General features: G+C 67.0%; 52 protein-coding genes (1 of these 52 cut by a window edge). 14 read left to right on the top strand and 38 right to left on the bottom strand.

Annotation, left to right across the window (positions count from 1 at the left end; all coding sequences use genetic code 11):
* The 6 genes from rpoC to rplK all read right to left on the bottom strand — a co-directional run.
* Nucleotides 1-3520: the 5' portion of a DNA-directed RNA polymerase subunit beta' gene (rpoC, locus tag ACIDOCELLA78_RS89555; protein WP_201728797.1), read on the bottom strand. Its footprint begins 632 nt before the window's first position; 3520 of the gene's 4152 nt are visible here — the first part of the coding sequence; its start codon is at nt 3518-3520; the stop codon falls past the left edge of the window.
* Nucleotides 3521-3590: 70 nt separating this feature from the next.
* Complete coding sequence (rpoB, locus tag ACIDOCELLA78_RS89550; protein WP_201728796.1) at nt 3591-7793, bottom strand: DNA-directed RNA polymerase subunit beta; 4203 nt, start codon at nt 7791-7793, stop codon at nt 3591-3593.
* Nucleotides 7794-8014: 221 nt separating this feature from the next.
* On the bottom strand, nt 8015-8398 hold the full coding sequence (gene rplL, locus ACIDOCELLA78_RS89545; RefSeq protein WP_201728795.1) for a 50S ribosomal protein L7/L12: 384 nt from the start codon (nt 8396-8398) through the stop codon (nt 8015-8017).
* Between the two features lie 72 nt (nt 8399-8470).
* Entirely contained in the window at nt 8471-8995 is a 525-nt protein-coding gene (rplJ, locus tag ACIDOCELLA78_RS89540) for a 50S ribosomal protein L10 (protein ID WP_201728829.1), read from the bottom strand.
* Between the two features lie 257 nt (nt 8996-9252).
* Nucleotides 9253-9945: a 50S ribosomal protein L1 gene (rplA, locus tag ACIDOCELLA78_RS89535; RefSeq protein ID WP_201728794.1), complete on the bottom strand. Its 693-nt coding sequence runs from the start codon at nt 9943-9945 to the stop codon at nt 9253-9255.
* A 2-nt stretch (nt 9946-9947) separates the two neighbouring features.
* Complete coding sequence (gene rplK, locus ACIDOCELLA78_RS89530) at nt 9948-10382, bottom strand: 50S ribosomal protein L11 (RefSeq protein WP_201728793.1); 435 nt, start codon at nt 10380-10382, stop codon at nt 9948-9950.
* Nucleotides 10383-10635: 253 nt separating this feature from the next.
* Here rplK and ACIDOCELLA78_RS89525 point away from each other — a divergent pair, with 253 nt between their 5' ends.
* Entirely contained in the window at nt 10636-11616 is a 981-nt protein-coding gene (locus ACIDOCELLA78_RS89525; protein ID WP_201728792.1) for an aldo/keto reductase, read from the top strand.
* Between the two features lie 79 nt (nt 11617-11695).
* On the opposite strand, the gene gltX is transcribed toward ACIDOCELLA78_RS89525, so the two are convergent.
* The 5 genes from gltX to ACIDOCELLA78_RS89500 form a co-directional block, all read right to left on the bottom strand.
* Nucleotides 11696-13096 (bottom strand): glutamate--tRNA ligase, encoded by a 1401-nt coding sequence (gene gltX / locus ACIDOCELLA78_RS89520; protein ID WP_201728791.1) that lies wholly within the window; start codon nt 13094-13096, stop codon nt 11696-11698.
* A gap of 39 nt (nt 13097-13135) precedes the next feature.
* A complete protein-coding gene (locus ACIDOCELLA78_RS89515; protein WP_374223257.1) occupies nt 13136-13963 on the bottom strand; it encodes a TIGR01459 family HAD-type hydrolase in 828 nt (275 codons plus the stop codon).
* A gap of 11 nt (nt 13964-13974) precedes the next feature.
* On the bottom strand, nt 13975-15039 hold the full coding sequence (locus ACIDOCELLA78_RS89510) for a quinone-dependent dihydroorotate dehydrogenase (protein WP_201728789.1): 1065 nt from the start codon (nt 15037-15039) through the stop codon (nt 13975-13977).
* A complete protein-coding gene (locus tag ACIDOCELLA78_RS89505; protein ID WP_201728788.1) occupies nt 15039-15482 on the bottom strand; it encodes a hypothetical protein in 444 nt (147 codons plus the stop codon). Before ACIDOCELLA78_RS89505 ends, ACIDOCELLA78_RS89510 begins: the two co-directional genes overlap by 1 nt.
* Nucleotides 15483-15647: 165 nt before the next feature.
* The gene (locus tag ACIDOCELLA78_RS89500) at nt 15648-16493 is read right to left on the bottom strand and encodes a fumarylacetoacetate hydrolase family protein (RefSeq protein WP_201728787.1); all 846 of its coding nucleotides are present in this window, start codon (nt 16491-16493) and stop codon (nt 15648-15650) included.
* Nucleotides 16494-16688: 195 nt separating this feature from the next.
* Between ACIDOCELLA78_RS89500 and ACIDOCELLA78_RS89495 the strand changes: the two genes are divergently transcribed.
* Both ACIDOCELLA78_RS89495 and ACIDOCELLA78_RS89490 read left to right on the top strand, forming a co-directional pair.
* Complete coding sequence (locus tag ACIDOCELLA78_RS89495; protein WP_201728786.1) at nt 16689-18014, top strand: aspartate aminotransferase family protein; 1326 nt, start codon at nt 16689-16691, stop codon at nt 18012-18014.
* Nucleotides 18015-18051: 37 nt separating this feature from the next.
* Nucleotides 18052-19482, top strand: a complete 1431-nt coding sequence (locus tag ACIDOCELLA78_RS89490) for an NAD-dependent succinate-semialdehyde dehydrogenase (protein ID WP_201728785.1) — start codon at nt 18052-18054, stop codon at nt 19480-19482.
* A gap of 46 nt (nt 19483-19528) precedes the next feature.
* Here ACIDOCELLA78_RS89490 and ACIDOCELLA78_RS89485 read toward each other — a convergent pair whose 3' ends face one another.
* From ACIDOCELLA78_RS89485 to ACIDOCELLA78_RS89475, 3 genes are read right to left on the bottom strand one after another with little or no spacing between them, the layout of a single operon-like run.
* Nucleotides 19529-20326 (bottom strand): S49 family peptidase, encoded by a 798-nt coding sequence (locus ACIDOCELLA78_RS89485; RefSeq protein ID WP_201728784.1) that lies wholly within the window; start codon nt 20324-20326, stop codon nt 19529-19531.
* Nucleotides 20323-20748: a DUF1489 family protein gene (locus ACIDOCELLA78_RS89480; RefSeq protein ID WP_201728783.1), complete on the bottom strand. Its 426-nt coding sequence runs from the start codon at nt 20746-20748 to the stop codon at nt 20323-20325. The genes ACIDOCELLA78_RS89485 and ACIDOCELLA78_RS89480 overlap by 4 nt, the downstream gene beginning before the upstream one ends.
* Nucleotides 20745-23057: a xanthine dehydrogenase family protein molybdopterin-binding subunit gene (locus ACIDOCELLA78_RS89475; protein ID WP_201728782.1), complete on the bottom strand. Its 2313-nt coding sequence runs from the start codon at nt 23055-23057 to the stop codon at nt 20745-20747. Before ACIDOCELLA78_RS89475 ends, ACIDOCELLA78_RS89480 begins: the two co-directional genes overlap by 4 nt.
* Nucleotides 23058-23244: 187 nt before the next feature.
* Between ACIDOCELLA78_RS89475 and ACIDOCELLA78_RS89470 the strand changes: the two genes are divergently transcribed.
* The gene (locus tag ACIDOCELLA78_RS89470; RefSeq protein WP_201728781.1) at nt 23245-23907 is read left to right on the top strand and encodes a cupin domain-containing protein; all 663 of its coding nucleotides are present in this window, start codon (nt 23245-23247) and stop codon (nt 23905-23907) included.
* 5 nt (nt 23908-23912) lie between these two features.
* A complete protein-coding gene (locus ACIDOCELLA78_RS89465; protein ID WP_201728780.1) occupies nt 23913-25010 on the top strand; it encodes an FAD-dependent oxidoreductase in 1098 nt (365 codons plus the stop codon).
* Here ACIDOCELLA78_RS89465 and ACIDOCELLA78_RS89460 read toward each other — a convergent pair.
* The 5 genes from ACIDOCELLA78_RS89460 to ACIDOCELLA78_RS89440 form a co-directional block, all read right to left on the bottom strand.
* On the bottom strand, nt 25007-26215 hold the full coding sequence (locus tag ACIDOCELLA78_RS89460) for a sugar ABC transporter permease (protein ID WP_201728779.1): 1209 nt from the start codon (nt 26213-26215) through the stop codon (nt 25007-25009). The two genes, ACIDOCELLA78_RS89465 and ACIDOCELLA78_RS89460, sit on opposite strands and share 4 nt — an antisense overlap.
* The gene (locus tag ACIDOCELLA78_RS89455; RefSeq protein WP_201728778.1) at nt 26212-27021 is read right to left on the bottom strand and encodes an ATP-binding cassette domain-containing protein; all 810 of its coding nucleotides are present in this window, start codon (nt 27019-27021) and stop codon (nt 26212-26214) included. Before ACIDOCELLA78_RS89455 ends, ACIDOCELLA78_RS89460 begins: the two co-directional genes overlap by 4 nt.
* A gap of 64 nt (nt 27022-27085) precedes the next feature.
* On the bottom strand, nt 27086-28195 hold the full coding sequence (locus ACIDOCELLA78_RS89450; protein ID WP_201728777.1) for a sugar ABC transporter substrate-binding protein: 1110 nt from the start codon (nt 28193-28195) through the stop codon (nt 27086-27088).
* A 161-nt stretch (nt 28196-28356) separates the two neighbouring features.
* On the bottom strand, nt 28357-28596 hold the full coding sequence (locus ACIDOCELLA78_RS89445; protein WP_201728776.1) for a hypothetical protein: 240 nt from the start codon (nt 28594-28596) through the stop codon (nt 28357-28359).
* Nucleotides 28597-28642: 46 nt separating this feature from the next.
* Complete coding sequence (locus ACIDOCELLA78_RS89440; RefSeq protein WP_201728775.1) at nt 28643-30514, bottom strand: ABC transporter ATP-binding protein/permease; 1872 nt, start codon at nt 30512-30514, stop codon at nt 28643-28645.
* 34 nt (nt 30515-30548) lie between these two features.
* On the opposite strand from ACIDOCELLA78_RS89440, the gene ACIDOCELLA78_RS89435 reads away from it, so the two are divergent.
* Nucleotides 30549-31406, top strand: a complete 858-nt coding sequence (locus tag ACIDOCELLA78_RS89435) for an NUDIX hydrolase family protein (RefSeq protein WP_201728774.1) — start codon at nt 30549-30551, stop codon at nt 31404-31406.
* A gap of 20 nt (nt 31407-31426) precedes the next feature.
* Here the strand turns inward: ACIDOCELLA78_RS89435 and ACIDOCELLA78_RS89430 are convergent, their stop codons facing one another.
* Nucleotides 31427-32095: a glutathione S-transferase family protein gene (locus tag ACIDOCELLA78_RS89430; RefSeq protein ID WP_201728773.1), complete on the bottom strand. Its 669-nt coding sequence runs from the start codon at nt 32093-32095 to the stop codon at nt 31427-31429.
* Between the two features lie 125 nt (nt 32096-32220).
* On the opposite strand from ACIDOCELLA78_RS89430, the gene ACIDOCELLA78_RS89425 reads away from it, so the two are divergent.
* Together ACIDOCELLA78_RS89425 and ACIDOCELLA78_RS89420 are read left to right on the top strand one after the other, a co-directional pair.
* On the top strand, nt 32221-33477 hold the full coding sequence (locus ACIDOCELLA78_RS89425; RefSeq protein ID WP_201728772.1) for a molybdopterin-dependent oxidoreductase: 1257 nt from the start codon (nt 32221-32223) through the stop codon (nt 33475-33477).
* Nucleotides 33478-33593: 116 nt separating this feature from the next.
* Complete coding sequence (locus ACIDOCELLA78_RS89420; RefSeq protein ID WP_201728771.1) at nt 33594-33941, top strand: sulfite--cytochrome C oxidoreductase subunit B; 348 nt, start codon at nt 33594-33596, stop codon at nt 33939-33941.
* Between the two features lie 6 nt (nt 33942-33947).
* On the opposite strand, the gene ACIDOCELLA78_RS89415 is transcribed toward ACIDOCELLA78_RS89420, so the two are convergent.
* Entirely contained in the window at nt 33948-35759 is a 1812-nt protein-coding gene (locus ACIDOCELLA78_RS89415; RefSeq protein WP_201728770.1) for a cation:proton antiporter, read from the bottom strand.
* Between the two features lie 181 nt (nt 35760-35940).
* Between ACIDOCELLA78_RS89415 and gorA the strand changes: the two genes are divergently transcribed.
* From gorA to ACIDOCELLA78_RS89400, 3 genes are read left to right on the top strand one after another with little or no spacing between them, the layout of a single operon-like run.
* On the top strand, nt 35941-37326 hold the full coding sequence (gene gorA, locus ACIDOCELLA78_RS89410) for a glutathione-disulfide reductase (RefSeq protein ID WP_201728769.1): 1386 nt from the start codon (nt 35941-35943) through the stop codon (nt 37324-37326).
* A gap of 50 nt (nt 37327-37376) precedes the next feature.
* Nucleotides 37377-38783: a class II 3-deoxy-7-phosphoheptulonate synthase gene (locus tag ACIDOCELLA78_RS89405; RefSeq protein ID WP_201728768.1), complete on the top strand. Its 1407-nt coding sequence runs from the start codon at nt 37377-37379 to the stop codon at nt 38781-38783.
* Entirely contained in the window at nt 38784-39935 is a 1152-nt protein-coding gene (locus ACIDOCELLA78_RS89400; protein ID WP_201728767.1) for a nicotinate phosphoribosyltransferase, read from the top strand.
* A 9-nt stretch (nt 39936-39944) separates the two neighbouring features.
* On the opposite strand, the gene ACIDOCELLA78_RS89395 is transcribed toward ACIDOCELLA78_RS89400, so the two are convergent.
* Both ACIDOCELLA78_RS89395 and ACIDOCELLA78_RS89390 read right to left on the bottom strand, forming a co-directional pair.
* On the bottom strand, nt 39945-40340 hold the full coding sequence (locus tag ACIDOCELLA78_RS89395; protein WP_374223256.1) for a YidB family protein: 396 nt from the start codon (nt 40338-40340) through the stop codon (nt 39945-39947).
* 53 nt (nt 40341-40393) lie between these two features.
* Entirely contained in the window at nt 40394-40711 is a 318-nt protein-coding gene (locus ACIDOCELLA78_RS89390) for a hypothetical protein (RefSeq protein WP_201728765.1), read from the bottom strand.
* Between the two features lie 190 nt (nt 40712-40901).
* Between ACIDOCELLA78_RS89390 and ACIDOCELLA78_RS89385 the strand changes: the two genes are divergently transcribed.
* The gene (locus tag ACIDOCELLA78_RS89385; RefSeq protein ID WP_201728764.1) at nt 40902-42566 is read left to right on the top strand and encodes an NAD+ synthase; all 1665 of its coding nucleotides are present in this window, start codon (nt 40902-40904) and stop codon (nt 42564-42566) included.
* On the opposite strand, the gene ACIDOCELLA78_RS89380 is transcribed toward ACIDOCELLA78_RS89385, so the two are convergent.
* Nucleotides 42567-42893, bottom strand: a complete 327-nt coding sequence (locus ACIDOCELLA78_RS89380) for a hypothetical protein (protein ID WP_249675880.1) — start codon at nt 42891-42893, stop codon at nt 42567-42569.
* 14 nt (nt 42894-42907) lie between these two features.
* Nucleotides 42908-43603, bottom strand: coding sequence for a Hint domain-containing protein (locus ACIDOCELLA78_RS89375; RefSeq protein WP_249675878.1), 696 nt, complete (start codon nt 43601-43603; stop codon nt 42908-42910).
* A 141-nt stretch (nt 43604-43744) separates the two neighbouring features.
* Here ACIDOCELLA78_RS89375 and ACIDOCELLA78_RS89370 point away from each other — a divergent pair, with 141 nt between their 5' ends.
* The gene (locus ACIDOCELLA78_RS89370) at nt 43745-43957 is read left to right on the top strand and encodes a hypothetical protein (protein ID WP_249675875.1); all 213 of its coding nucleotides are present in this window, start codon (nt 43745-43747) and stop codon (nt 43955-43957) included.
* 536 nt (nt 43958-44493) lie between these two features.
* Here the strand turns inward: ACIDOCELLA78_RS89370 and ACIDOCELLA78_RS89365 are convergent.
* From ACIDOCELLA78_RS89365 to ACIDOCELLA78_RS89315, 11 genes are all read right to left on the bottom strand, one after another.
* Nucleotides 44494-44763, bottom strand: coding sequence for an HU family DNA-binding protein (locus tag ACIDOCELLA78_RS89365; RefSeq protein WP_174503198.1), 270 nt, complete (start codon nt 44761-44763; stop codon nt 44494-44496).
* A gap of 285 nt (nt 44764-45048) precedes the next feature.
* The gene (locus tag ACIDOCELLA78_RS89360) at nt 45049-45876 is read right to left on the bottom strand and encodes an IS5 family transposase (RefSeq protein WP_201727504.1); all 828 of its coding nucleotides are present in this window, start codon (nt 45874-45876) and stop codon (nt 45049-45051) included.
* Nucleotides 45877-46082: 206 nt separating this feature from the next.
* Nucleotides 46083-46577, bottom strand: a complete 495-nt coding sequence (locus ACIDOCELLA78_RS89355) for a DUF4337 family protein (protein WP_249675859.1) — start codon at nt 46575-46577, stop codon at nt 46083-46085.
* Nucleotides 46578-46774: 197 nt separating this feature from the next.
* Nucleotides 46775-47263, bottom strand: a complete 489-nt coding sequence (locus ACIDOCELLA78_RS89350) for a type II toxin-antitoxin system RatA family toxin (RefSeq protein WP_201728762.1) — start codon at nt 47261-47263, stop codon at nt 46775-46777.
* 2 nt (nt 47264-47265) lie between these two features.
* The gene (lipA, locus tag ACIDOCELLA78_RS89345) at nt 47266-48228 is read right to left on the bottom strand and encodes a lipoyl synthase (protein ID WP_201728761.1); all 963 of its coding nucleotides are present in this window, start codon (nt 48226-48228) and stop codon (nt 47266-47268) included.
* Nucleotides 48229-48234: 6 nt separating this feature from the next.
* Nucleotides 48235-49632 (bottom strand): dihydrolipoyl dehydrogenase, encoded by a 1398-nt coding sequence (gene lpdA / locus ACIDOCELLA78_RS89340; protein ID WP_201728760.1) that lies wholly within the window; start codon nt 49630-49632, stop codon nt 48235-48237.
* A 10-nt stretch (nt 49633-49642) separates the two neighbouring features.
* Complete coding sequence (locus ACIDOCELLA78_RS89335; RefSeq protein WP_201728759.1) at nt 49643-50149, bottom strand: GNAT family N-acetyltransferase; 507 nt, start codon at nt 50147-50149, stop codon at nt 49643-49645.
* Nucleotides 50146-51435, bottom strand: coding sequence for a pyruvate dehydrogenase complex dihydrolipoamide acetyltransferase (locus tag ACIDOCELLA78_RS89330; protein ID WP_201728758.1), 1290 nt, complete (start codon nt 51433-51435; stop codon nt 50146-50148). Before ACIDOCELLA78_RS89330 ends, ACIDOCELLA78_RS89335 begins: the two co-directional genes overlap by 4 nt.
* A gap of 13 nt (nt 51436-51448) precedes the next feature.
* On the bottom strand, nt 51449-52801 hold the full coding sequence (locus ACIDOCELLA78_RS89325; protein WP_201728757.1) for a pyruvate dehydrogenase complex E1 component subunit beta: 1353 nt from the start codon (nt 52799-52801) through the stop codon (nt 51449-51451).
* A 2-nt stretch (nt 52802-52803) separates the two neighbouring features.
* Nucleotides 52804-53763, bottom strand: coding sequence for a pyruvate dehydrogenase (acetyl-transferring) E1 component subunit alpha (gene pdhA / locus ACIDOCELLA78_RS89320; RefSeq protein ID WP_201728756.1), 960 nt, complete (start codon nt 53761-53763; stop codon nt 52804-52806).
* Between the two features lie 288 nt (nt 53764-54051).
* Nucleotides 54052-54441, bottom strand: a complete 390-nt coding sequence (locus tag ACIDOCELLA78_RS89315) for a septum formation initiator family protein (protein WP_201728755.1) — start codon at nt 54439-54441, stop codon at nt 54052-54054.
* Nucleotides 54442-54643: 202 nt separating this feature from the next.
* Between ACIDOCELLA78_RS89315 and ACIDOCELLA78_RS89310 the strand changes: the two genes are divergently transcribed.
* Nucleotides 54644-54976 carry a hypothetical protein gene (locus ACIDOCELLA78_RS89310; protein ID WP_249675855.1) on the top strand — a complete coding sequence of 111 codons (333 nt, stop codon included), beginning with the start codon at nt 54644-54646 and terminating at the stop codon, nt 54974-54976.
* Here ACIDOCELLA78_RS89310 and ACIDOCELLA78_RS89305 read toward each other — a convergent pair.
* Together ACIDOCELLA78_RS89305 and ribA are read right to left on the bottom strand one after the other, a co-directional pair.
* Complete coding sequence (locus ACIDOCELLA78_RS89305; protein WP_201728754.1) at nt 54970-55482, bottom strand: L,D-transpeptidase; 513 nt, start codon at nt 55480-55482, stop codon at nt 54970-54972. The two genes, ACIDOCELLA78_RS89310 and ACIDOCELLA78_RS89305, sit on opposite strands and share 7 nt — an antisense overlap.
* 6 nt (nt 55483-55488) lie before the next feature.
* Nucleotides 55489-56239 (bottom strand): GTP cyclohydrolase II (gene ribA, locus ACIDOCELLA78_RS89300; protein ID WP_249675851.1); only part of this gene is annotated, 751 nt, incomplete at its 5' end.

The following is a 56239-nucleotide window of genomic DNA, read 5'->3' as shown; positions in this document are numbered from 1 at the left end:
TCTCGTCGTTCTTGACGATGACGCGGCGCTTCGCCTTGTAGTCCTTGCCGAATTCCACGCGCCCGTCGGTTTCAGCGATGATCGCGTGATCCTTCGGACGGCGGGCCTCGAACAGCTCGGCGACGCGCGGCAGACCGCCGGTGATATCGCGCGTCTTGCTGCCCTCGCGCGGAATGCGGGCGAGAACGTCGCCGGCATGCACGGTCGCACCGTTTTCCACCGAAAGAATCGAATCGGGGCTGAGGAAGTAGCGGGCTTCCGCACCGTTCGCGAGGCGCAGCACCTCGCCGCGCTCATCCTTCAGAATGAGGCGCGGGCGCAAATCCGCCCCCTTGGCCGACTGCTTGTAGTCCACCACCACCTTGGAGGTCAGGCCCGTCACCTCGTCGACCCGCTCGACCAGGGTCACGCCCTCGAGCAGATCGGCGTATTCAACCATGCCCGCGCGCTCGGTGATGATCGGCAGGGTATACGGATCCCACTCGGCCAGCTTCTGTCCGCGCGCCACTGTCTGGTCCTCGTCGACCAGCAGCCTTGCGCCATAGGGCACACGGAAGCGGGCACGCTCGCGGCCGGACGCATCATTCAGGGCGATCTCGCAGTTGCGGCTCATCACGATCGGGGCGCCGGCCGAGTTCGACACCACGTTGCGGTTACGGATCGTCACCGTGCCGTCGTGGCTGGCCTCGACGCTCGACTGCTCGGCGCCACGCTGCGCGGCGCCGCCAATGTGGAAGGTGCGCATGGTCAGCTGCGTACCCGGCTCGCCGATCGACTGGGCGGCAATCACGCCGACCGCCTCGCCGATATTCACCGGCGTGCCGCGCGCGAGGTCGCGCCCATAGCACTTGGCGCAAACGCCCACCTTGGCCTCGCAGGTCAGCACCGAGCGGATCTTCACGCTCTCGACGCCGAGCTTCTCGATATGCATCGAGTCGACTTCGCCGATCAGCTCGTTCGCCCGGACGATGACGGTCTCGTCGGTCGGGTCGAGCACGTCCTCCGCCGCGGTCCGGCCGAGTATCCGCTCCGAAATCGAGGAGACGACCTCGCCGCCGTCCATCACCGCCCGAACCGTCAGGCCACGCTCGGTGCCGCAATCGGTGCTGACGATGATGCAATCCTGCGCCACGTCGACCAGACGGCGGGTGAGGTAACCGGAGTTCGCCGTCTTCAGCGCGGTGTCCGCGAGACCCTTGCGGGCGCCGTGGGTCGAGTTGAAGTATTCGGCGACGGTCAGGCCTTCCTTGAAGTTCGACAGGATCGGCTGCTCGATGATCTCGCCCGACGGCTTGGCCATCAGGCCGCGCATGCCGGCGAGCTGGCGCATCTGCGTTGGCGACCCACGGGCGCCGGAATGGCTCATCATCCAGACCGAGTTGGTCGGCTTGCCGGGATCCTGGCGCGAAATCTCGCGCATCATCGCCGCGGCAACCTCGTCGTTACAGCGCGACCACGCGTCGATCACCTTGTTGTAGCGCTCGCCGGCGGTGATGAGACCGTCGTGATACTGCGCCTCGTATTCCTTGACCTCGGCCTGTGTCTTTTCCAGCAGGCCGTATTTCTCGGCCGGGATGACCATGTCGTCCTTGCCGAAGGAGATGCCGGCCTTGGCCGCCTGGCGGAACCCGAGCCCCATCAGACGGTCGCAGAAAATCACCGACTCCTTCTGCCCGCAATGGCGATAGACGGCGTCGATCACGTCCGACACCTTCTTCTTGGTCAGCAGCTGGTTGACCAGGGCGAAGGGAACGTCGTGATGCTTGGGCAGAAGCTGGCCGATCATCATGCGGCCCGGCGTGGTCGCGACCACCTCGGTCGTGCGCGTGCCGTCCGGATGCGTGCGAACGACGCGGGCGCGGATCTTGTCGTGCAGCTTCAGATGCCCGGAATCGAGCGCATGCTCGATCTCGCCCATCGTGCCGAACAACGGCGCCTCCTTGTCCTCGACCGCGCTGAAGGCCGGGGTTTCAAGCGAGAGATAATAGAGCCCGAGCACGATGTCCTGGCTCGGCACGATGATCGGCTTGCCGTTGGCCGGGTTAAGAATGTTGTTCGTGCTCATCATGAGCACACGCGCCTCGAGCTGCGCCTCAATCGAAAGCGGCACGTGAACCGCCATCTGGTCGCCGTCGAAGTCGGCGTTGAAGGCGGTGCAGACCAGCGGATGCAGCTGGATCGCCTTGCCCTCGATCAGGATCGGCTCGAACGCCTGAATGCCGAGGCGGTGCAGCGTCGGCGCGCGGTTGAGCAGCACCGGATGCTCGCGGATCACCTCCTCAAGGATGTCCCACACCTCGGGGCGTTCCTTCTCGACCATACGCTTCGCCGCCTTGATCGTGGTGGCGAGGCCGTATTTCTCGAGCTTGGCGTAGATGAAGGGCTTGAACAGCTCCAGCGCCATCTTCTTCGGCAGGCCGCACTGGTGCAGCTTCAGCTCCGGCCCGACGACGATGACCGAACGGCCGGAATAGTCGACGCGCTTGCCCAGCAGGTTCTGGCGGAAGCGGCCCTGCTTGCCCTTCAGCATGTCGGATAGCGATTTCAGCGGCCGCTTGTTGGTGCCGGTGATGGCGCGGCCGCGACGGCCGTTATCGAACAGCGCGTCGACCGATTCCTGGAGCATGCGCTTCTCGTTGCGCACGATGATGTCCGGCGCGCGCAGCTCGATCAGCCGCTTGAGGCGGTTGTTGCGGTTGATCACGCGGCGATAGAGATCGTTCAGGTCCGACGTGGCGAAACGGCCACCATCGAGCGGCACGAGCGGGCGCAGCTCGGGCGGAATGACCGGAACAACATCCATGATCATCCATTCCGGGCGGGTGCCTGATTCGATGAACGCCTCGACCAGCTTCAGCCGCTTGACCAGCTTCTTGCGCTTGGCCTCGGAGGTCGCCTCCTTGAGGTCGGCGCGCATGATCGCCCGTTCGGCCTCGAGATCGACTCCCGCAAGGATCGACTTCACCGCCTCGGCGCCGATGCCCGCCTTGAACCCGTCCTCGCCGAACTCGTCCTGCTTCGCGTACAGCTCATCCTCGGAAAGGAGCTGGTAGCGCTTGAGGTCGGTCGTGTAGGGATCGAGAACGATATAATTCTCGAAATAGAGAACCTTCTCCAGATCCTTCAGCGTCATCTCGACCATGGTCGCGATGCGACTCGGCAGCGACTTCAGGAACCAGATATGCGCGACCGGCGAGGCCAGCTCGATATGGCCCATGCGCTCGCGGCGCACCTTGGCCAGCGTCACCTCGACGCCGCATTTCTCGCAGATGATCCCGCGGAACTTCATCCGCTTGTACTTGCCGCACAGGCACTCATAGTCCTTGATCGGCCCGAAGATGCGGGCACAGAACAGGCCGTCGCGCTCCGGCTTGAAGGTGCGGTAGTTGATGGTCTCCGGCTTCTTGATCTCGCCATACGACCAGGAGCGGATCTGCTCCGGCGAGGCGATCTGGATACGGATCTGGTCGAACGTGGCGGCCTGACCGGTCTGGCCGAGAATCTTCATCAAATCGTTCATGCGATAGTCCCTTTCATCAGCGCGGAACGGGCTTGCCGCCCCGCGCCATGACAAATCCGAACGGTCCTGGTCAGTCCACGGACTGGTTGAGATCGACGTTGAGGCCGAGCGACTTCAGTTCCTTGGTCAGAACGTTGAAGCTCTCGGGCACGCCGGCCTCGAAATTGTCCTGCTCGCGCACGATCGCCTCATAGACCTTGGTGCGGCCCGAAACGTCGTCCGACTTCACGGTCAGCATCTCCTGCAGCGTGTAGGCCGCGCCATAGGCCTCGAGCGCCCAGACCTCCATCTCGCCGAAGCGCTGGCCGCCGAACTGCGCCTTGCCGCCCAGCGGCTGCTGGGTGACGAGGCTGTAGGGGCCGATCGAGCGGGCATGGATCTTGTCGTCAACCATGTGACCGAGCTTGAGCATGTACATGTAGCCCACCGTCACCTTGCGCTCGAACTGCTCGCCAGTCCGGCCGTCGAACACGGTCATCTGGCCGGAGACGTCGAGGCCGGCCTTGGCCAGCATGTCCTCGATATCGGTGATGCGCGCGCCATCGAACACGGGGGTGGCGATCGGCACGCCCTTGCGGATGTTGCCGCACAGCTCCTGCACCTCGGCTTCCGACATCGAGGCGATCTGCTCGTTGTAGATCGCCTCGCCATAGGCGCTCTTCAGCATCCCGTGCAGCCGCTCCCGCTCGGCAGCGTCGCGACGATACGCCTCGACCGCCTCGCCGATCTGCTTGCCAAGGTTGGCGCAGGCCCAGCCAAGATGCGTCTCGAGAATCTGCCCGACATTCATGCGCGAGGGCACGCCGAGCGGATTGAGCACGACATCGACGGCCGTACCGTCTTCCAGGAACGGCATGTCCTCGATCGGGACAACGCGGGAGACGACACCCTTGTTGCCGTGCCGGCCGGCCATCTTGTCGCCCGGCTGCAGCTTGCGCTTCACCGCGATGAACACCTTGACCATCTTCATCACGCCAGGCGGCATTTCATCGCCGCGCTGGAGCTTCTCGACCTTGCTCTCGAAACGCTGCTGCAGCTTGTGCACGGCGGCATCGAACTCGCGCTTCAGCGTCTCGATCTCCGCCATCACCCGGTCGTCCTGCACCGTCAGGTTGCGCCAGGCGCCACGCGGCACCTCGGCCAGCAACGCTGTGGTGATCTCGGTGCCCGACCGCACGCCCTTGTAGCCGGACCCGGCAACCTGGCCGAGCAGCTTCTCGCGCAGCCGGTTGAGGAAGGCGCGTTCCTGAATGGCGCGCTCGTCGTCCCGGTCCTTGGCAAGGCGTTCGATCTCGGCGCGCTCGATCGCCAGGGCGCGCTCATCCTTGTCGACGCCCCGGCGGTTGAACACCCGCACATCCACGACCGTGCCGTTCACCCCCGGCGGCAGCTTCAGCGAGGTGTCGCGCACATCCGACGCCTTTTCGCCGAAGATCGCGCGCAGCAGTTTTTCCTCCGGCGTCATCGGGCTCTCGCCCTTCGGCGTGACCTTGCCGACCAGGATGTCGCCCGGATTCACCTCTGCCCCGACATAGACGATGCCGGCCTCATCCAGGTTGCGCAGCGCTTCCTCGCCGACATTCGGAATGTCGCGGGTGATTTCCTCCTGCCCCAGCTTGGTATCGCGGGCCATCACCTCGAATTCCTCGATATGGATCGAGGTGAACATGTCCTCGCGGGCAACGCGCTCCGAGATGAGGATGGAGTCCTCGAAGTTATACCCGTTCCACGGCATGAACGCGCAAAGCACGTTGCGGCCAAGCGCGAGTTCGCCCAGCTCGGTCGACGGACCATCGGCGATGATGTCGCCGGCGCCGACGCGGTCGCCCACCCGCACCAGCGGACGCTGGTTGATGCAGGTTGACTGGTTCGAGCGCATGTATTTGCGCAGGCGATAGATATCCACGCCCTGGGTCGTGCCATCCTCGCCGGTGGCGCGCACCACGATGCGCGCGCCGTCGATCTGGTCGATCACGCCGGCGCGGCGGGCCACGATTGTCGCGCCCGAGTCGCGGGCAACCGGCGCTTCCATGCCGGTGCCGACCAGCGGCGCATCGGAACGGATCAGCGGCACCGCCTGGCGCTGCATGTTCGAGCCCATCAGCGCGCGGTTGGCGTCGTCGTTCTCAAGGAAGGGGATCAGCGCCGCGGCGACGGAGACGAGCTGGCGCGGCGAGACGTCGATCGCGGTAACCTCGTCGGGCTTGACCAGACGGAAATCACCATTGCGGCGCACCGAAACCAGATCCTCGGTCAGCGTGCCGTCGGCGAGCTTCGGCGCATCGGCCTGGGCAACGGTGAGGCGCTCCTCCTCCATCGCCGAGAGATACTTGTAGTCATCGAGCACCTTGCCATCCTTCACCAGGCGATAGGGCGTCTCGATGAAGCCATACTTGTTCACCTTGGCGAAGGTGGCCAGCGAGTTGATCAGGCCGATATTCGGGCCTTCCGGCGTTTCGATCGGGCAGATACGGCCGTAATGCGTCGGGTGCACGTCGCGAACCTCGAACCCGGCCCGCTCGCGGGTCAGACCACCCGGCCCAAGGGCCGAGAGACGGCGCTTGTGGGTGACTTCCGAAAGCGGATTGGTCTGGTCCATGAACTGCGAGAGCTGCGACGAACCGAAGAATTCCCGCACCGCCGCCGCCGCCGGCTTGGCGTTGATCAGGTCGTGCGGCATTACCCCGTCGATATCGACCGAGCCCATCCGCTCGCGAATGGCGCGCTCCATGCGGAGCAGGCCGACGCGATACTGGTTTTCCATCAGCTCGCCGACCGAGCGGACACGACGATTGCCGAGATTGTCGATGTCGTCGATCTGGCCGCGGCCGTCCTTCAGCTCGCACATGATCTGGATGGTGCGCAGGATGTCTTCCTTGCGCAGCACCCGCACCGTGTCCTCGCATTCAACGCCGAGCCGCATGTTCATCTTGACGCGGCCGACCGCCGAGAGGTCGTAGCGCTCGGAGTCGAAGAACAGGCCCCGGAACAGCGCCTCGGCGGTTTCCGAGGTCGGCGGCTCGCCAGGGCGGATCACCCGGTAGATGTCGATCAGCGCGTCCTCGCGGCTGGCATTCTTGTCGGTCGCGAGCGTGTTGCGGATCCACGGCCCCTTGGCCTGATCGATCGCAAGCGTCGGAATCTCGTCGAGCCCGGCATCCTCCAGCACCTTCAGCTTGGCGTCGGAGATTTCCTCGCCCGCGTCGGCGAAAATCTCACCGGTATTCGGATCGAACAGATCTTCCGCCACGAAACGGCCGACCAGGTCGGCGCGGCTGACGAGCACGGAGCGGGTCTTGGCCGCGATCTGCCGCGCGGTGCGCGCGGTGAGCTTGTCATCGGCCTTGGCGACAACCTCGCCGGTCTCGGCGTCCACCAGGTCCTCGACCAGCTTGGCGCCGCGGAAGGTTTCCGGCTCGAACGGACGCGCCCAGGCCCCCTCCCCTCCGGCGGTGCGGGTGCGGGTGAACGGCACCTTGCCATAGAAGAAACCAAGGATCTCCTCGGCATCCATGCCGCGAATCTCGCCGATCTCCAGCGTCTCGCCCTTGGCCTCGCGCGCGGCGCGCAGCGCCTCGGTCGCGCGCCCCTCAAGCGCGTAGAGCAGCGTCGTGACCGGCAGCTTCCGCTTGCGGTCGATGCGGACATAGATAAGGTCCTTGGCGTCGAATTCGAAATCGAGCCAGGAGCCGCGATAGGGAATGACGCGAGCGGCAAAGAGATACTTGCCGGAGCTGTGGGTCTTGCCCTTGTCATGGTCGAAGAACACGCCGGGGCTGCGGTGCATCTGGCTGACGATGACGCGCTCGGTGCCGTTCACGACGAAGGTGCCGTTGTCGGTCATCAGCGGCATGTCGCCCATGTACACGGGCTGCTCCTTGATGTCGCGGATCGAGCGAGCGCCGGTATCTTCATCGACATCCCAGACGATCAGACGCAGCACCACCTTGAGCGGCGCGGCATAGGTCATGCCGCGCTGGATGCATTCCTCGACGTCGTATTTCGGCTCCTCGAGCTCGTAATAGACGAATTCGAGACGGCCGCGGCCGGCAAAATCGTCGATCGGGAAGACCGACTTGAAGACTTCCTGCAGCCCGGAATTGGTGCGGGAGTCGGGTGAGACGTGCATCTGCAGGAACGCGTCATAGCTCGCGCGCTGCACGTCGATCAGATTCGGCATCGGCGTGGTTTCAGGGATACGCCCGAAGCTCTTGCGGATGCGCTTGCGATTGGTGAAGGAAACTTTGTTCAGGCCACCCGAAATCGCATTCATGCTCAGACCCCGATCTTCATTCCAGTGACCGCGCCGCGGCCCGGGGCTACCATCAGCCCGGGCGTCGCCGCGTCAGCGGCGGGAAACCCCGCCAGTCATCAACCGCCGCCACGCCCTCGCCCGAGGCACGCAACGGCAAACGGGCGGAGCGCCATGGGGCGCCCCGCCAGTTTCAGTCCTGTCGCGCCGACGGCCCGAAGGCCGCGCGGCGCGGGGTAACATCACTCGATGCCGACAGATGCGCCCTGCTCTTCCAGAACCTTCTTGATCTTCTCGGCCTCGTCCTTGTTCACGCCTTCCTTCACGGTCTTCGGCGCGCCCTCGACGAGATCCTTGGCCTCCTTGAGGCCGAGGCCGGTGATCGTGCGGATTTCCTTGATCACGTTGATCTTCTTGTCGCCAGCGACCTTGAGGATCACGTTGAATTCGGTCTTCTCCTCGGCCGGCGCGGCGGCAGCACCGCCACCGGCAGGCATCGCCGCCGCAACCGCGACCGGAGCCGCAGCCGAAACGCCCCACTTGTCCTCGAGCAGCTTGGAAAGCTCCGCCGCTTCGAGAACAGTCAGGCTCGAAAGCTGTTCAACCAGATTTGCCAGATCAGCCATTGTTCAATTCCTTAGAATAGTCGTTCAGTTGGTTCCATGCAAGCCGACCCTGCCGGCTCGCCTCATCTCGTCTCAGGCCGCGTCGGCCTCATCCGCCTTGGCATAGGCCGCAAAGACCCGCGCGAGCTGGCCGGCCGGAGCCTGCAGCACGCCCGCCACCTTCGTCGCCGGCGCCTGGATGAGACCCAGGAGCCTGGCGCGGAGCTGATCGAGCGACGGCAGTTCGGCGAGCGCCTTGACGCCGGATGCATCGAGCATCTGCGTCCCAAGCGCGCCGCCGACCAGCACGAACTTCTCGTTGGTCTTGGCGAACTCGACGGCCACCTTCGCCACCGCCACAGGGTCCTGCGACCACGCAATCGCGGTCGGCCCCTTCAGCATCGGCTTCAGCCCGTCGAATCGGGTCCCTTCCAAGGCGAGGTGAGCCAGACGGTTCTTCGCCACCTTGTACTGCGCGCCCGCTTCCCGCATCTTCACGCGCAGTGCCGTGACATCGGCCACGGTCAGACCATCATTGCGGCTGACCACGACCATCGACGTCTCGGCGAACACCGCGGCGAGCTGGTCCACGAATTCACGCTTCTGTGCGCGATCCACGTCGATCTCCACTCGTCAGGCGAAATACGTTTGGACCGTATCCCGCCGGGTTGCCCAGGCAGCCGGGACCATCCCGGCCGCCGTTCGCCTGTCCTCAGACCGGAACCATCGGAACAAAACGCCCCGATCCCCGTCTCCGGCGTGCGGGAGACTTCCCTTCAAGGCTTGCGCCACATGCCGTCTTGGACAGGTCCGGAACCGCCGGCGCGAACCGGCCGATCCCGTCATGGCCGGAGCCGAGGCTCCGGCGCATCTCATCAGGCAGAAAGACTGCCCACATCCACACGCACGCCCGGCCCCATGGTGGAGGAGAGCGCCGCCTTCTGCAGATAGGTGCCCTTGGCGCCCGCCGGCTTGGCCTTCTGGATCGCGTCGACCAGGGCCTTCGCGTTCTCCACCAGCTTCTCGACCTCGAAGCTCGCCTTGCCGATGCCGGCGTGAATGATCCCCGCCTTCTCGGCGCGGAACTCGATCTGGCCCGACTTGGCGGCGGTGATCGCGCCCTTGACGTCCATCGTCACGGTGCCGAGCTTCGGATTCGGCATCAGGCCACGCGGGCCGAGAATCTTGCCGAGACGGCCGACCAGGGCCATCATGTCCGGCGTCGCGATGCAGCGGTCGAATTCGATCGTGCCATTCTGGACCAGCTCGGCGAGGTCCTCGGCGCCGACCACATCCGCACCGGCCGCCTTCGCCTCCTCGGCCTTCGGGCCGCGCGCGAACACGCCGACGCGCAGCGTCTTGCCGGTGCCGTTCGGCAGGCTGAGCAGGCCGCGCACCATCTGGTCGGCATGGCGCGGATCGATGCCGAGGTTGAGCGACAGCTCGACCGTCTCGTCGAACTTTGCCGTGGCGTTGGATTTCACCAGCGCCATCGCCTCCACCACCGGATAGAGCTTCGCCTGATCGACGGTGGATTGCGCTTTCACCAGCCGCTTGTTCTTCGCCATGATCAGCCCTCCACCACCGAAAGGCCCATCGAGCGGGCCGAACCGATCAGCATGCGCACCGCGCCATCGACATCGTTCGCATTCATGTGAACCATCTTGGTCTGCGCGATTTCGCGCAGCTGGCTCATCGTCACCTTGCCGACCGTGGCACCCTTGCCGGTCGCGGTCGAGCCTTTCGGGATACCCGCGGCCTTCTTGAGGAAGTAGGTGTTCGGCGGCGTCTTGGTGATGAAGCTGAAAGTGCGGTCCGCATAGGCGGTGATCACCACCGGGACCGGCATGCCCACTTCCATTCCCTGGGTCGCCGCGTTGAAATCCTTGCAGAACTGCATGATGTTGAGACCGCGCTGACCGAGCGCGGGGCCGACGGGCGGCGACGGATTGGCCTTGCCCGCAGGAATCTGCAGCTTGATATAGCCGACTACTTTTTTCGCCATGAGGCGCGCTCCTGATCCGAAGGCGTGCAGGCGGGCGAACCCGAAACACGCCAATGGACCGCGGTTCCACCGGCCCGGCCACCCGTGGCCGAACCTCCCGCGTTCCGATTGAGCGATGGGCTATACAGCCCCGCGGCCCCGCTGTCGAGTCGCGCGAGACACATCCCGCCTGGACCCTGAGAATACGGCAACAGGGCTGCATCACCGCAACGAACGCCCCATATGGGCGGCGACCCAACAGATGGAGACACGCATGAAGACAAGGAAACTCGGCACGCTTACGGTTTCCGCCCTCGGCCTCGGCTGCATGGGCATGTCCGATTTCTATGCCGGACGCGACGAGGCGGAGGCGCGCGCGACGCTCGAACGCGCGCTGGAACGCGGCATCACCTTCTTCGACTCGGCCGACATGTACGGCTTCGGCGACAATGAGCGCCTGCTGTCCGATTTCGTGAAGGCGAACCGGAGCAGGATCGTCCTCGCCACCAAATTCGGCAACGAATTCAGCGAAGACCGCCAGCGCCTCGGCATCAACGGCCGGCCGGACTATGTGCGCCGCGCCTGCGACGCCTCGCTGCAGCGGCTCGGGATCGACACGATCGACCTTTATTACCAGCACCGCGTCGATCCGAACGTGCCGATCGAGGAGACCGTCGGCGCAATGGCGGAGCTGGTGAAGGCCGGCAAGGTGCGGCATCTCGGCCTGTCCGAGGCGGCGCCGGCCACCATCCGCCGGGCGCACAAGATCCATCCGATCACCGCGCTGCAAACCGAATATTCGCTCTGGTCGCGCGAGCCGGAGGGCGACATCCTCGCCACCGTGCGCGAACTCGGGATCGGCTTCGTGCCCTACTCACCGCTCGGCCGCGGCTTCCTGACCGGCGCGATCCGCACGCCGGACGATCTCGCCGCCGATGACTGGCGCCGCCACGCCCCGCGCTTCCAGGGCGAGAATTTCACGAAGAATCTCGAACTTGTCGGCAAGGTGAAGGCGCTCGCGGCGGAAAAGGGCTGCACGGCGGGCCAACTGGCACTGGCCTGGGTGCTCGCCCAGGGCGAGGATATCGTGCCAATCCCGGGCACCAAGCGCCGGACCTATCTCGACGAGAATATCGGCGCGCTCGACGTGACGCTGACGCCGGAAGACCTCGCCGCGATCGAGCGGATCATGCCTGCCGGCACCGTCGCCGGCACGCGCTATCCGGAAGCGGGGCTGAAGGCGGTCAATCGCTGATCGCCCGCGCCTCCTCCGCTGAAACGCGAATGGCGGGCGGCTTGCGGCGCCCGCCGTTTTTCAGCCGTGAACAGCGGCGCTATTCGCCGAGAACGGCGAAAATCCGCTTGCGGACCTCGATCGGGCCGAGGGCTTCCATCACCGCGTCGATCGGCGGGCTGACCGTGCTGCCGGTCAGCGCCGCGCGCAGCGGCTGGGCGATGGCGCCGAGCTTCTTCTCCTCGCGTTCGGCATAGGCCTTCATCGCCTCGTGCAGCGCCGCCTTCGAGAAATCGGTGTTGTCGAAGTCGAGTAGCAGCGCCGCGAGGTCGTCGCGCGCCGCCTCGGTGAGCAGGGCGGCGGCCTTTTCGGTCATCGGCAGCGGCGCCTCGCGAACGATGAACAGGGCGGATTCCGCCAGTTCGGCGAGGGTGCGGGCGCGCTCCTTCAGCCCCGGCATCAGCATCCCGATGCGGCCGGCCGCCTCGGTGCCCACCGTAAAGCCGTGGTCGCGCGCAAGCCGGGCAACAATATCGGCGGCAAGCCGCTCATCCTCGGCGGCGCGAAGGAAGACGGCGTTGACATGGACAAGCTTGGCATAGTCCATCCGGCTCGCGGCGCGGCCGACGCCATCGAGGTCGAACAGCGCGACCTGCTGGTCGCGGGGCAGGATCTCGGCATCGCCATGGCCCCAGCCGAGGCGGAGCAGGTAGTTGCAGAGCGCCTCGGGCAGATAGCCCTCGTCGCGAAACTGCAGCACCGAGACGGCGCCGTGGCGCTTCGACAGCTTTGCCCCATCGGCGCCGTGGATCAGCGGAATATGGGCGAAATTCGGCCGCGCCCAGCCCATCGCGTCATAGATCTGGGCCTGGCGGAACGTGTTGGTCAGATGGTCGTCGCCACGGATGACATGGGAGATGGCCATGTCGTGATCATCCACCACGACGGCGTGCAGATAGGTCGGCGTGCCGTCTGACCGGAGCAGGATCATGTCGTCGAGTTCGGCGTTCCTCACCCGCACCTCGCCCTGGACGAGGTCATGGATCACGGTCTCGCCCTCGCGCGGGGCGCGCAGGCGGATCACCGGATCGACGCCGGGCGGCGCCTCGGCCGGGTCGCGGTCGCGCCAGCGCCCGTCATAGCGGAACGGCTTCTTGCTCCGCTCGGCCTCGGCGCGCAATTCGGCAAGCTCCTCGCGGCTGCAATAGCAGCGATAGGCCGTGCCGGCCGCAAGCATCTGCTCGACCACCTCGCGATGGCGGGCGTAGCGGGTCGACTGATAGACCGGCGGTTCGTCCGATTTGAGGTCGAGCCAGTCCAGCGCGTCGAGGATCACCTGCGTCGCCTCGGGCGTGCTGCGCTCGCGGTCGGTATCCTCGATGCGGAGCAGGAACTGGCCGCCGTGATGGCGGGCGAAGAGATAGTTGAACAGTGCGGTGCGGGCGCCGCCGATATGGAGCATGCCGGTGGGCGACGGGGCGAAACGGACGCGTATTGTCATGCCGCCGGCGCTATCACGAAACGGCGCGGGGATGAACCCTTACCAGCGGAACCCGCCGATGATGGCGCGCGGGTCGAGCCCGGCGGCAGCGCAATCGGCCCAAGCCTCCTCGGGCGTCGCGACGTGGACGCCTGAGAGCACGAGCACCGAGGCGATGCCGGCGGCCTTCGCGCCGGCGATATCGGTTCGCAGCGAGTCGCCGAACGCGATCGTCCGCGCCGGTTCGGTGCCGAGCAGATCCAGGGTCGGACGATAGACGGCCGGATCGGGCTTGCCGCGCCAGATCACCCGCCCGCCCCAGGCGGCGTAGCGCTGGGCGAGCGCCCCTGCGCAAATGATACGGCGCCCGTCGCGGATCACCTCCAGGTCGGGATTGGCGCAGATCATCGGCAGCCCCGCGCCGAGCGCCTCGCGCAGCAGCGGATCGAAGGCGGCGGGATCGTCGGGCGGCGCGAGATCGTCGGGTCCGGTATTCAGCAGGAAATCCGCCGCATCCGGCCGGTCGGCCTCGGCGAGCCCGAGATCGTCGAACAGGTTGCGGTCACGCGGCGGACCGAGATGAAACAGCCGCTCGCCAAGCCCCGCGAAATCGGGCTCGCTGCGCGAAACCAGGGCGGTGCGCACGGCCTCGCCGCTGGTCATGATCCCGTCGTAAAGCTCGGGGCCGATGCCCATCGCGGCCAAAGCGGCCGCGACCGGCGCGGTGCGGCGCGGCGCGTTGGAGAGAAAAACGACGCGCTTGCCGGCCTCGCGCAGATGGCGCAGGCAGGCGGCAACGCCGGGATAGGGGCGCACCCCGTCATGCACCACGCCCCAGAGATCGACGATGAAGCCATCGCGATCGCGGGCAAGAGTTTCGACGCTCATCGGGGCTTCGCTCACGGCGCGATCTCCGCGAGCCGGTCGGCATCCCGGCCGACAAGTTCTGCCAGCGTCGCCGCGCCATACTGGTCGAGCAGGGCGGACAGTCCGGCGGCGATGCGCGGCAGCACCGACGGCCCCTGATAGACGAAAGCGGTATAGACCTGCACGAGGCTCGCACCGGCGCGGAATTTGGCGAGCGCCTGCTCCGGCGTCGCCACGCCGCCGACGCCGATCAGCAAAAGCCGGTCGCCGGCGAGCAGGCGAACCCGCGCCAGCATGCGCGTCGCCCGGTTGAACAGCGGCGCGCCGGACAGGCCGCCCGCCTCGCCGCGTGCCGCGCCGCGCAGGGCATCGGGCCGGGCGAGCGTGGTGTTGCTGACGATCAGCCCGGCGACACCGCGGCCAATCACCATCTCGACCAGTTCCGGCAGAACCCCTTCATCGAGGTCGGGGGCGAGCTTGACGAAAAGCGGCGGGGCGCCTGGCACGGCGGCACGGATCGCATCGAGGATCGCGGCCAGCCGGTCGGTCGCCTGCAGGTCGCGCAGGCCGGGCGTGTTGGGCGAGGAGACGTTGATGGCGATGTAGTCGGCATGCGGCGCGACCGCATGGACCAGGGCGGGGTAATCGGCCAGCGGGTCCGCCCCTTCCTTGTTGATGCCGAGATTGGCGCCAATGGCCGCCCGCGTGCGGTCGGCGCCGGCGAGGCGGGCGGCGAACCCCTCGATGCCGCCATTGTTGAACCCCATCCGGTTGATCAGCGCCCGATCCTGGGCCAGCCGGAACAGGCGCGGCTTCGGATTGCCCGGTTGCGGCCGCCTCGTCACCGTGCCGGCCTCGATGAATCCGAACCCAAGGCGGGACAGCCCGGCAAGGGCGGCGGCATCCTTGTCGAACCCCGCGGCAAGCCCGATCGGCAGGGTTATCGTTCGTCCGAAGGCGGACATCGCAAGGCGCGGATCGGCCGGAACCTCGCGCCGCCCCGCGAGCCCGAGACGCAACCCGGCCAATGCGATGTCGTGCGCCGTCTCGGGTTCCAGCAGGCGCAGCGCGGCCGCGGCGATATCCGCGACAGGCATTACTTCGCGAAGACCACGATCTCGGGGGTCGAAGAGGCGGGAATCCCGGCAAGCGGCGCGGCGGCGCCGAGCGAGACGTGTTCCGCCGCCACCCCATCGGCCACGATCGCATCCGCAACCTGCGCGGCGCGCGGCGCGAGGCGGGCCATCGCCCGTTCGGCCGCCGCCGGCCCACCCGCGGCCGGCGCGGTGACAACCACCCGGAATTCCGCCTTGGGATTGATTTTCAACGCCGCGTCCACGGCATATTTCACCGAGGGGGACCATGTTTCGACCGCCTCGGGAATCGTCACCAGCGGAAGCCGCCCGTTGAAAGCGGTAAGCGCCGCGACATCCACCAGCGACGGCGCGCCGGCATAGGGGCCCGGCACATGGCGGCCGGGCACCGCGCACCCGGCAAGGATGGCTGGAAGCACGAAAATCATGAGGATCGAGCGACGCATGAACGGCCTTTACTGGAGCTTGCCCGTGGCCTCAATGGCAGGGGAATTAACGAAAGTCTAGATTGCGCGGCGCGATCGCCGAATTGCCGGACCGATCGCCGGCGGGTGTTCTGAACCCGCCGGCGACGCCGGGCAATCCGGCCTTTTCGGGCATCCCTCCGGCGGTCAGCCGCCGGTGGTTTTCTGCGTCTGTTCGCCGAGACCGGCAATGCCGAGGCGCACGGTCTGACCCGGCCGCAGGAAAACCGGCTCCGGCTTGATCCCCATGCCGACGCCGGGCGGCGTGCCGGTGGCGATGATGTCGCCGGGTTCGAGACGGATGAACCGGCTGACATAGGATACCAGCGTCTTCACGCCGAAGATCATCGTCCGCGTGTTGCCGTTCTGCATCCGCTTGCCATCGACCTCGCACCACAGATCGAGCGCCTGCGGGTCCGGCACCTCGTCGCGGGTCACGAGGAACGGACCCGTCGGGCCAAAGCTCGGGCAGCCCTTGCCCTTGTCCCAGGTGCCGCCGCGGCGGATCTGGTATTCGCGCTCGCTGACATCATTGACGATGCAATAGCCGGCGACATGCTCAAGCGCCGCGTCCTCGGCGATGTGCGAGCCGCCCGTGCCGATGATCACGCCGAGTTCGACTTCCCAGTCGGTTTCCTTCGAGCCGGGCGGGATCACGATATCGTCGTTCGGGCCCGAATAGGCGCTGCCGGCCTTGAGGAAGATGATCGGCTCCTCCGGCACCTTGAGCCCGGACTCGGCCGCATGGTCGGCATAGTTGAGGCCGATGCAGATGAAATTCACCGGCCGGGGAACCGGCGCGCCGATCCGCGTGCCGGCGGGCACCAGCGGCAGCGTCGCGGCGTCGAGCGCGGCGAGGCGCGCAAGCCCGGCATCGCCAAGGACGGCGGCGTCGATTTCGGAAACAACACCGGAGAGATCGCGCAGCGCGCCGGATGCATCGACGATTCCTGGACGTTCGGCGCCGGCGGCGCCATGCCTGAACAGTTTCATATATTTAAACTCCCGTTATACTCGTGGTCTGCTTGTAGTCCGCGCGACGCCGCCGGCCAAGAGGATCGACGGGCGCCGCATCATGTTCAGGATAATCGACAGCCCCTGTTGAACTTGCGCTGTTTCCGCCCGACTTGCTCCTGCTGTGCTTAAAATAATAGTCTAGCGAGACCTGCTTCATTCAAGGACCGATCCATGACCCAGCCCGCGCCGCGCTCGAACGAGCCGCTGATCCATCACTGGATGCCGTTCACCGCCAACCGCCAGTTCCATGACGCGCCGCGAATCATCGCCCGCGCCGAGGGTGTGCATTACTGGAACACCGCGGGGGAAAAACTGCTCGATGCGGTCTCCGGCCTTTACACCACGCCGGCCGGGCATGGCCGGCGCGAAATCCGCGATGCGGTGGCGCGGCAGCTTGAAGAACTTGACTACGCGCCGGCCTTCCAGTTCGGCGTCCCCGGCTCGTTCCGTCTGGCCAACGAGCTGGCGCAGATGCTGCCCGCCGGGCTGAACCGGGTCTTCTTCGCCGGCTCGGGGTCGGAAGCGGTCGAATCCGCCCTCAAGGTCGCGATCCAGTATCATCGCGTGCGCGGCCAGGGGCAGCGTCAGCGCTTCGTCGGCCGGGCGCGCGGCTATCATGGGGTCAATTTCGCCGGCTGGTCGGTCGGCGGCATGGTCAAGAACCGCGAGGCATTCGGTCTCGGCCTCCCGGGTGTCGCCCACATGCGCCACACGCATATCCCCGAAAACCGCTTCCAGATGGGCCAGGGCGAGCATGGCGGCGTCGATCTGGCCGACGACCTGCAGCGCATGATCGACCTGCATGGCGCGGACACCATCGCCGCCTGCATCGTCGAGCCGATCGCGGGATCGACGGGCGTTCTGGTGCCGCCGAAGGGCTATCTGGAGCGGCTGCGCGAGATCTGCACCAGGCACGGCATCCTGCTGATCTTCGATGAGGTGATCTGCGGCTTCGGGCGCACCGGCGCGCCCTTCGCGGCGGATGCGTTCGGCGTGGTGCCGGACATGCTGACCATGGCCAAGGCGATCACCAACGGCAACATCCCGATGGCCGCCGTCGCCGTGCGGGAAGACGTCCAGCAGGCGATTCTCGACGCCGCCGGGCCGGACGCGGTGGAGTTCTTCCACGGTTACACCTATTCGGCGCATCCGGTGGCCTGCGCCGCCGCGCTGGCGACGCTGCGGATCTACCGCGAGGACGACCTGTTCGCCCGCGCCGCGGCACTGGCGCCGAAATTCCTCGAACGCATCGCCTCGCTCCGCGACCTGCCGATCGTCACCGACACCCGCGGTTTCGGCCTGCTCGGCGCGGTCGATCTCGCGCCCGAGGGCGGGCCGGGCAAGCGCGGCTTCGCCGTGCTGCGCCGCGCCTTCGAACAGGGTCTGGTGCTGCGGGTCGCCAGCGATACGGCGATCTTCGCCCCGCTCTTCATCACCACCGACGACCAGCTCGACGAGATGTTCGACAAGCTGCGCAAGGTGCTGGCCACGGTCTGACCCGGCGGCCAGCCAGGACACGGAGACAGGATCAGAGATGTACAAGGACGTTTTGCTGCATATCGGCGGGGAATGGACGAAATCCGCCTCGGGCCGCACGCTCGACGTGATCAACCCGGCCACCGAGGAGGTCATCGGCACCGCCGCCCATGCCGGGCGCGCGGATCTCGACGCCGCGATCGAGGCGGCCGAGACCGGCTACGCGACCTGGCGGGCGACGCCGGCATTCCAGCGCGCGGCACTGCTGCGCAAGGCCGCCGAGCTGATCCGCGCGCGGATCCCCGAAATCGCAACGATCATGACGATGGAACAGGGCAAGCCGCTCGCCGAGGCGAAGGGCGAGACCACCGTCGCCGCCGACGTGATCGACTGGTTCGCCGAAGAGGCGAAGCGCACCTATGGCCGGGTGATCCCGGCGCGCGCGGCGGGCGTCTACCAGCTCGTGGTCAAGGAGCCGGTCGGCATCGTCGCCGCCTTCACGCCGTGGAACTTCCCGATCAACCAGGCGGTGCGCAAGGTCTCCGCCGCGCTGGCCGCCGGCTGCGCGGTGATCCTGAAGGGGCCGGAGGAAACGCCGGGCGCCTGCGCCGAGCTGGTGCGCGCCTTCGCCGATGCCGGGCTGCCGCCGGGCGTGCTCAACCTCGTCTACGGCGTGCCGGCGGAGATTTCCGAATACCTGATCCCGCACCGCGCCGTCCGGAAGATCTCCTTCACCGGTTCGACCGCGGTGGGCAAGCACCTCGCCGCCCTTGCCGGGGCGCACATGAAGCGGGCGACGATGGAACTCGGCGGCCACGCGCCGGCGATCGTCTTCGAGGACGCCGATCTCGACGCGGCGGCGAAGATCCTCGCCGCCAACAAGTTCCGCAATGCCGGCCAGGTCTGCGTCGCGCCGACGCGCTTCCTCGTGCAGGAGAGCGTCTATGACGGGTTCATGGAGCGCTTCCTCGGCGCCGTCCGCAAGATCAAGGTCGGCAACGGGCTCGAGGAGGGCACGACGATGGGGCCGCTGGCCAACGAGCGCCGCATCCCGGCGATCGAGGGCTTCATCGCCGACGCCACGAAGCACGGCGCGAAGGTGGCCGAAGGCGGCGAGCGGATCGGCAACAAGGGGTATTTCTTCCAGCCCACCGTGCTGACCGACATTCCCACCACGGCGCGGGTGATGAACGAGGAACCGTTCGGCCCGCTCGCGCTGGTCAACCGGTTCTCGACCTTCGAGGACGCCGTGGCCGAAGCCAACCGGCTGGAATACGGCCTGGCCTCCTATGCCTATTCGCGATCGGCCAAAACGGTGACGGCGCTGGGCGACCGCATCGAGGCCGGGATGATCTCGATCAACCATCACGGCATCGCCCTGCCCGAAACCCCGTTCGGCGGCATGAAGGACAGCGGCTATGGCTGGGAAGGCGGCGCCGAGGCGATCGAGGCCTATCTCGCCACCAAGTTCGTGACCCAGGCGTCATAAGACGCCAGAACAACAGCGTCGTAAGACGCCGAACCCACCGGGGCGCTCAGCCGAGTTTCGGCGTGAGCGCCTCGGCCTCCATCGCGTTGGCGAGTTCGATCAGGCTGGACCGGCCGACCAGCCGCAGCAGCGAGAATTTCCGCTTCGGGCCGAGAAAGACCGGCTTCGCCCGCGCGCCGCAGCGCCCGGCGATCAGGCCGCGCACATCGCCGAATCCGTCAATCAGACCGCGTGCCTTCGCCGCGCTACCCAGCATGTAGGAGCCGTCGAACACCGTGTCGTCGCCTTTCAGGGCAGCGCCGCGGCGCTCGCGCACCCACGCCTTGAACGCCGCGTGAATGTCGTCGAGCAGCGCCTGGTTGAATGCGGCGTCTCCCGGCCGTTCGGGCGAGAACGGGTCGTTGCGCAGCTTGTTGGCGCCGGCGGTGACGATGCGGCGCTCGATGCCGAAGCGGCGGATCAGGTCATGCACGCCGAAGCCGCCGCCGACCACCCCGATCGAGCCGACGATGGACATCGGGTTGGCGAAAATCTCATCGCCCGCGCAGGCGATCCAGTAGCCACCCGAGGCGCCGACATCGCCGATCACGGCAAGCACGCGCACGCCGGTCTCCTCGGCCTTGCGGCGGATATGGCGGCCAAGCAGGTCGGATTGGACCGGCGAGCCGCCGGGGCTTTCGATCGCGAGGATCAGCAGGTTCGTGCCACCCTTGGCGAGGTCGAACCCGCGATCGATGGCCGGCGCGAAACGTTCGAGATTGACGGCCCCCTCGCGCGGCGAAATCAGCCCGGCGAGCCGGATCACCGGCACCCGCGGGCGCGACCACGGCAAGCGGAACGTCATGGCAGCAGAGCCAGGGCGCGCAACTCGCGCCGCAGCGCCGGCGGCAGCGCCTCGATGCCGGAAATGCGGACGCCCTCCGGCAGGTCGGCCGGTGCGTCGTCCGGCGCGAGATAGCGCCAGCCCTGGAAGGGCTTCATCGGCCGCGCCTCGACCCGGACGAGCGTGGGGTCGAGCACCAGGCCGGTACAGGTCGTGCCGTCATCCCAGACATCCTCGATGACGTCGAGCACGAGCTGGCGGACGAGAATGGCGCCGGTAATGACCCAGTAGATCGACCCGCCATCGGCGAGCTCCGCCGCGCGCTTGGGAAAGCTGCGGGTCTGGTGGCGCAGCGGCGGGTCGGCCGCGGCGCGGCGGCGCTGGATCTCGGCCAGATGGCCGGGATCCTTCACGCCGACCGCGAGCTTGACCAGATGGATCAAGCGGCCTGCCGCGCCGCGATCGCCTGCCAGACGCGCTCGGGCGTCGCCGGCATGTCGATCTCGCGGATGCCGTCCGCGGCGAGCGCGTCGATCACCGCGTTGATCAGCGCCGGCGGCGAACCGACCGCGCCGGCCTCGCCCGCGCCCTTCACGCCGAGCGGGTTGGAGGCGCAGGGCACCGAGACGAACTCCACCTCGATATCCGGCAGATCGTCGGCGCGGGGCAGCGCGTAGTCCATCAGGCTGCCGGCGACGAGCTGGCCCGACTCCGGATCATAGGCGGTGTTTTCCAGCAGCGCCTGCCCGAGCCCCTGGGCGACGCCGCCATGCACCTGCCCGCGCACGATCATCGGGTTCACGATGGTGCCGACATCGTCGCACACGAGATAGCGCAGCACCGAGGTAACGCCGGTTTCCGGATCGATCTCGACCTCGGCGATATGGCAGCCGTTCGGGAAGGTGTGCTTCTCGATCTTGGCGATCTCGGCCGTATCGAGCGCGTTGCCCTGCTCGCCGTGCAGATCCGCCGCCAGCGTGACGACATCGATCGCCCGGTCGGTGCCGACGATGCGGAACGCGCCGTCCTGGAACACGATGTCCGCCTCCGCCGCCTCCAGATGATCGGCCGCCGCCTTGCGACCCTTTTCAAGGATCGTCGCGGTGGTCAGCGCAATCGCCTGCCCCTCGGAATAGAGGCTGCGCGCGCCGCCGGTGCCGCCCCCCTGCGGGATCGTATCGGTATCGCCCTGGCGGACGCGGATCTTGTCCGGGTCGATGCCAAGCCGGTCGTTCACCAGCTGCACATAGGCGGTTTCATGACCCTGCCCGGTGGACTGGGTGCCGACATAGACATCGACATACCCATCCTTGGTGAAGCGGATCTCGGCGCGCTCCTCCGGCGCGCCGCCGGTCGCCTCGAGGTAGTAGGCCATGCCGATGCCGCGGCGCTTGCCGGCGGCGGCGGATTTCGCGCGGCGGGCGGGGAAGCCCTTCCAGTCGATCAGTCCGAGCGCATGGTCGAGCACCTTGTGGAAATCGCCCGAATCATAGGTTTGCGCCATCGCGGTGGTGAAGGGCATGGCGCTCGCCGGCACCATGTTGAGGCGGCGCAGCTCGGCGCTGTCGATCCCGAGTTCGCGGGCGGCGGCGTCGATCAGCCGCTCGACGAGATAGTTGCTCTCCGGGCGGCCGGCGCCGCGATAGGCGTCGACCGGCACGGTGTTGGTGAACACGCCGAACACCCGCGCATGGATCGCCTTCATGCCATAGACGCTGGCCAGCACCTTGGTGCCCGCGAGGGTCGGGATGAAAGGGCCGAAATTCGAGAGATAGGCGCCCATGTTCGCCGTGTCGGTCACCCGCATCGCGGTGATCCGGTGATCGGCGTCGAGCGCCAGCTCGCCGAACGTGATGTGATCGCGGCCATGCGTGTCCGACAGGAACGCTTCGCTGCGCTCGGAGGTCCATTTCACCGGGCGGCCCAGCTTGCGGGCGGCGTGGCAGACCATGACATGCTCGGGATAGACGAACAGCTTCATGCCGAACCCGCCGCCGACATCCGGGGTGATGACCCGGAACTTCGCCGGCTCGACCTTGAAGACGGCGCCGGCGAGGCAGTCCTTCAGCAGCCAGCCGCCCTGGGTGTTGGTGGTCAGCGTCCAGCGGCCGGAGGCCGCGTCGAATTCGGCGCGGGCGGCACGGGCCTCCAGCGAGTTGACGACGATGCGGTTGTTGACGATGCGCAGCTTCGTCACATGCGCGGCGGCGGCGAACAGCTCGTCCACCTTCGCGGCGTCGCCCACCGCCCAGTCGAACACGCGGTTGGCCGGCGCGTCGTCATGCACGCGCGGCGCGCTGTCCAACATCGCGCTGGCGAGATCGGTGATCGAGGCCTTCATGTCGTAGCGGACATCGACCAGCTCGGCGGCATCGCGCGCGGCCTGCGCGGTTTCGGCGACGATATAGGCCACCGGCTCGCCGACATGGCGCACCGCGCCCACAGCGAGGGCCGGGCGATCCGCCTGGGCGCGCGGCGTGCCGTCCTGGTTCTTGATCGGCACCATGCAGGGAATCGGCGCGATGCCCTCGGCGGCGAGGTCCGCGCCGGTGACGACGGCAAGAACGCCCGGCACCGCGCGGGCAGCCTCGGTGTCGATCCCGGTGATCGTCGCGGCGGCGTGCGGCGAGCGCAGAACGTGAAGGTGGAGCACCCCCTCGCCCGGAACGTCGTCGGTATATTGGCCATCTCCGCGCAGCAGCCGCGAATCCTCGACGCGCTTGACCGGCTGGGCAAGACCGAATTTCACCATGATCGATTCCTCATCTTCCAGTTGCTGACGGCGGCAGCAGCCCGCCTTCCCTGCGCTCAGGATATGGGGCGGTCGGGAAAATACAATACACCGGCACGGCAAGAGCGGTTTGCCGTCGGCGCGAAACCGACCATATGCAGGCGAGATAGTGAGTTCGGAGACCGGCCTCGGGCCGAAAGGAGCAGACATGCAGATCAACGCCGATCTTCGCCAGCCGGCACTCGTCGCATCGGAGGCGCTCGACTGGATCGCCTCGCCGATGGCCGGCGTCGAGCGCCGGATGCTGGAGCGCGACGGCGGCGAAGTGGCGCGGGCGACCTCGCTGGTGCGCTACGCGCCGGGTTCGGCCTTCAGTCCGCACAGGCATGACGAGGGCGAGGAATTCCTGGTGCTGGACGGCGTGTTCTCGGACGAGACCGGAGACTTCCCGCGCGGCCATTACGTGCGCAATCCGCCTGGCTCGCGGCACACGCCCTCCAGCGCGCCGGGCGCGACCATCCTGGTGAAGCTGCGGCAGATGCCGCCGGAAGAGGCTGCCCCGGTGCGGATTGACACCACCGATCCCGGGCTCTGGCGCGAGCGCGCGGCCGGGTGGTCGGAGGCGCTGCTGTTCTCCGCCCCCTGGGAGCAGGTGGACATGATCCGCCTCGCCGCCGGCATCGAAACGGTGGAACAGGCCTATCCGCGCGGCGTCGAGATTTTCGTGGTCGAGGGGACGATCGCGCGGAATGGCGCCACGCTTGGCGCCGGCACCTGGCTGCGGCTGCCCGCCGGCAGCCGGCTCGCGCTGTCCAGCGCCGACGGGGCGCTGCTCTACCGCAAGAGCGGCCATCTGCCGGCGGCAGCCTGACGCCGATGCACGACCTGATCGTGGTCGGGGCGGGCCTCGCCGGGCTCGCCCTCGCGGCGCGGGCGCAGCAAGAGGGCCAGGAAGTCGCGGTGATCGAGGCGCGTTCGCGAATCGGCGGGCGCAGCCTCGCGCATCGCACCGAATCAGGCTGCTACGATCTCGGCCCGGCCTGGATCTGGCCTTCCATGCAGCCGCGCGTCGCACGGGCCGCCGCCGCCTTCGGTCTGCGGCTGCATCGTCAGGCGGATGACGGCGGTTTCGTGTTTCAGGACACCGACGGCGCGGTCCAGCGCCTGCCCCACGGCTTCGCGCAGGAGCCGCCGAGCATGCGGATCGAGGGCGGAACCACCGCCCTCGCCGAAGGTTTCGCCGCCCGCCTCGCCCCCGGCACGATCCGGCTCGGCACCCGGGTCGAGCATCTGGTGCTGGCAGCGGACGCGGTCAGCGTCGCGGCCGGGGAAACACGGTTGCGGGCGCGGCGCGTGGCGCTGGCGCTGCCGCCGCGGCTGGCGGCGGCGATCGGGTTTGAACCCGCCCTGCCGGCTTCGGCGCTGCGGCAGCTTGAAGCGGTGCCAACCTGGATGGCCGGGCACGCCAAGGCGCTGGCGATCTATGACACGCCGGTCTGGCGCGCTTCCGGCCTGTCCGGCGGGGCCTTCAGCCGCTGCGGACCGCTGGGCGAGATACACGACGCCAGCCTGCCCGGCGCGGCGAGCGAGGCGGCGCTGTTCGGCTTCTTCGCCTGGCCGGCCGCGATGCGGGCAGCGCGCCGGGCGACACTGGAGGATGCCGTGCGCGCCCAGCTCGCGGCGCTGTTCGGTCCGGCGGCAGGGTCGCCGCGCGCGCTGCTGATCCAGGACTGGTCGGCCGATGACCTGACCGCGACACCCGCCGACGCCCCGCCGCTGGCCGGGCACCCGCCCTATGCGCCGCTCGCCATGCCCGCGCCCTGGCACGGCCGCGTCCTGCTCTCAGGGTCGGAGAGCGCGCCGGAATTCGGCGGCTATCTCGAAGGCGCGCTCGCCGCCGCCGAGGCAGCCGCCGCCATGAATGCGCAACATGGCGGCGGCCTTCCCGCGGCGGGCGCGGCGGTCGGGCGTTAGGCCCGGCCGCTGCGCATCCGCCGGAGGCGGAGGATGGTGTCGATGGTGATCGCGGCCAGCAGGATCAGCCCCTCGACGATGAAGCGCACGGACGAGGCAGCACCAAGCAGGTTCATCCCGTTGCTCACACTCGCGATCACCAGCGCGCCGAACAGCGCGCCATAGACGCTGCCGCGCCCGCCGAACAGCGAGGTGCCGCCGATCACCGCCGCGGCGACGGCGTTCAGCATGATGTCGCCATTGCCGACCGAGGCGGAGGCGACGCCGAGGCGGGCGGCATCGAGATAGCCGGCGAGGCCGACGAGGAAGCCGGCGATGATGAAGACCGCGAGCTGGATTCCCTTCACCGAGATGCCCGCGCGCCGCGCCGCCTCGGCATTGCCGCCGACCGCGTAGAGATGCCGGCCGAAGCGGGTGGACTTGGTGACGAAGGCCGAGGCGAACAGCGCGATCAGGAACAGCATCAGCAGGAACGGCACGCCGCGATAGGCGTTCAGCATGAACACCGCGCCGAACAGCATGATGGCGACGCCGACCAGCCGCATCGTCGCGGCGAACCCGCCCTCATGGCCGCTGGCGGCGCGCTTGCGGATGCCGCCGAGCGTGACCGCCGCATACCCGCCGAACAGCAGCAGGCTCAGCACCCACGACCACAGCGGATCGAGATTGAGCGTGCCGATCGCGGTGGTGAAATCATCCGCCAACGGCACCGATCCGCCATGCGGCGTCAGGATCGCGAGCGTCAGCCCCTCGGCGATCATCCCCCCGCCAAGGGTGACGACGAAGCTCGGTACGCCGATCCGCGACACCACCATGCCCTGGAGAAAGCCGATCCCGGTCGCCAGCGCGATCCCGAGCACGATGCCGACGCCGACCGGCAGGTGAAAGAACACCGTCGCCAGCGAGAACACCGAGGCGGCGAGCACCGAGTTCCAGCCGATCGACAGGTCGATCATGCCGAGCAGGATGATATAGATTTCGGCCAGCGCCAGCGTGCCGGTGACGACGATCTGCGCCGCGAGATTGGAAAGGTTGCGCGGGGTGAGGAAGTTGGCGTTCAGCGTCTCGAACACGATCCAGATGACGATCAGCGCCGCGATCACCGGCAGCATGCCGAGATCAGTCGATTGCGCGACTCCGGTCAGCCAGCGCCTGAACGGGGATTTCTGCTCGGATTTCTGCTCCGGATGCTGCACGCTGCTCATGCCATGGCTCCTGCCGTGCCGGTTCCGGGGATTGCGAGAGTGCCGGTGATGGCGCCGACCACCTGCTCCGGCGTCACGTCGCTCTTGCGGGCCTGCATCACCGTGGCGCCGAGGCGCAGCACGGCGATGTTGTCCGCCACCTGGAAGACGTTCTGCATGTTGTGGGTGATGAGAATGACGCCATAGCCCTGCTCGGCGAGGTCGCGCACGAGGCGAAGCACCTCCGCCGTCTGGGCGACGCCGAGGGCCGCGGTCGGTTCGTCCATGATGACGAGCTTGGAATCCCACAGCACCGCGCGGGCGATGGCGACCGCCTGGCGCTGGCCGCCGGAGAGCGAGGCCACCGGCGTATCCAGCGCGGGCAGGTTGATCCGCAGCGTCTTCAGCACCCGCCGCGCTTCAAGCTCCATGTCGACATCGCGCAGGACATGCGGGCCGAGCGCGGTCGGCGAACTGACGAGCTCGCGGCCGAGATAGAGATTGGCGCAGATGCCGAGATTGTCGCAGAGGGCGAGGTCCTGATACACGGTCTGGATGCCCAGCGCCGTTGCCTCGGACGGATGGCGGATCGAGACCGGCCGCCCCTCCAGCAGGATGTCCCCCTCGTCGATCGGCGCGACACCGGCGATCGCCTTGATGGTCGTGGATTTGCCCGCGCCGTTGTCGCCGAGCAGGGCGGTGACCTCGCCGCGGCGAACGGTGAAATTCACGTCGCGCAGGGCGACCACGGCGCCGTAGCGCTTTTGCAGGCCGCGCACCTCCAGCAGGGGTGCTGCGACGGGTTCAGCCGCGATTGCCGCACTCATCTCTCATCCTCCCAGGCAAACGGCGGACGCGCGGGGCGTCCGCCGCGCAGTCAATGATCGCGGATCAGGCGCCGTGGGCCTTGCAGATCTTGCCCTGGGCCGCGGGGCCCACGCAGATCGCCTTCCAGGTCGTATAGCCCGACTTGATCACCGAGCCCGCGATATTCGCCTTGGTAACCACCAGCGGCTTGAGCAGCACCGACGGGACGTCGATCATCTTGTTGTTGACCTTGCCGTTGACGAGGCCGGCCGGCGGCTTCGCGCCGGTCGCCACCGCAACCGCGAGATCGGCCGCCGCCGCCGCTTCTTCGGGGACGTATTTGAACACCGTCATCGACTGCAGACCCTCGAGGATGAAGGTCAGGCCGCCATTGGTCGCATCCTGGCCGGTCACCGGCACCTTGCCGGCAAGGCCAACCGCCTGCAGCGCGCGGATCACGCCCGAGGCCGTGCCGTCATTGGCGGCGAGAACGGCATTGACCTTGTTGTGCAGCCGGGTCAGCGCCTGCTGGCTTTCCTCGAACGCGTTCTGCGGGCTCCAGTCCGGCGTCATCACCGAATAGGCGAGATGCAGCTTGCCCGACTTGAACAGCGGACCGAGCACGTTCATCGCGCCCTTGCGGAAGTCGAACGCGTTCGGATCGGTCGGCGCGCCGTTGATCATCATCACGCTGCCGCCGGCCTTGGTGTGCTTGGCGATATATTCGCCCTGCAACTCGCCGACCTTCGTGTTGTCGAAGGAGACGTAGTAATCGGGCTTCGAATCCTGGATCAGGCGGTCATAGGAAATGACCTTCACATGGTTGCGCGCGGCGTAATTCACCACCGCGGCGCCGGCCTTGCCGTCCACAGGATCGACGACGAGCACGTCCGCCCCGTTCGAAATCGCGGACTCGGCCTGGTTGAGCTGGGTGTCCGGGCTCGAATTGGCGTTGCTGACGATTAGCTTGGCGTTCGGATCGGCCGCATGCGCCATCTTGATGAACCAGGGACGATCGACCTGCTCGTAGCGCGGCGAGGAATTCTCCGGCAGCAGGAAGGCGATCGTGGTCTTCTTGCTGCTGATCTGGTGCACGGACGGCTGGGTAACCGACTGGGCGTGCGCGGCCGTCAGGCCGAAGGCGGCAACCGCCAGCGCGGACGCGGCAATGATCGTCGGGAACGCGATTTTCATGGTGTTTCCTCTTCCAAGATATGATGGATCGAATTCTGGCCCCGGCATGCCGCGAGGTTCCAATTAATTTGACCCTTGTAGTAAATCGGTTGCTATCGTGAAGCCCGAACCATTGTCAAGCGGGAAATGCAGACCTGCCGTGACTGCGGAGCCGGCGAGGCCTATTGCCTCGGTTCGTCAAGCTCGCGCAGGGCGCCCGAGCGCACGCTCTGCATGGCATTGTCGAGGATTCTCAGGATCGCGTCGTCGGGAAGCTCCGCTCCCAGCAGGTTGAGCGCGCCGCCAAGCAGGGCCGAGGCGATGGCGATGGTCGGGATCTCCTTCTCGACCATGTGATGGACGAGCTGGTCGATGATCTGCCCGGCTTCGAGAATCTGCGCCTCGGTGGCTTGTTGGTGCATCGGCTTGTTCCCTTGCGTCATGAAATCGTGATGTCGTCCGGCCGCATCAGGCCGGGGTTGCCGCGGAGCCGAGCGGCAGCTCGCGGGTGCGCGGGCCGGTCGCGAGCCCCTGCTCGGCCGAGGCCGCCTCGATCTGTTCGGACTGCGCCGCCCACATCGCGGCATAGATGCCACCCGCGGCGAGCAGCGAGGCATGGGTACCGCGCTCGACGATGTTGCCGTCGCGCAGCACGAGGATTTCGTCTGCGTCGATCACGGTGGACAGGCGATGGGCGATCACCAGCGTGGTGCGGTCGCGCGCCACCTGCCGCAGCGCCGCCCCGATATCCTGCTCGGTCGCGGTATCGAGGGCGCTGGTCGCCTCGTCGAGGATGAGCAGGCGCGGGTCCTTGAGAATGGTGCGGGCGATGGCGACGCGCTGCTTCTCGCCGCCCGAAAGCTTGAGCCCGCGCTCGCCGACGGTGGTCGCATAGCCCTGCGGCAACGACATGATGAAATCGTGAATCTGCGCGAGGCGGGCCGCCCGCTCGACCTCGGCGTCCGACGCGCCGGGGCGGCCATAGGCGATGTTGTAGCGGATGCTGTCGTTGAACAGCACGGTGTCTTGCGGCACGACGCCGATCGCCCCGCGCAGGCTCGCCTGCGTCAGGTCGCGCACGTCGATCCCATCGACCAGCACGGCGCCCTCGCTCACGTCGTAGAAGCGGAACAGCAGCCGCGAAATGGTCGACTTGCCCGACCCGGTCGGCCCGACCAGGGCGATCTTGCGGCCCGGCTCGGCGCGGAAGGAGATGCCGTGCAGGATTTCGCGATCCTGGCTGTAGCCGAAGCGGACATCGACGAACTCGACCGGCACAGGCGCTCCTCGCGCTTGCAGGGTCTTCGCGTCCGCCCGGTCGGTGATTTCCTGGGGCGTGCGGAGCAGCGAAAACATCTGCTCCATGTCGACCAGCCCCTGTTTCAGCTCGCGATAGACGAACCCGACGAAGTTGAGCGGCTGGTAGAGCTGGATCAGGTAGGTGTTCACCAGCACGAACTGGCCGACATTCAGCCGCCCGGTGACGACGCCGTTCGCCGCCATCAGCATCAGCACGGCGAGGCCGGTGGCGATGATCGCGGCCTGGCCGAGATTGAGCGCGTTGAGCGTCACCTGCGAGCGGACCGCCGCCGTCTCGTAGGCGGCGAGGCTCGCGTCGAACCGCACGCTCTCATGCGCCTCGTTGCCGAAATACTTCACCGTCTCGAAATTCAGCAGGCTGTCGATCGCCTTGGTCTGGGCGGCGTTGTCGGTCTCGTTCATCTGCCGGCGGAACTTGATGCGCCACGAGGTGAAGCCGAAGGTGAAGCCGAGATAGCCGCCGACCGCGAGCAGGGTGATCGCGGCGTATTTCCAGTTGAACATGTGCCAGAGAATGCCGACCGTCAGCAGCAGTTCGATCAGCGTCGGCACCACGTTGAACACGGCGAGCCGCAGCACCGTCTGGATGCCGGTGGTGCCGCGCAGGATGACGCGGGAAAGCCCGCCGGTCTGCCGGTCAAGATGAAAGCGCATCGAGAGGTTGTGCAGATGCTCGAAGGTCTCGCGGCTGATCACCCGCGCCGCGCGCTGCTGCACGGCGGCGAACAGCGCATCGCGCAACTCGCCGAACCCCGACGAGGCGATACGCACCAGCGCATAGGCGACGATCAGCGCCGCCGGAACGGCGAGCGGCCCCGCCTTGGCCGACAGCACGTCCACCGCCCGCGCATACAGGATCGGAATGACGACGGTCGCAACCTTGGCGAGCACGAGGCAGAGCGACGCCAGCACGACGCGGAGACGCAGGCCGGGCTCGCGCCGCGGCCAGAGATAGGGCAGCAGCGAGCGCACCGTCGCGAGGCTGCTTTCACTCTTGGCAATATCTAATGTTCGGGCCATCTCCGGCAAATGGCATTTGATACGCGGATTGCAAATGGCGGGTAGTGCTGAGCAGGTATCGGCGGGATTGCTGGCGCGCATCGCGCAATGCCGCACGGCGGTTCTGCCAGGCCGGCGGATACCGCTGCTGATCGGCGACGCGCCGGTGGGCTATGTCGGGGGCGAACTTGCCGCCGATCTCGCGGGATACGCGCGGGCGCATCCCGCCGGGCTCAGCATTCCCGCGCCCGATGCGGCGCGGCTGAACGCGGTGGCGACCCCGCTCGGCCCGGCGCACGGCTTCCGCACCCGCGGCGAATTGTTCGACGTGCGCAGCCGGATCGACGGCCCGGTGCTCGCGACGCTCGACCGCGGGGCGCTGCCCGCCTTCGGCGTCATCGGCGTCGGCGTCCATCTCAACGGCTATGTCGGCCGGGCGGACGGGCCGCATCTGTGGATCGGCCGGCGGAGCGCGACCAAGAAACTCGATCCCGGCAAGCTCGACAATCTCGTCGGCGGCGGCGTGTCCGCCGGCATGGGCGCCTTCGACACGCTGGCCAAGGAAGCCGCCGAGGAAGCCAGCATCCCCGCCGATGTCATCGCCACGGCGCGCCCCGTCGCCCGGATCGCCTATGACATGGAACGGCCCGAAGGGCTGCGGCGCGACCTGCTGGTCTGCTACGATCTTGAACTTCCCCCCTCGTTCCGCCCCGAGGCGGCGGATGGCGAGGTCGAGTCGTTCATGCTCGTCCCGGCGCGCGAGATGGTGGACATCATCGCCGAAACCGACGAGGTGAAGTTCAACGTCAATCTTGTGCTGATCGATTTCCTGCTCCGCCACGGCGTGCTCGACGATCCGGGCGGACGGCTGCGATCGGCGCTCGCCGCCCATCCCGCGGCCGCCGGAGACTGACGCCCGCCAGCGGGCGGGGATCAGAAATCGAGATCGGCGTAATGCGGCGGCGGCGTGAAGCCGGAAACCCGGTCGTTCAGCAGCGGCCGGAACGCCGGGCGGGATTTGATCCGCGCATACCATTCCCGCGCGGCCGGGTTCACCGACCAGTCGATATCGCCGATGAAATCGAGGGCCGAGAGCTGCGCCGCGGCGGCGAAATCGGCGAGCGAGAGATTGGCGCCGGCCAAATATTTCCGCCGCTCGGCGAGAAAACCGATATGACCGAGATGGGCGCGCAGCGCCGCATAGCCGTCGCGGATTCGCGAGGGGTCGGGCGCGCCGCGCTTGGCCGCCGGCTTCATCACCTTCTCGTACAGCAGGTTGCGCGACACTTCGGTGGCGAAACGCTCGTCGAACCAGGCGGTGACGGCGCGAATCTCGGCGCGTTCGGCAAGGGTGCGCCCGATCAGCGAAATATCCGGATAGGCCTCGTCGAGATATTCGCAGATGGCATTCGAGTGCGGCACCACCAGCCCGTTTTCCTCGACCAGGGTGGGCACCGTGCCGGCCGGGTTCATCGCCAGATATTCCGGCCGGCGTTCCCAGGTCTTTTCCAGCTTGAGTTCGAAGGGCAGCCGCTTCTCGGCCAGAACGAGCCGGACCTTGCGGGCATAGGGCGAAAGCGGGAGGTGATGGAGAATGCGCATGCAGGCCGGTTATCGCAGGACCGCCACGCCGTGCAAGGCCGCTGCCGCGCCGGGGCGAAAATTACAATTCCGTCGCGCAACGGATACAAACATGGCCCAAGCTCGCTGCATCGGGGAGATTGATGATGAGCGAGACAAACACGGGCGCACCTGCGCCCCGGCCTATCCATCCATCGCGCCGGGCGGCGCTTGCCGGCGGGGCTGCCATTGCCGGGCTAGCCGCCCTGCCCCGCACTACGCGGGCCGCGACCGTCACCCTGCCTTTCGACAATGGCGAACGGCCGCTGGTGCCGGCCGGAACCTTTCCGCAGAAGGGCGAGATGATCCTCCAGCGCACGCGCCCGCCGCTGCTGGAAACGCCGTTCGCCGTGTTCGGCGACCATCTCTACACGCCGAACGACCTCGCTTTCGTGCGCTGGCATCTGGGCGATGTACCGACCTCGGTCGATCCCGCCACCTACCGGCTGCGGATCGGCGGCGCGGTGAGGCGGCCCTACGAGCTCACGCTCGAGGAGCTGGTGCGCGGCTTCCCCCATCGCCGCCTCGCCGCGGTGAACCAGTGCGCCGGCAACAGCCGCGGGCTCATCGAGCCGCGGGTGCCCGGCGCCCAGTGGGGCAACGGCGCGATGTTCAACGCGATCTGGACCGGCGTGCCCCTGCGCGCGCTGCTCGCCCGCGCCGGGCTCAGCCCGAAAGCGACGCATGTCGCGTTCCGCAGCCTGGAGTCGGGCGGCATCTTCCCGCCCGATGCGCAGTTCGAAAAGGCGCTGCCACTCCGCCGGGCGAATGACGGCGTCACCATGGTCGCCTTCCGCATGAACGGCGCCTACCTGCCGCTGCTCAACGGCTATCCGCTGCGCCTCGTCGTGCCCGGCTGGTTCTCGACCTACTGGATGAAGATGCTCACCGAGATCGAGGTGCTCGAACATCCCTCGACCGATTTCTGGATGGCCAAGGCCTATCGCATCCCCGACCGGCAGGATGGCGGGATGCGCCCGGGCGAGACCGGCGTGAAGATGGTCCCGATCGGGCCGATGCGCCCGCGCAGCTTCTTCACCGGCATCGCCAACGGCGCCCGCGTGCCGACGACGGCGGCACTCACGCTGCGCGGCTTCGGCTTCGGCGGCGATGCCGCGCTCCGCGCGATCGACATCTCGACCGATGCCGGCGCGAGCTGGCGCCCGGCAACACTCGGGCCGGATCATGGCCCCTATGGCTTCCGCGAATGGCACGCCGTCACCCGGTTTCCCAAAGCCGGGGACTACCGGCTGATGGTGCGGGCGCGCAACGCCGCCAGCCGGATGCAGCCGATGCGCGCGGTGTGGAACCCCGGCGGCTATCTCTACAACCCTGTCGAACATGTCGACGTCGTGGCCGGTTAGAGCGTCATCCGAGCGGATGGAGGCATCTGATCGGATAAATGTTCTTTATTTATCAATATTTTAGAGCACGATATCCGATCCGGATGGATCGGCAACTGCTCTAAAGGAGACCGCTGATGATCCGTCCGCTCCCCCTCCTGCTCGGCGCCGCGATCGGCCTTGTCGCCTGTGCCGCCGCCGCGCGCGCCGCCGCACCGGCGGACACCGCCGCCGGTTTCGCCACACGCACGGTCGACCTGCCCTCGCCCGGCGCGATGTTCTCGGGCTCGGGGGCCGAAACCCTGAACCGCGACTGCACGATGTGCCACTCCGCCGGGTTCATCGACCGTCAGCCGCCACTTCCGGCCGCAACCTGGAGGGCGGAGGTGACGAAAATGAAGGCGATCTTCGGCGCGCCCTATGCCGAGGCCGACATTCCGGCAATCGTCGATGCCCTGGTGGCGCGGCAGCAGGCCGCGAAATAGCCCGGCTCAGCCGCTGCGGTCCGCCTCGAAGAGGGACTGCAACTCGGCGACACTCTGCTCGATGCTGGCGACCACGCGCGACGGGTCGCCGGCAAAGCCCAGCGTTTCGGTGAGCAGCGCCTCGTCCCGCGCCCGGAACGTGCCGATGGTGCGCACCACCTCCTCGGCCGGAATCCCGAGTTCGCGCAGCGCGCGCTCACCGAGTTCAAGGCTCGATGCGAAGGTTTCGCGCACGATGTGCTCGACGCCGCGATCCATCAGCAGCTGCGCGTGGCGGCGGTTGCGCGCCCGGGCCAGGATGGTCAGATGCGGCAGGTGGCGGCGCGCGAGATCGGCGACCCGCAGCGCCGCCTCAGGATCGTCGAGTGCGATGACGAGCAGCTTCGCATTGCCCGCCCCGGCGGCGCGCAGCACGGTCAGCCGCGCCGGATCGCCGAAATAGGCGCGCGCGCCGAAGCGGCGGACGAAGGCGACATGATCGGCATTCTGGTCGAGGGCGACGAAGGGAATCCGCCGCACCGAGAGCAGCCGGCCGACGATCTGGCCGACCCGGCCGAAACCGCAGATCAGCACCGGCACCGCCACCCCCTCCTCGATCGGGGTGGAGGGCGGCGCCTGGCGGCGGGCGATGCGCGGCATGATCCAGCGCTCGATGCCGGCGAAGCCGAGCGGAACCACGAGCATCGAGAGCGCGACCGTGAGCGTCGCAAGGCCAGACTGCGCCGGGCTCAGCACCCCGGCGCCGACGGCGGCGGCGAACACCACGAAGCTGAACTCGCTGCCCTCCGGCAGCGCCACGGCGAAACGCAGCGCGGTGGCCACGTTGCGGCGCTTGATGAACGCAACGGCGAAGCCCACCGCCGTCTTCACCGCCAGCAGCACGGCCACGGAAGCGATGATCCGCAAAGGTTCCACGTGAAACAATGACACATCGACCGACATGCCGACCGAGATGAAGAAGAAGCCGAGCAGCAGACCCTCGAACGGCTCGATATCGGCCTGGATGGCGTGGCGGAATTCCGAGTCGGAGAGCAGCGCGCCGGCCATGAAGGCGCCGAGCGAGGCGGACAGCCCGGCCCAGTGGGCGAGCGCCGCGGTGCCGACGACGATCAGCAGCGTCATCGCCGTGAACACCTCCGGGGTGCGAGCGCCGCCGATCAGGCGGAAAATCCGGTCGGCGAGCACCATCCCGCCGAACAGGATCGCCGCCACCGCCAGCGTCGCCCGCCCCACCGCGAGCCAGGGCACATGATCGGCGAAACGCGCCGCGACATCCGCCGGCGCCGCCCCCGCGGCGATGTGACCCGCCAGCGTGTTGCCGACGAGCAGCGGTACCAGCGCGACGAGGGGGATGAACGCCATGTCCTGGAACAGCAAGACCGCGAAAGCATCGCGGCCGGACGCGGCGCCGAGCAGGTTCCGCTCGTTCAGCATCGGCAGCACGATCGCGGTGGAGGAGAGCGACAGGCCGAGCCCGATCACGGTCGCCGCCGGCCAGCCGAGCCCGGCGAGATGGGCCAGCGCCGCGAGGATCGCCGCACTCGGGATCATGTGGCCAAGGCCGAGACCGAGAATGGTCTTGCGCAGGATCCAGAGCCGGTGAGGGCGGATTTCCAGCCCGATCAGGAAGAGCAGCATGGTCACGCCGAACTCGGATACGCTGCGGATCTGCGACACGCCGGTGACGAGGCGCAGCCCGGCCGGGCCGATGACGAGCCCGGCGAACAGATACCCCACGATGCTGCCCACCCCGAGGCGGCGCGCCAGCGGAACCATGACGACCGTGGCCGCGAGCAGGGCGACGAGGGTGATGATCATTGTGCCAGAGTCCCCGAAACAGGCATGGGCGCGGCGCACGGGCCGAACCGGCGCAACCCTGCCACCGGCGGGCGCGCCCGCCAACTGGCGCGATCGATGCCGGATCGGCTTTCCGTTTCCTTCCCCTGCCAATCATGCGACAACCCCCCGGACTGGAAGTCGGCAAGACGGGGTTGTCCGGATGAATCACGATTTTGATCTCTTTGTCATTGGCGGCGGCTCGGCGGGCGTGCGGCTCGCGCGGATCGCGGCGGGGCACGGCGCGCGCGTCGGCATCGCCGAGGACCGGCACTGGGGCGGCACCTGCGTCAATATCGGCTGCGTGCCGAAAAAGCTGATGGTGATGGCAGCGGAATACGGGCTCGGCGCCGCCGATGCCCGCGGCTTCGGCTGGGACATGCGCGCCGTCGCGCATGACTGGCCCGGCTTCATCGCCGCCAAGGACCGCGAGATCGGCCGGCTGAACGGCGCCTATACCGGGCTGCTGGAGCGCGCGGGCGCGAAAATCTTCAATGCGCGGGCGCGGTTTCTCGGCCCGCACACGCTGATGGTGGGCGAGCATCACGTCACCGCCGACCGGATCGCGATCGCGACCGGCGGCCAGCCGGTCCGTCTCGACATTCCCGGCGCGGAACTCGCGATCGTCTCGGACGACGCCTTCCACCTGCCGGCGCGGCCGGAGCACGTGGTGATGGTGGGCGGCGGTTATATCGCGGTCGAGTTCGCAGGAATCTTTGCCGGTCTGGGCTCGAAGGTGGACATCGCCTACCGCCAGCCGCTGCCGCTGCGCGGGTTCGACCCCGACCTGCGGGCGGGGCTGGCCGAGGCGCTGGCAGCGAACGGCATCGGCGTGCATCACGGCGTGGCCCCGGTGCGGATCGAGGCGGCCGGCGCGCGCAGGCGGCTGCATTTGTCGAACGGGCATGTGATCGAGGCGGATTGCGTGTTTCTCGCCACCGGACGAGCGCCGAACGTGGCCGGACTCGGCCTCGACAAGGCCGGGGTGACGGCCGGGCCCGGCGGCGCCATCCCGATCGACGACGCCTATCGCACGAACGTGCCGCATATTTTCGCGCTCGGCGACGTGACCGACCGGCTCAACCTCACCCCGGTCGCCACCGCCGAGGGCCATGCGTTGGCCGACACGCTGTTCGGCAACCGGCCGCGCCGCATTTCCCTGGCCAACGTGCCGAGCGCGGTCTTCTCGATCCCGCCGCTGGCCAGCGTCGGCGTGACCGAGGACGAGGCGCCGGAGGGAGCGAAAGTGTTCGTCGCCCGGTTCACCCCCATGCGCCATACGCTGAGCAGCCGCGCGCGCAAGACGATGATGAAACTGATCGTCGATGCAGAATCCGACCGCGTGCTCGGCGCCCACATGCTCGGCGAGGATGCGGCGGAGATCATGCAGGGGCTCGCCGTGGCGATCACCGCCGGAGCGACCAAGGCGGATTTCGACGGCACGATCGGCATCCATCCGACAGCGGCGGAGGAATTCGTCACCCTGCGGAGCGCGACGCGGCGTGTCGATCGCGGCGGCGAATCGGCGAAGACGCGGGCAGCGGAGTAGCGCGCGGCCCCGGTTTTGGCCTATGAGGTCGCTTCTCCAAGGAGATCGCCATGAACGACGCTGATACGACGATGCATGATCCGGCGGGCTGGAGCCCGGAATCCTGGCGGGCGAAACCGATCAGGCAGGTGCCGACCTATCCCGACACGGACAGGCTCGCCGCGACGGAAGCCCGGCTGCACGGCTATCCGCCGCTCGTCTTCGCCGGCGAGGCGCGCCGCCTCAAGGCCTCGCTCGCGCTGGCGGCCGAGGGCAAGGCGTTCATCCTGCAGGGCGGCGACTGCGCCGAGAGCTTCGGCGACTTCACCGCCAACGTGATCCGCGACACGTTCCGCGTGCTGCTGCAAATGGCGGTGGTGCTCACCTTCGGCGGATCGGTGCCGGTGGTGAAGCTCGGCCGCATGGCTGGCCAGTTCGCCAAGCCGCGCAGCTCGGACAGCGAGACGATCGACGGCGTCACCCTGCCCTCCTATCGTGGCGACATCATCAACGGGCCGGACTTCACCGCCGAAGCCCGCATTCCCGACCCGGCGCGGATGGAGTTCGGCTACTTCCAGTCAGCCGGCACGCTCAACCTGCTGCGCGCCTTCGCCTCGGGCGGCTATGCCGACCTGCACCAGGTGCATCGCTGGAACCTCGATTTCGTCCGCCGCTCGCCGCTCGCCGAGCGCTATCGCGACCTCGCGGCGCGGATCGACGAGACGCTGCAATTCATGGCGGCCTGCGGCATGACCAGCCAGTCCACCCCGCAGATCCACGAAACCGAGTTCTACACCAGCCACGAGGCGCTGCTGCTGCCCTACGAGCAGGCGCTGACCCGCGTCGATTCCACGACCGGCGATCACTACGCCTGTTCGGCGCATTTCCTCTGGATCGGCGACCGCACCCGCCAGCTCGACGGCGCGCATGTCGAGTTCATGCGCGGCGTGAAGAACCCGATCGGCATGAAGGTCGGCCCGAGCATGGACGAAGACGACATGCTGCGGCTCATCGAGCGGCTCGATCCGGCGAACGAGGCCGGGCGGTTGACGCTGATCGCGCGGATGGGGTCCGAACAGGTCGCGGCGAAGCTGCCGCGGCTGGTCCGGGCGACGAAGCGCGAGGGCCGCAAGGTGGCCTGGCAGTGCGACCCGATGCACGGCAACACGATCACCACCTCGGGCAAGGTGAAAACCCGCCGCTTCGATGCGATCCTGTCGGAAGTGCGCGGCTTTTTCGACATCCACGAGGCCGAGGGAACGACGCCGGCCGGCGTTCACGTCGAGATGACCGGGCGGGACGTGACCGAATGCGTCGGCGGCGCGCGGCAGCTTTCCGAGGCCGATCTCGGCGCGCGGTACGAAACGTTCTGCGACCCGCGGCTGAATGCCGAGCAGTCGCTCGAACTCGCCTTCCTCATCGCGGCGGAACTCAAGACCCGCCGCGCCCCCCGCGGCGCCTCGATCGCCGCCGAGTAAATGACCCGCGCCGCACGCCGGGCGTTGCCGCGCCCCGATCTCGACGCCGGGATTGCGGCGCAGACCGACGCCTATTTCAACCGGACCCGGGCGATCGTCGCCCGGTTCGGCGATGCGCGGGTCACATACGCGCTGTTCATGCGCCGCCCCGTCGTCTCCGCGCCGATGCTGATGCTGCGCTGGCTCGACGAGGTGATGGAAGCCCGCGGCGAGCGGATCGAGGTCGAACTCGCCCGGCCCGAGGGATCATGGGTCGGCGCCGGCGAGCCGATCGTCTATATCACCGGCAGTTTCGTCGCGCTGGTCGATCTCGAGACGATCCTGCTGCAGAAGCTCGGCCCGGCCTGTGTCGCCGCGCATAACGCCTATCAGATGTGCGCCGCCCTGCCGAAGGCGGCGTTTCTGGCCATGGAGGCGCGCCATTGCGCGGGCGCCGAAATGGAAGAGATGATGGCCTATGCGGCCGCGGTCGGCTCCCGCGCCGCGCGGGCCGAAGGAGCGCGGGGCTTCATCGGCAACGCGACCGACGCCACCGCGCATTATTTCGGCGCGCCCCATGGCTACGGCACCATGCCCCATGCCCTGATCGGCTATGCCGGCGGCACCGTGCGGGCGGCCGAGATGTTCCATGAAACCTTTCCGGACTCGGATCTCACGGTGCTGACCGATTATTTCGGCCGCGAGGTGACCGACGCGCTCGCCGTCTGCCGGCGATTTTCCGAACTCGCCGATGCCGGCCGGCTGTCGATCCGGCTCGACACCCATGGCGGTCGCTTCCTCGAAGGGCTCGACCCGCAGGAGAGCTACGCGGTGATGGAGCGCCACGCGCCGGGCGCGATTCGCCGCTACCGCAGCCATAACGAGCTGCGCTACCTGATCGGCACAGGCGTTTCCGCCGCCGCGATCTGGCGGCTGCGCGAAGTTCTGGACGATGCCGGCTTCGTCCGCGTGAAGATCGTCGCCTCGTCAGGCTTCGGCGTCGAGAAATGCAGCGTGATGGCGGATGCGCACGTGCCGGTCGACATCGTCGGCACGGGCAGCTTCATTCCCGAGACCTGGAGCGAAACCTACGCAACGGCGGATGTCGTCGCCTATGACGGCGAGCCGCGGGTCAAGATCGGTCGCGAGTTCCTGCTCCGCGAACGGGGCTGAACGGGCGGTTCAGCCCGCGGAACCGTCGTCGGCCGTATCGTCGGCGGATGGTGTCTGGCTTACCGCGGCGGGCAGATGATCGGCGACGAGCTGGGCCGCGGCCGCGGTGTCGATCCCGAAATGCGCCGCGATCTTTTCCACCAGCGGATTGCCGAGCGCCTGCTGCACCTCGGCCGCGCTGACCGGCATGTTGTCACTGGTTCCGAGCCATGAGGCGAGATGGGCGCCGAGTCCTCCCTGTTCGAGGCTTTGCGTGATGTCTGACAGGTTGATGCCGCTCCCCTCGAGCGCGCCCATCAGCCCGTTGCCCGACCCGCCACCGGCAAGACTGCCGACCAGACCGGAAATCCCGTCGAAAAGCCCCATTGCATGCCCTCCCGATGAAATGCAGCCGGAGCGTGGCATACGTTCCGGCTGCGGATCAAGCTCTCCCGATCCGAAGGATCAGGATCGGATCGTCACTTCTTCGCGGCGTGAAGGTGATGCTCGACGGCAACCGTCTCGCAGACATAGGCGCCGTGCTTGGTCTTGCCGAAATATTTCGACTTGTCGGTGTGGAAAACCTTGCTGCCGCGCGCGTGCCAGACCACCGCGCCGTGGCAGGCCGCCTTGGCTTCGCTGAGCGTCTTGTAGCCCGGCATGGCGGCGACATGGTGCTTCATCGCCATCGCTTCATGGGCCTTCTTGGTGGAGGCCTGGGCGGTACCCGCTGCGGTCATGGTGAAGGCGAGCGCGAGCGCGGGAATGGTGGCGCGCAGGATCGTGCCGATGGTCATGGGAGAACTCTCCGATACAAGGTTGTTTGTTGACAAGAGGTTGCCGCTTGTCGCGCCGAAGCGATCTGTGCCGCTTCCGCGTGACAGGTGAATTAACTTCGAGTTGGGGCCAAATCATGGCAATTTGGAAACAATTCGTCACAAAGAGTCATGCGATGACGGAGACGGAAAAACCGCCTATTTTGCGGGAATGACCGATACACTGTCTCTTGCCATCGCCCAGCTCAACCCGCATGTCGGCGCGATCGACCGCAATCTCGCCGCCATCCGCGCCGCGCGGGCCGAGGCCGCGGCGCGCGGCGCCGACCTGCTGGTGACCCCCGAACTCGGCCTCGCCGGCTATCCGCCGGAAGACCTCGTCCTGAAGCCGGCCTTCGTCGCCGCCTGCGAGGCGGCGGTGAACGAGCTCGCGCGCGATACCGAGGATGGCGGGCCGGGCATCATCGTCGGGCTGCCGTGGCAAACGGCGGAGGGGCTGCACAACGCCGCCTTCGTGCTGGATGGCGGGCGCATCGTCGCCCGGCGCGCCAAGCACGAACTGCCGAATTACGGCGTGTTCGACGAGAAGCGGATTTTCACCCCCGGCCCCGCGCCGGGCCCGGTGGCCTTTCGCGGGTTTCGCCTCGGCGTGATGATCTGCGAGGATTGGTGGCTCCCGGCGGTCCCGGAAACATTGGCGGAAACCGGCGCCGAGCTGCTTGTCTCGATCAATGGCTCGCCCTTCGAGGATGGCAAGCTCGGCGTGCGGCTGCAACTCGGGTTGCGGCGGGTGGTGGAAACCGGCCTGCCCTTCGTTTTCGCCGCGATGACCGGCGGGCAGGATGAAATCGTCTTCGATGGCGCGTCCTTCGCGCTGAATGCCGATCGCTCGCTGGCGCTGCGGATGCCGCATTTTCAGGAGGCCATCGAAACGCTGGTCTGGCGACGCACCGGCCAGGGCCTCGTCGCCGAACCGCGGCCGCTGCCGCCCGAGCCGGAAAGACTCGATCTCGTCTACCGGGCGATGGTGCGGGGCCTCGCCGATTATGTGAACAAGAACGGATTTCCCGGCGTCATTCTCGGCCTCTCCGGGGGGATCGACAGCGCGCTTTCGGCGGCCGTGGCGGTTGACGCGCTGGGGCCGGAGCGGGTGCGCGCGGTGATGATGCCCAGCCAGTATACCAGCGCGCACAGCCTGGAGGACGCGGACCAATGTGCGAGGCTGCTCAACATACGCTGCGACACGGTGCCCATCGGCGGCGCGACGGCGGCCTTCGCCACCGTGCTGGAGCCGCTTTACGACGGGCGGCCGCCCGATATCACGGAGGAAAACATCCAGTCCCGCGCCCGCGGGCTGATCCTCATGGCGCTGTCCAACAAGCTGGGCCATATGGTGCTGACGACGGGCAACAAGTCCGAAATGTCGGTGGGCTATGCCACGCTCTATGGCGACATGTGCGGCGGGTATTCGGTGCTGAAGGATGTCTACAAGAGTACCGTCTTCGCGCTGTCGCACTGGCGCAACGCCAACCACCCGGCGGGCGGCCTCGGCCCCGCCGGGCCCGTGATGCCCGAGCGGGTGATCACCAAGCCCCCCTCGGCCGAATTGCGCGAGAACCAGACCGATCAGGACAGCCTGCCGCCCTACGACGTGCTCGATGCGGTGCTGGAGGGGCTGGTTGAAGGCGAAAAATCGATCGACCAGCTGGTGGACGCCGGTCACGATCGGGCCACCGTCGCCCGGGTCTGGAAACTGCTGGACAGGGCGGAATACAAACGCCGGCAGGCTCCGCCCGGGGTCAAGATCACCGCGCGCGCCTTTGGCCGCGACCGGCGCTATCCGATCACCAACGGCTTCACCCGGCTGATCGGCTGATCAGCCATACGCTCCGGGGCGCACATCTTGCGCCAGGGGATAGACCGTCTTTCCGGCAAGGCGCACCAGCAGCGTGGTGGCGCCGGCGGTGAGCGTTGCCGGAACCAGCGCGCTGCCATTCGTCCACCGGCACGCGGTTTCGAGAGCATGCCAGCCCGCGGCCAGAAGCGGACTATCGAGCGGCACGGCTTCAGCCTTGCCCTGGCTGACCGTAAAGAGCTGCGCCACGCCAAGGCCGAGGATTCGCCGATCTTCCGCATCGGGGTGGAGTTCGGCCGGCACCACGACGTTGGAGACGAGCAGGATATCGGCCGGTTCCGCGGGCAATTCGACCGCGTAGGTCAGGCTGTCCAGGAGCGAAACGGGGAGGGCCTGGCCATTGGCCAGCGCGCGCACCCCGGATCACTGGTGACGCCGCGGGTGGGAAGCCGGGAATCGATTCTCGCACGGATCGCCGCGAGAATGGGGCCGGTCTGGACGAGCGGCGCGCAACCGCGGGCCTCGCGCGGCGACCCGCCGGCTTCGCCCGCGCGCTCGCCATCGCCGTCCGCACTCTCGAACAGCCGCCGATTGCCAGTGTCGAGATACGACTCGGCGGCCAGACCTTCGGCGAGCAGAATGTCATGCGTTTCAAGCTCGATATGATAATAGGTCAAATGACGCCGGCGTTCCTGCGCGATCGATCGGCCATTGACCAGCGCCTTCGCCGGAACCAGGCAACCGTCGAGATATACGGCGTGATCGGGCGAGAGATAGAGGTTCCGCTCGGGCAGGCCATCGGCAAAAGCGCCACGGTCGATCCGCACCGGCCAGACGGCGTGCGGTTGCGCGTGATCCTCCGCGTCGAGATTGCGCCTGCCAACCCAGCGCACCGCCCGCATCGCGCCGGATCGGGTGATGAGCCGGTCGCCGCGGTTCATGGTTTCAACCGGAATGTCGCCATGCAGGCCCAGAATCCGCGTCCCCTCCAGAAAGCCCAGCGTTCCGTCAACGCCCGCGGCCGGTTCGCGAGGAGGATCGGGCAGATCATCAGGCACCGAAACCGCGGCAACAGGCATAAAATCCGCCACGTTGACAGGGCCAGAGCCCGGCCCGGCCGAAGCCGCCTCGCCCTGCGTTCCGGCCGGCGGCGGCGGGAGTGCGGGCGCGATGGGGCCGCGCTGTTGCGGGCGACCCGCTTGGCCTTCGCCCGGGTCCTTGTCATCGACAAACGACCCGGTCGCGACCGGGCAATGGGGTTCAAGCACCGACATCAGAAGTTCGTCGGCATATTCAAGTGCTGCTGGCATGCCGAGATCGGTGTCGATTGCGCCGACAATCCTGATGGGGTCCACCTCGGCGGAACGGAGATCGAGAATCTCGATTCCGCAACGCTCCGCGCTGCGGAATGAATACCTTGTGCCCGCCGGGGGCTCCGGCGGATTCGTGCCCAATCTCTCTGACCCAGCCATGCTCTTCTCCCGCCGGCATTCAGACTCGTAGCAGCACGAGATGAAGGCCGGGTTAATCTCAAAAACTGATACAATTTTTTAATTTTCTCATTTTTGTAATTGTTAATTATTATATTATTTTTTTCAAAGCTTTGCAAATTTACTTTTTTTTGTTTATAAATTTTTGAATATTCTGGATTTATCAGAAAAACATGAAATCAATTCTTATTTGATTAAATGTGCGTAAAGTTATGGTTCATGTAAAGAATCAATTTCAAAAAAGAAAAAGCGGCCCAGTTTCATGGACCGCCTTGCTGAGAAAAAAATATTATTTTTATTGGTATTTTGTCGCCATGGCCGAACCGACCGGTCAGACGATGATATTAGACCGGGCTCGCATCCACCGGGATCGGGTCTCGTGGTCTATCATCTTGATAATCAGAGAGCATTTGTCCGACCGGATCACACCACCCGACCGGATGATGCACGCGGGAACGTCAGACCAGTTTCTTCAAGGTCGGAGACGCCTTGAAACGGACGGTCTTCCCGGCCTTCACCTTGATCTCCTCGCCCGTGCGCGGGTTCACGCCCTTGCGGGCCTTGGTCTTGCGGACCGTGAACGTCCCGAAGCTCGGCAGGGTAAATTTGCCGTTTTTCTTGAGTTCCTTGACGATGGCTTCAATCAGGTCCGTGGCAGCGCGGTTGGCTGCAACGCCGGTGATCTCGGCTGAACCCTGAATAACCTCGGCGATAAACGCTTTCGACATGGTCGAAGCCTCTTTCCTGTCTAAGATCGGCTTTCGAGCCGATGCCGGCCTTTCCGGCGGTTGGACAATCTGTCGGTACGGCCAACAACGAATCGGCCGGGCGCGATTTTTGTAGCGATTCGGTGCATTTTTCAACACTCGAAAACGCATTTGGGCGATTTTTGGCTTCTGGCGCCGCTTTTAAACAAAGATGAGCGCTCGGAAATCAATAAACCATGTTATTTAAGAATATAATCGCCGATATATACGGAAATTCTTAGAGCCCGAATCTGAATGGTAGTGCGACTATCGGTGACGGGCGATTTTTCGTGTGAGCAGGCGGATATGGGCGAGGAAGAGCCATGCGGTGGCGCTGGTAACGGTGGCCTCGAAATCCCTTGCGAGACGTCGGCATCTGCCGAGCCAGGCGAAGGTTCTTTCTACCACCCAGCGCCGCGGCAGGAGTTCAAACCCGCTCGCGGCGTCGGAGCGCTTTACGATCTGTATGGTCCATTTGCCGATTTTGGCGAGGCGTCCATTGAGTTTAGGACCGGCATAACCGCCGTCAGCGAATATGTGCCGCAACCAGGGATACAGGGATTTGACGGATTTGAGCACGTCGGGCGCCCCGTCGCGGTCCTGAATACCGGCATGATGAACGACGGCACCGACGAGGTGGCCGATTGTATCTGTGATGATGTGGCGCTTGCGGCCCTTGATCTTCTTTCCGGCATCGAACCCGCGCGGCCCGCCGGCTTCGGTGGTCTTGACCGACTGACTGTCGATCACACCGGCTGTGGGCGAAGCCTCGCGTCCGGCCATTTCCCGCGCCTGCATGACTAGGACGTGATTGATGCGATCGAACGTGCCGTCACGACAGAAGCGGTAGAAATACCCCTGCACGGTGGTGAACGGAGCGAATTCCTTCGGGATCTGGCGCCACTGACAGCCGGTTGCCAGCATGTAGAAGATGGCCTCCACAATCCTTCGAAGCGCCACCCTTCGGGGTCGGCCTCGATGCTGCGGAGCGGGCATGAACGGCTCGATCATGGCCCATTCAGCGTCGGTGAGGTCGCTTGCGTAGCGCAATCCGGCCCGGCAATATCGTCGCCGAGCGATTTCAGTCCAGGTCATCGTGTCTCCGTCCGTCTTCGCAAACGAACTGAATCACAACTTACTGAAATCGCTCAACTATCTTTTTCGGTCCGGCTCTTAGACAAAATCGTCCACCATCCGCAGCCCGTGCACCATCCGATCCATCGGGATCGAACCGTGCTCTCGGCCAACCCCTCAAAATCCCGGGCCGATCACCCGCGCATGCCGCCGCGACAGGCGCCGGCTTAGATGAAAGCCATGACGACGACACCGCCGAGGAAGGATATTCCGCCCAAAAGGGCGGCAACGAGCCCAAACGCGGTCACCTCCGTCACCACGGAAACCGATGCCAGCACGATCGCAATCTGCAAGAGACCGACCACGACTTCCAGCTGATGATAGCGTTCGAGCTGATGGTCGCGCACCTCGGCCTGGCGTTCCGCCTGCGCCCGCAGCTGCGCCTTGCCCTCTCCACCATCGGGGTCGGATGCCTCGTGCTCGGCCCGCGCCTCTGCGGCCCGGGCGGCTTGCGTCACACCAGGGTCGGGGGATCGCAACGAAAGCGCTTTCAGAACCTGGGCCTGGGCGGTCGCGATATCGGCCTTGATCGCCTTGGCCTGGTAGAAAGACCATGTGTCGTTCACCGCGATCTGCTTGGCGATATAGTCATTCTGCGCCGATTTTTCCCCCATCTCGCAAATCGCGAGCCCCGCCGCGAGAATGCCGATGAGCAGCGCCATGCGCCGCGCATGAAGGTTTTCGGGATGTTCGCGCAGGTGCTTGTGCCGCTCGAGGCTATCGGTCGCCGTTTCAATACCGTCCATGCTTCCACCATTGTCTCCGGCCGGGCACCAGCACCCGCGGCCGCATCAGAGCACCTTCCGGTCCATCCGATCGGATGATGCTCTATCCTAAAGCATCGCTCACGAAAACGGGATCAGCTCTTGGCGGGAAGGATCAGCCCGGACCCGGCGTCTGAGGCGGGCGCGGGCACAGGCGTTCCATAAACGTCGCGCGCCCGCTTGAGGAAAGCGGCGACCATCCGGCGCACCGCCTCGGCGAACACCGCGCCGATGGCCTTTTGCAGAATGAGGCTGCGGAACTCGAAATCCACATAGAAATCGATCATCGTGCCGCGCTCGTCCGGCAGGAATCGCCACTCGTTGCGCAAATATCGGAAAGGCCCGTTCTCGTAGCGGACATGGATATGCTCGGGCGCGTTCAGCATCACGCGGGAGGTGAAACTCTCGCGGAACGGACCGAAGCCAATGGTGAGATCGGCCAGCATTTCATCGCCGCGCTGCGAGCGGACGCGCGCACCGATGCACCAGGGCAGGAATTGCGGATATTTCCCCACATCAGCCACCAGATCGAACATCTGGCCGGGCTGGTAGAGAACCAGTTTCCGCTCCGTGTAGCGCGGCATGCTCAGGCCGCGCGCCGGGCGGCCCGGGCTTCGCGCAGGGCGGCGAAATCGGCATCCGCGTGATAGGAGGAGCGGGTCAGCGGCGTCGCCGAAACCATCAGGAACCCCTTGGCGCGGGCCATGGCGGCAAGTTCGGCGAACTCGTCCGGCGTGACGAACCGGTCGACCGCGGCGTGCTTGACCGTCGGCTGGAGATACTGGCCGATGGTGAGGAAATCCACATCGGCGACGCGCAGATCGTCCATCACCTGGCCGATCTCGCTGCGGTCCTCGCCCAGCCCGGCCATCAGACCGGATTTGGTGAAGATGCCGGGGTCGAGCTGCTTCACCCGGTCGAGCAGGCGGAGCGACTGGTAATAGCGCGCCCCAGGGCGGATCATGGGGTAAAGCCGCGGCACGGTTTCGAGATTGTGGTTGAACACGTCCGGCCGGGCGGCGACCACCACCTCCAGCGCGCCGGGCTTGCGCAGGAAATCCGGGGTGAGAATCTCGATCGTGGTGGCGGGCGCCGCGGCGCGGATCGCGCCGATCACCGCCGCGAAATGCGCCGCGCCGCCATCATCGAGATCGTCGCGGTCGACCGAGGTGATCACGACATGCTGCAAGCCCAGCCGGGCCACGGCATCGGCCACGCGCGCCGGCTCATCGGCGGCGAGCGGCGCCGGCTGGCCGGTGGTGACGTTGCAGAAGGCGCAGGCGCGGGTGCAGATCTCGCCCATGATCATCATGGTCGCGTGACGCTGCGACCAGCATTCGCCGATATTCGGGCAGGCCGCCTCCTCGCACACCGTCACCAGCTTGGCCTCGCGCATCAGCGCGCGGGTCTCGTGATAGACGGGGTGATTGGGCGCCTTCACCCTGATCCAGGCGGGTTTCCGCTGGATCGGATTATCCGGCCGGTGCTGCTTTTCCGGGTGGCGGGGCTTGCCGCCCCCGGCATTCCGGTGATCGATCTCGACGCGCATGATGGATCAGAAGTGGATGACCTGCCCATAGGCGTCAAGCACCGATTCATGCATCGCTTCACTGATCGTGGGGTGGGGGAAGACGGTGTGCATCAGTTCAGCCTCGGTGGTTTCGAGCTGCCGGGCGACGACATAGCCCTGGATCATCTCGGTCACCTCGGCGCCGGCCATGTGCGCACCCAGCAACTCGCCGGTCTCGGCGTCGAACACGGTCTTGATCATGCCCTCGGGTTCGCCCATGGCGATCGCCTTGCCGTTGCCGATGAAGGGGAACCGGCCGACCTTGACCTTGCGGCCGGCTTCCTTCGCCTTCGCCTCCGTCATGCCGACCGAGGCGACCTGCGGGCGGCAATAGGTGCAGCCGGGGATGTTCCAGGTCTCGAACGGATGCGGCTTCAGCCCCGCGATATGCTCGATGCAGACCACACCCTCGTGGCTGGCCTTGTGGGCGAGCCAGGGCGGGCCGGTGAGATCGCCGATCGCGTAGATGCCCTCGACGCCGGTGCGGCCGAAACCATCGACCACCACATGCGTGCGCTCGACCTTCACGCCGGCCTGCTCAAGGCCGAGATTTTCGACATTGCCGACGATGCCGACCGCGGAGATCACCCGCTCGGCGGTGATTTTCTGCGCCTTTCCGCCGGCCTCGACGGTGACGGTCACGCTGTCCTTGCCCTTCTCGACACCCTTCACGCTCGCGCCAACGAGCAGCTTCATGCCCTGTTTCTCGAACTGCTTGTGCATGAAGGCCGAGATTTCCTCATCCTCCACCGGCAGGATGCGCGGCAGCGCCTCGATCACCGTCACCTCCGCCCCCATGTTGCGGTAGAAGCTTGCGAACTCGATGCCGATCGCGCCGGAGCCGATCACCACCAAGGATTTCGGCATGATGTCGGGCACCATCGCCTCGCGATACGACCAGATGAACTTGCCGTCCGGCTCGATGCCGGGCAGGGCGCGGGCGCGGGCACCGGTGGCGAGGATGATGTGCTTCGCCTTCAGGGTGGCGACCGGCTTGCCGTCCTTCTCGACCGCGAGCGTCCCCTTGCCGGCGAGCCTGCCGGTGCCGTCGAACACCGTCACCTTGTTCTTCCTGAGCAGATGGCTGACGCCGGAGGACAGCTGCTTCGCCACCCCGCGCGAACGCTTCACCACCTTGTCGAGATCGAACTTCACGTTCTCGGCGGAGAAGCCGTATTCGGGCAGGGTGTGAAGCAGATGATTGATCTCGGAGGAGCGAAGCAGCGCCTTGGTCGGAATGCAGCCCCAGTTCAGGCAAATCCCGCCAAGGTTCTCGCGCTCGACCAGGGCCACCTTCAGCTTGAGCTGCGCGCCGCGGATCGCGGTCACATAGCCGCCGGGGCCGCCGCCCACCACCACCACGTCGAAACTCTGATCGGTCATTGTTCTGCTCCTATGCGGCAAGGGCGGCGAGGGCCTCGCCCTTCAGACGGTAGCGCGTCCACTGGTCGATCGGGACGGCGCCGAGGGATTGATAGAAATCGATGGCGGGGCGGTTCCAGTCGAGCACCGACCATTCGAGCCGGGCGCAGCCGAGCCGGACCGCCTCGCGCGCGAGATGGCGCAGCAGGGCGCGACCGATGCCCCGCCCCCGCGCCGCGGGCAGGACGAACAGGTCTTCGAGATAGAGCCCGGCCCGGCCGGTCCAGGTCGAGAAGCTGGTGAAGAACAGCGCGAAGCCGGCGACCGCGCCATCGGCCTCGGCCAGCACGGCGCGGGCGAGAGGCTGCGCGCCGAACAGCGCCTCGTGCAGCATCGGCGCCGTCATCTCGACCTCGTGCGGCGCCTTTTCATAGTCGGCGAGCGCATGAACAAGATCGAGCAGCACGGCAATGTCGGCCGGTGAAGCGGGGCGAAGCGTTACCGCCGCCGCCGCGACTCCGGCCGAATGGTCGCTCAAAGCATCAGCCCCAGCGGCTGTTCGACGATGGCCTTGAACGCCGCGAGGAATTCGGCGCCCACCGCGCCATCCACCACGCGGTGATCGCAGGAGAGCGTGACGGTCATCATTGTGGCGATGGCGATCTGCTCGCCCTTCACCACCGGCCGCTTCTCGCCGGCGCCGATGGCGAGAATGCCGCCCTGCGGCGGGTTGATGATCGCCGAGAACGAGCTGATCCCATACATGCCGAGATTGGAGATCGAGAACGAACCGCCCTGGAACTCGTCCGGCTTCAGCTTGCCGGCCTTGGCGCGGGCGGCGAGATCCTTCATCTCGTTGCTGATCGCGGCCAGCCCCTTCTGGTCCGCCTTGCGGATGATCGGTGTGATCAACCCGTCCGGGATCGCGACGGCAACCGAAATGTCCACGTCGTGATAGCGGATCATCGCCTCCTCGGTGAACGAGGCGTTGGCCGCCGGAACGCGGCGCAGCGCCACGGCGACCGCCTTGATGATCAGGTCGTTGACCGAGAGCTTGAACGCGCCCGGCCCGTCTTTCGGCGATTGCGCGTTGAGGTCGGCGCGCAGCTTGAGCAGCGCGTCGAGGTCCACATCCATCGACAGATAGAAATGCGGAATGGTCTGCTTCGCGGTCTGCAGCCGCTTCGCGATCACCTTGCGCATCGAGGAATGCGGGATGGCATCGTGCGGCGCGGTGATCGGCGCGGCCGGCGCGGCGGCGGCGGGCGCCGGCGCGGCGGCCTTCGGTGCCGGTGCCGGCGCCGGTGCCGCGGTCGCCGGGGCCTTGCCGCGGGCGGCGTCGATATCCGCCTTGACGATCCGCCCATTCGGGCCGCTGCCTTGCAACGAGGCGAGGTCGATTCCCGCCTGCTGCGCCATGCGGCGGGCGAGCGGCGAGGCGAAGACGCGCTCGCCGTGGCCGGTTCTCCCTTCCACCGGCGCGGCCACGGGCGCGGCAGCCGGGGCGGACGTTGCCGGCGCTTCAGGTGCTGCGGCGGCTTTCGGCGCGGGGGCGGCGGGCGCATTGTCGGGCACATTCTCGCCAGGCTCGACGAGAATGGCGATCGGCGCGTTCACCGCGACATTCTCGGTCCCGGCCGCGACGAGGATCTTGCCGAGAACGCCCTCGTCCACGGCCTCGACCTCCATCGTCGCCTTGTCGGTCTCGATCTCGGCGATGACGTCGCCGGCCTTGATCGTCTCGCCTTCCTTCTTGAGCCAGCGCGCCAGCGTGCCTTCCGTCATGGTGGGCGAGAGCGCCGGCATCAGGATGTTCGTGGCCATGTTCGCGCCTCCCTCAGAACAGTTTCTTGACGGCGCCGACGACCCAGTCCGGCTGGGGCAGCGCGAGCTTTTCGAGATTGGCGGCGTAGGGCATCGGCACGTCGAGCCCGGCGACGCGGGTCGGCGGCGCGTCCAGCCAGTCGAACGCGTGCTCGGTGATCTGCATCGCGATCTCGGCGCCGATGCCGGCGAAGGGCCAGCCTTCCTCGACCGAGACGACGCGGTTGGTCTTCTTCACCGAGGCCACGATGGTCTCGATGTCGAGCGGACGGATCGTGCGCAGGTTGATCACCTCGGCCGAAATGCCATGCTGGTCCAGCGCCTCGGCCGCCTTGAGCGCGACATCGACCATCAGCGAGAAGGCGACGATGGTGACATCCTCACCCACGCGCTCGACCTTGGCTTTGCCGATCGGCAGGATGAAGTCATCATCGGTCGGGCACTGGTGCTTGTGGCCGTAGAGAATCTCGTTTTCGAGGAAGATGACCGGGTTCGGATCGCGGATCGCGGCGCGGAGCAGGCCCTTGGCATCCGCCGCCGACCACGGTGCGACGACCTTCAGGCCCGGGCAATGCGCATACCACGAGGCGTAGCACTGGCTGTGCTGCGCGGCGACGCGGGCGGCAGCACCATTTGGCCCGCGAAAGACGATGGGACAGCCCATCTGCCCGCCGGACATGTAGAGCGTCTTCGCCGCCGAGTTGATGATCTGGTCGATCGCCTGCATGGCGAAGTTGAAGGTCATGAACTCGACGATCGGCTTGAGGCCGGACATCGCCGCCCCCACCGCCATGCCGGTGAAGCCGTGCTCGGTGATTGGCGTGTCGATCACGCGTTTCGCGCCGAACTCGTCGAGCAACCCCTGGCTGATCTTGTAGGCGCCCTGATACTGGGCAACCTCCTCACCCATCAGGAACACGTCGGCATCGCGCCGCATCTCGGCCGCCATCGCATCGCGCAACGCCTCGCGGACGGTGATCTCCTGCGTCGGGCCCCAATCCGTCTCGGCGGCCGGCGCAATCTCGGCGGGCGGCGCCTTCGGCGCGGCGGCGGGCTGGTGCGCGGGCGCCGCCTGCGGCGCCGGGGCGGGGACCGGAGCGGCGGCCGGGGCGCCGGCTTTCTCGCCATGCGCGCCGAGCACGGCGATCGGCGTGTTCACGGCGACGTTTTCCGTCCCCTCATCGACGAGAATCCCGAGCAGTTCGCCCTCGTCCACCGCCTCGACCTCCATCGTCGCCTTGTCGGTCTCGATCTCGGCCAGAACGTCGCCGGCCTTGACCTGGTCGCCGACCTTCTTCAGCCATCTGGCGAGCTTGCCCTCGGTCATCGTCGGCGACAGCGCGGGCATCAGAACGTCCGTGGTCATGCTCAGCCCTCCACCATCACATCGGTCCAGAGTTCGGATTCATCGGGTTCGGGGCTCTGCTGCGCGAAATCGGCGGCATCCTGCACCCGCTTCTTGATGTCGTCGTCGATCGATTTGAACATTTCGTCGGTCACCCCCAGCGCCTCGAGCGCCTTGCGGGCGAGATCGATGCAATCGTGCTCGGTCCGCATCTTCTGCACCTCCTCGCGGGTGCGGTATTTCGCGGGGTCGGACATCGAGTGGCCGCGATAGCGATAGGTCTTCATCTCCAGCAGGAACGGGCCATTGCCGGCCCGGCAATGCGCGACCGCCTGCTCGCCGGCCTCCTTGACGGCCTGAACGTCCATGCCATCGACCTGCAGGCCCGGAATGCTCCAGGGCGAACCGTTCTGGCTGAGATCGCGCGAGGCCGACGCGCGCTCGACGCTGGTACCCATGCCGTAGCGGTTGTTCTCGATGATGAAGATCACCGGCAGCTTCATCAGCGCCGCGAGGTTGAAGCTCTCGAACACCTGCCCCTGGTTCGAGGCGCCCTCGCCGAAATAGGTCAGGCAGACCCGGTCATTGCCGCGATAGTGATTGGCGAAGGCGAGGCCGGCGCCAAGCGAAACCTGCGCGCCGACGATGCCGTGCCCGCCGAAGAAGCCCTTCTCCTTCGAGAACATGTGCATCGAGCCGCCCTTGCCCCTGGAATAGCCGCCGGCGCGGCCGGTCAGCTCGGCCATAACGCCTTTCGGGTCCATGTCGCAGGCGATCATGTGGCCGTGATCGCGATATGAGGTGATGACCTGATCCCCCGGCTCGATCGCCATCTGCATGCCGGTCACCACCGCTTCCTGCCCGATATAGAGATGGCAGAACCCGCCGATCAGCCCCATGCCGTAGAGCTGCCCGGCCTTTTCCTCGAACCGGCGGATCAGCAGCATCTTCCCGTAGGCGGCGAGCAACTCGTCCCGGTCCATCGCCGGCTGTCTCTGGCTGGTCCGCCTGCGGGCGGCTGGCTGGGCTTTTGCGCCTGTCGGTCTGGTACGGCTGGCCACGATCATTCCCCTCCGTCGGTTGATGGTTTCTCCATGCGTCGGATCGGCCGATCAAAGCAAGCGGGAATTGAAAATTCAATGATGTTGCAACGCAATATTCAAGTTAACCAGAAAGCAGTTAATGTCTTGCCTCCGCAAGGCGCAATGGCGCGGCGGGCGCCATTCACGCCCTTGACGCAAGGCAGCACGACCCTGCGCGCGCGGTAACGTTTACGGATGCTTTCCCTGCCGGGCGGCGGGCTGCGCGGCGCCGGCCGGGCCGGACGCGGCCGGAACCGCGGCGCCCGCCGCGCCATTGGCCGCTTGCTTGCCGAGCGGCACCGCGAGATCGCCGGGATCGGCCAGGTTGAGAACCGCCCTCGCCTGCTCGTTGAGCATGTCCGGCGCGATGGCATGGTGACGCAGCGCGTTCACCCGCGCCTGCCAGCGGTCGCGCCGGATCGCGACATCGTGCAGCGCCTGCCGGTCCTGCGCCAGTACCGCCTGGTCTCGGCGCTGGGCGACGATGCCGCGCGAGCCGTTGATGGCGTTGAAGACAAAATACGCCGTCACGGCGAGAAACAGGAACGGCAACACAAGCCCGCGCAGGCGCCGCTTCATCGCGGTCTCCGGACAGGGCGGAACATCGGCTGCAACATGCTCACGCCCCCTGCATGCCCGCGCGCCGGGGGGTTTCGCAAGAGGCTTTGCCGGCATGGGCCGGGTATGAAAATTTTGTAAGCCATAATTCGCCCTGAAATCAGCCGTCTCGGCGCCATCATACAATGGTGTCTGGCGGATCGAGACGACAGGAGATTCTGACATGAACGCTCGAAGCACAGGATCGGCGAAATGGCTGGGCCGGATGATCGCGGCAGCCATGGTGGCCGGACTCGGCCTCGCGGCAACCGGTGCGACGGCCTATGCCGACCCGCCCTGGCACCACGACGGCGGCGACCGCGGCGGCTGGCATCACCGCGACTGGCATCACCAAGACTGGCATCATGAGGACGACGATGGCTGGCGCGGCGGATATGCCTATGCGCCGCCGCCGGCCTATTACCCGCCGCCGCCGGTCTATTACGCGCCGCCGCCGCCGGTTTATGTCGGCCCGCCGAGCGTGTCCTTCGGCGTGAACATCCCCCTCGGTCACTGAACCATGATCGCCCGCAAACCGGCCTTCAGCATCGCCTGAAGGTCGGGCAAGGCGAGGGCGATGCACCCCTCGGTCGGCGACCAGTCCGCCCGCGCGACATGCAGGAAAATCGCCGATCCCGCGCCGCGCACCACCGGATCGTCGTTCCATCCGAGCACGCCGACGACATCATACACCCCGTCCTCCCGCCAGAGCGCCTCGTGGCGCGCCGGGTGCGGCCGGCGGATCAGGCGGTTGTAGTCGGGATGCGCGGGATCGTCGCACCAGCCATCATCGGGCGCCAGCGGTTCGCGCGGCACCGCGCAGGCGGGCGATGCCAGCCGGTCGGCCCGGTAGAGCACCCGGCGGAGCGGCAGCAGGCCGCGCGGTGTCGCGCCATCGCCCTCGCGCTTGAGCGCGGCGATGCCACCGCAGCCAAGGGCGGCACGGCAGCGCAGCCCCGCGGCCGGGAGGAGAATCGTCCCGTCCGCCAGCACAATCGCAGTTGTCTCGTCGGGCCCGGCCATCGCCGCCTAGTCCAGCAAGTGGCCGAAGCGACGCGCCTTTGTCTGCAGATAGGCGTCGTTCACCCCGTTCGGCGCGATGACATGCGGCGTCCGCTCGACGACATCGACGCCACACGCGGCAAGCCCCGCCACCTTGTCCGGGTTGTTGGTCAGCAGGCGGATATGGTCGAGGTCGAGTTCCGCGAGCATCGCGGCCGCGATATGGAAATTCCGCTCATCCGCCTGCCAGCCAAGCGCACGGTTGGCATCGAGCGTGTCGAGGCCGCGATCCTGCAGCGTATAGGCCCGCAGCTTGTTGATCAGCCCGATCCCCCGCCCCTCCTGCGCGAGATACAGCACGACGCCGCCCCCCTCCTCCGCCATCCGCCGGATCGCGCCCCTGAGCTGCGGCCCGCAGTCGCACCGCAGCGAACCCAGCAGGTCGCCGGTAAAGCACTCGGAATGGACCCGCACGAGCGGCGCGGCCTGGGCGCGCGGATCGCCGATCAGGATCGCCATATGCTCGATCCCCTGATCGAGCGCGCGGAAGGCGACGAGCCGCGCATCGGGCGCATCGTCGAGCGGCACCGCGACCTCGGCGACACGATGCAGCGTCGCGGCCACATTGGTGTTGTAGCCGAGCAGGTCCGCCGCCGGAACGGCGAGCAGGCCGCCGCCAAGCGGCAGCGACGCCCAGCCCGGCCGCACCGGTGCCGCGATCATCGCCGGCAGCAGGCGGGCGAGCTTGCCAAGGGCGAGGGCGGCATCGGCCAGAGGC

It is taken from the genome of Acidocella sp. C78 (assembly GCF_907164655.1).
The sequence above is the reverse complement of the archived record's forward strand: the minus strand, read 5'-3'. Positions and strand labels throughout refer to the sequence as shown.

Coding starts and splice junctions, on each gene's coding strand:
- rpoB (WP_201728796.1), bottom strand. CDS start 7,793: ATGAATGCGATTTCGGGTGGCCTGAACAAAGTTTCCTTCACCAATCGC.
- rplL (WP_201728795.1), bottom strand. CDS start 8,398: ATGGCTGATCTGGCAAATCTGGTTGAACAGCTTTCGAGCCTGACTGTT.
- rplA (WP_201728794.1), bottom strand. CDS start 9,945: ATGGCGAAGAACAAGCGGCTGGTGAAAGCGCAATCCACCGTCGATCAG.
- rplK (WP_201728793.1), bottom strand. CDS start 10,382: ATGGCGAAAAAAGTAGTCGGCTATATCAAGCTGCAGATTCCTGCGGGC.
- ACIDOCELLA78_RS89525 (WP_201728792.1), top strand. CDS start 10,636: ATGAAGACAAGGAAACTCGGCACGCTTACGGTTTCCGCCCTCGGCCTC.
- gltX (WP_201728791.1), bottom strand. CDS start 13,096: ATGACAATACGCGTCCGTTTCGCCCCGTCGCCCACCGGCATGCTCCAT.
- ACIDOCELLA78_RS89515 (WP_374223257.1), bottom strand. CDS start 13,963: ATGAGCGTCGAAACTCTTGCCCGCGATCGCGATGGCTTCATCGTCGAT.
- ACIDOCELLA78_RS89510 (WP_201728789.1), bottom strand. CDS start 15,039: ATGCCTGTCGCGGATATCGCCGCGGCCGCGCTGCGCCTGCTGGAACCC.
- ACIDOCELLA78_RS89505 (WP_201728788.1), bottom strand. CDS start 15,482: ATGCGTCGCTCGATCCTCATGATTTTCGTGCTTCCAGCCATCCTTGCC.
- ACIDOCELLA78_RS89500 (WP_201728787.1), bottom strand. CDS start 16,493: ATGAAACTGTTCAGGCATGGCGCCGCCGGCGCCGAACGTCCAGGAATC.
- ACIDOCELLA78_RS89495 (WP_201728786.1), top strand. CDS start 16,689: ATGACCCAGCCCGCGCCGCGCTCGAACGAGCCGCTGATCCATCACTGG.
- ACIDOCELLA78_RS89490 (WP_201728785.1), top strand. CDS start 18,052: ATGTACAAGGACGTTTTGCTGCATATCGGCGGGGAATGGACGAAATCC.
- ACIDOCELLA78_RS89485 (WP_201728784.1), bottom strand. CDS start 20,326: ATGACGTTCCGCTTGCCGTGGTCGCGCCCGCGGGTGCCGGTGATCCGG.
- ACIDOCELLA78_RS89475 (WP_201728782.1), bottom strand. CDS start 23,057: ATGGTGAAATTCGGTCTTGCCCAGCCGGTCAAGCGCGTCGAGGATTCG.
- ACIDOCELLA78_RS89470 (WP_201728781.1), top strand. CDS start 23,245: ATGCAGATCAACGCCGATCTTCGCCAGCCGGCACTCGTCGCATCGGAG.
- ACIDOCELLA78_RS89465 (WP_201728780.1), top strand. CDS start 23,913: ATGCACGACCTGATCGTGGTCGGGGCGGGCCTCGCCGGGCTCGCCCTC.
- ACIDOCELLA78_RS89460 (WP_201728779.1), bottom strand. CDS start 26,215: ATGAGCAGCGTGCAGCATCCGGAGCAGAAATCCGAGCAGAAATCCCCG.
- ACIDOCELLA78_RS89455 (WP_201728778.1), bottom strand. CDS start 27,021: ATGAGTGCGGCAATCGCGGCTGAACCCGTCGCAGCACCCCTGCTGGAG.
- ACIDOCELLA78_RS89450 (WP_201728777.1), bottom strand. CDS start 28,195: ATGAAAATCGCGTTCCCGACGATCATTGCCGCGTCCGCGCTGGCGGTT.
- ACIDOCELLA78_RS89445 (WP_201728776.1), bottom strand. CDS start 28,596: ATGCACCAACAAGCCACCGAGGCGCAGATTCTCGAAGCCGGGCAGATC.
- ACIDOCELLA78_RS89440 (WP_201728775.1), bottom strand. CDS start 30,514: ATGGCCCGAACATTAGATATTGCCAAGAGTGAAAGCAGCCTCGCGACG.
- ACIDOCELLA78_RS89435 (WP_201728774.1), top strand. CDS start 30,549: ATGGCGGGTAGTGCTGAGCAGGTATCGGCGGGATTGCTGGCGCGCATC.
- ACIDOCELLA78_RS89430 (WP_201728773.1), bottom strand. CDS start 32,095: ATGCGCATTCTCCATCACCTCCCGCTTTCGCCCTATGCCCGCAAGGTC.
- ACIDOCELLA78_RS89425 (WP_201728772.1), top strand. CDS start 32,221: ATGAGCGAGACAAACACGGGCGCACCTGCGCCCCGGCCTATCCATCCA.
- ACIDOCELLA78_RS89420 (WP_201728771.1), top strand. CDS start 33,594: ATGATCCGTCCGCTCCCCCTCCTGCTCGGCGCCGCGATCGGCCTTGTC.
- ACIDOCELLA78_RS89415 (WP_201728770.1), bottom strand. CDS start 35,759: ATGATCATCACCCTCGTCGCCCTGCTCGCGGCCACGGTCGTCATGGTT.
- gorA (WP_201728769.1), top strand. CDS start 35,941: ATGAATCACGATTTTGATCTCTTTGTCATTGGCGGCGGCTCGGCGGGC.
- ACIDOCELLA78_RS89405 (WP_201728768.1), top strand. CDS start 37,377: ATGAACGACGCTGATACGACGATGCATGATCCGGCGGGCTGGAGCCCG.
- ACIDOCELLA78_RS89400 (WP_201728767.1), top strand. CDS start 38,784: ATGACCCGCGCCGCACGCCGGGCGTTGCCGCGCCCCGATCTCGACGCC.
- ACIDOCELLA78_RS89395 (WP_374223256.1), bottom strand. CDS start 40,340: ATGCCACGCTCCGGCTGCATTTCATCGGGAGGGCATGCAATGGGGCTT.
- ACIDOCELLA78_RS89390 (WP_201728765.1), bottom strand. CDS start 40,711: ATGACCATCGGCACGATCCTGCGCGCCACCATTCCCGCGCTCGCGCTC.
- ACIDOCELLA78_RS89385 (WP_201728764.1), top strand. CDS start 40,902: ATGACCGATACACTGTCTCTTGCCATCGCCCAGCTCAACCCGCATGTC.
- ACIDOCELLA78_RS89365 (WP_174503198.1), bottom strand. CDS start 44,763: ATGTCGAAAGCGTTTATCGCCGAGGTTATTCAGGGTTCAGCCGAGATC.
- ACIDOCELLA78_RS89360 (WP_201727504.1), bottom strand. CDS start 45,876: ATGACCTGGACTGAAATCGCTCGGCGACGATATTGCCGGGCCGGATTG.
- ACIDOCELLA78_RS89355 (WP_249675859.1), bottom strand. CDS start 46,577: ATGGCGCTGCTCATCGGCATTCTCGCGGCGGGGCTCGCGATTTGCGAG.
- ACIDOCELLA78_RS89350 (WP_201728762.1), bottom strand. CDS start 47,263: ATGCCGCGCTACACGGAGCGGAAACTGGTTCTCTACCAGCCCGGCCAG.
- lipA (WP_201728761.1), bottom strand. CDS start 48,228: ATGCGCGTCGAGATCGATCACCGGAATGCCGGGGGCGGCAAGCCCCGC.
- lpdA (WP_201728760.1), bottom strand. CDS start 49,632: ATGACCGATCAGAGTTTCGACGTGGTGGTGGTGGGCGGCGGCCCCGGC.
- ACIDOCELLA78_RS89330 (WP_201728758.1), bottom strand. CDS start 51,435: ATGGCCACGAACATCCTGATGCCGGCGCTCTCGCCCACCATGACGGAA.
- ACIDOCELLA78_RS89325 (WP_201728757.1), bottom strand. CDS start 52,801: ATGACCACGGACGTTCTGATGCCCGCGCTGTCGCCGACGATGACCGAG.
- pdhA (WP_201728756.1), bottom strand. CDS start 53,763: ATGGACCGGGACGAGTTGCTCGCCGCCTACGGGAAGATGCTGCTGATC.
- ACIDOCELLA78_RS89315 (WP_201728755.1), bottom strand. CDS start 54,441: ATGAAGCGGCGCCTGCGCGGGCTTGTGTTGCCGTTCCTGTTTCTCGCC.
- ACIDOCELLA78_RS89310 (WP_249675855.1), top strand. CDS start 54,644: ATGAACGCTCGAAGCACAGGATCGGCGAAATGGCTGGGCCGGATGATC.
- ACIDOCELLA78_RS89305 (WP_201728754.1), bottom strand. CDS start 55,482: ATGGCCGGGCCCGACGAGACAACTGCGATTGTGCTGGCGGACGGGACG.